Origin of the sequence: Dyadobacter sp. SG02 (assembly GCF_900109045.1) — a bacterium.
GTDB lineage: Bacteria > Bacteroidota > Bacteroidia > Cytophagales > Spirosomataceae > Dyadobacter.
Map to the genome: position 1 here is coordinate 173015 of NZ_FNYL01000016.1, position 51692 is coordinate 224706.

At 49.6% G+C, this 51692-nt stretch carries 42 protein-coding genes (1 of these 42 cut by a window edge); 9 read left to right on the forward strand and 33 right to left on the reverse strand.

Annotated elements, in window-relative coordinates; all coding sequences use genetic code 11:
• Together BMW93_RS29810 and BMW93_RS29815 are read right to left on the reverse strand one after the other, a co-directional pair.
• Positions 1–636, reverse strand: partial view of an outer membrane beta-barrel protein gene (locus tag BMW93_RS29810; protein WP_229240991.1) — the start only. The gene continues 768 nt to the left of window position 1, outside the view; the window shows 636 of its 1404 coding nt (coding positions 1–636); the start codon lies at positions 634–636; its stop codon lies beyond the left edge, outside the window.
• A gap of 127 nt (positions 637–763) precedes the next feature.
• Positions 764–1333: an RNA polymerase sigma factor gene (locus tag BMW93_RS29815; RefSeq protein WP_090385172.1), complete on the reverse strand. Its 570-nt coding sequence runs from the start codon at positions 1331–1333 to the stop codon at positions 764–766.
• Between the two features lie 245 nt (positions 1334–1578).
• On the opposite strand from BMW93_RS29815, the gene BMW93_RS29820 reads away from it, so the two are divergent.
• Positions 1579–1875: a muconolactone Delta-isomerase family protein gene (locus BMW93_RS29820; protein WP_090149248.1), complete on the forward strand. Its 297-nt coding sequence runs from the start codon at positions 1579–1581 to the stop codon at positions 1873–1875.
• A gap of 88 nt (positions 1876–1963) precedes the next feature.
• Here the strand turns inward: BMW93_RS29820 and BMW93_RS29825 are convergent, their stop codons facing one another.
• Complete coding sequence (locus tag BMW93_RS29825) at positions 1964–2449, reverse strand: GAF domain-containing protein (protein WP_090385174.1); 486 nt, start codon at positions 2447–2449, stop codon at positions 1964–1966.
• A 169-nt stretch (positions 2450–2618) separates the two neighbouring features.
• Between BMW93_RS29825 and purU the strand changes: the two genes are divergently transcribed.
• A complete protein-coding gene (gene purU / locus BMW93_RS29830) occupies positions 2619–3428 on the forward strand; it encodes a formyltetrahydrofolate deformylase (RefSeq protein ID WP_229241010.1) in 810 nt (269 codons plus the stop codon).
• Between the two features lie 141 nt (positions 3429–3569).
• Here purU and BMW93_RS29835 read toward each other — a convergent pair whose 3' ends face one another.
• The 14 genes from BMW93_RS29835 to ilvD form a co-directional block, all read right to left on the reverse strand.
• Entirely contained in the window at positions 3570–4724 is a 1155-nt protein-coding gene (locus tag BMW93_RS29835) for a 2-isopropylmalate synthase (protein ID WP_090385181.1), read from the reverse strand.
• A gap of 263 nt (positions 4725–4987) precedes the next feature.
• Positions 4988–6058 (reverse strand): 3-isopropylmalate dehydrogenase, encoded by a 1071-nt coding sequence (gene leuB / locus BMW93_RS29840; RefSeq protein WP_090385183.1) that lies wholly within the window; start codon positions 6056–6058, stop codon positions 4988–4990.
• A gap of 51 nt (positions 6059–6109) precedes the next feature.
• The gene (locus BMW93_RS29845; protein ID WP_090385186.1) at positions 6110–7678 is read right to left on the reverse strand and encodes an alpha-isopropylmalate synthase regulatory domain-containing protein; all 1569 of its coding nucleotides are present in this window, start codon (positions 7676–7678) and stop codon (positions 6110–6112) included.
• Positions 7679–7753: 75 nt separating this feature from the next.
• The gene (gene leuD, locus BMW93_RS29850) at positions 7754–8350 is read right to left on the reverse strand and encodes a 3-isopropylmalate dehydratase small subunit (RefSeq protein WP_090385188.1); all 597 of its coding nucleotides are present in this window, start codon (positions 8348–8350) and stop codon (positions 7754–7756) included.
• Positions 8351–8364: 14 nt separating this feature from the next.
• Positions 8365–9768, reverse strand: coding sequence for a 3-isopropylmalate dehydratase large subunit (leuC, locus tag BMW93_RS29855; RefSeq protein WP_090385191.1), 1404 nt, complete (start codon positions 9766–9768; stop codon positions 8365–8367).
• Between the two features lie 181 nt (positions 9769–9949).
• The gene (locus tag BMW93_RS29860; RefSeq protein WP_090385193.1) at positions 9950–10294 is read right to left on the reverse strand and encodes a DUF86 domain-containing protein; all 345 of its coding nucleotides are present in this window, start codon (positions 10292–10294) and stop codon (positions 9950–9952) included.
• Positions 10287–10574 carry a nucleotidyltransferase family protein gene (locus BMW93_RS29865; RefSeq protein WP_090385196.1) on the reverse strand — a complete coding sequence of 96 codons (288 nt, stop codon included), beginning with the start codon at positions 10572–10574 and terminating at the stop codon, positions 10287–10289. Before BMW93_RS29865 ends, BMW93_RS29860 begins: the two co-directional genes overlap by 8 nt.
• 54 nt (positions 10575–10628) lie before the next feature.
• Positions 10629–11477, reverse strand: coding sequence for a response regulator transcription factor (locus tag BMW93_RS29870; protein WP_090385200.1), 849 nt, complete (start codon positions 11475–11477; stop codon positions 10629–10631).
• A gap of 14 nt (positions 11478–11491) precedes the next feature.
• Positions 11492–12595, reverse strand: coding sequence for a hypothetical protein (locus BMW93_RS29875; protein WP_143061744.1), 1104 nt, complete (start codon positions 12593–12595; stop codon positions 11492–11494).
• 79 nt (positions 12596–12674) lie between these two features.
• On the reverse strand, positions 12675–13931 hold the full coding sequence (ilvA, locus tag BMW93_RS29880; protein ID WP_090385207.1) for a threonine ammonia-lyase IlvA: 1257 nt from the start codon (positions 13929–13931) through the stop codon (positions 12675–12677).
• 101 nt (positions 13932–14032) lie between these two features.
• A complete protein-coding gene (gene ilvC / locus BMW93_RS29885) occupies positions 14033–15079 on the reverse strand; it encodes a ketol-acid reductoisomerase (protein WP_090385210.1) in 1047 nt (348 codons plus the stop codon).
• A gap of 64 nt (positions 15080–15143) precedes the next feature.
• Positions 15144–15677, reverse strand: coding sequence for an acetolactate synthase small subunit (gene ilvN, locus BMW93_RS29890; protein ID WP_090385213.1), 534 nt, complete (start codon positions 15675–15677; stop codon positions 15144–15146).
• Between the two features lie 19 nt (positions 15678–15696).
• Complete coding sequence (ilvB, locus tag BMW93_RS29895; protein WP_090385216.1) at positions 15697–17457, reverse strand: biosynthetic-type acetolactate synthase large subunit; 1761 nt, start codon at positions 17455–17457, stop codon at positions 15697–15699.
• 43 nt (positions 17458–17500) lie between these two features.
• A complete protein-coding gene (ilvD, locus tag BMW93_RS29900) occupies positions 17501–19186 on the reverse strand; it encodes a dihydroxy-acid dehydratase (RefSeq protein WP_090385222.1) in 1686 nt (561 codons plus the stop codon).
• A gap of 327 nt (positions 19187–19513) precedes the next feature.
• On the opposite strand from ilvD, the gene murQ reads away from it, so the two are divergent.
• Positions 19514–20317 (forward strand): N-acetylmuramic acid 6-phosphate etherase, encoded by an 804-nt coding sequence (gene murQ / locus BMW93_RS29905; protein WP_177194240.1) that lies wholly within the window; start codon positions 19514–19516, stop codon positions 20315–20317.
• 2 nt (positions 20318–20319) lie between these two features.
• Here murQ and BMW93_RS29910 read toward each other — a convergent pair whose 3' ends face one another.
• The 3 genes from BMW93_RS29910 to BMW93_RS29920 form a co-directional block, all read right to left on the reverse strand.
• Positions 20320–21330, reverse strand: a complete 1011-nt coding sequence (locus BMW93_RS29910; protein ID WP_090385225.1) for an alcohol dehydrogenase catalytic domain-containing protein — start codon at positions 21328–21330, stop codon at positions 20320–20322.
• 97 nt (positions 21331–21427) lie between these two features.
• Entirely contained in the window at positions 21428–22216 is a 789-nt protein-coding gene (locus tag BMW93_RS29915) for an NIPSNAP family protein (protein ID WP_090385227.1), read from the reverse strand.
• A gap of 101 nt (positions 22217–22317) precedes the next feature.
• On the reverse strand, positions 22318–23349 hold the full coding sequence (locus BMW93_RS29920; RefSeq protein WP_090385229.1) for a type IX secretion system membrane protein PorP/SprF: 1032 nt from the start codon (positions 23347–23349) through the stop codon (positions 22318–22320).
• Between the two features lie 338 nt (positions 23350–23687).
• On the opposite strand from BMW93_RS29920, the gene BMW93_RS29925 reads away from it, so the two are divergent.
• From BMW93_RS29925 to BMW93_RS29935, 3 genes are all read left to right on the forward strand, one after another.
• Complete coding sequence (locus BMW93_RS29925) at positions 23688–26447, forward strand: PKD domain-containing protein (RefSeq protein ID WP_229240998.1); 2760 nt, start codon at positions 23688–23690, stop codon at positions 26445–26447.
• A 101-nt stretch (positions 26448–26548) separates the two neighbouring features.
• Complete coding sequence (gene ruvB, locus BMW93_RS29930; protein WP_090385233.1) at positions 26549–27574, forward strand: Holliday junction branch migration DNA helicase RuvB; 1026 nt, start codon at positions 26549–26551, stop codon at positions 27572–27574.
• 87 nt (positions 27575–27661) lie between these two features.
• Complete coding sequence (locus BMW93_RS29935) at positions 27662–28087, forward strand: (deoxy)nucleoside triphosphate pyrophosphohydrolase (RefSeq protein ID WP_090385235.1); 426 nt, start codon at positions 27662–27664, stop codon at positions 28085–28087.
• Here BMW93_RS29935 and BMW93_RS29940 read toward each other — a convergent pair.
• Complete coding sequence (locus BMW93_RS29940; RefSeq protein WP_090385238.1) at positions 28070–29431, reverse strand: dihydroorotase; 1362 nt, start codon at positions 29429–29431, stop codon at positions 28070–28072. The two genes, BMW93_RS29935 and BMW93_RS29940, sit on opposite strands and share 18 nt — an antisense overlap.
• A gap of 74 nt (positions 29432–29505) precedes the next feature.
• Between BMW93_RS29940 and BMW93_RS29945 the strand changes: the two genes are divergently transcribed.
• The gene (locus BMW93_RS29945; protein ID WP_090385240.1) at positions 29506–30198 is read left to right on the forward strand and encodes a ComF family protein; all 693 of its coding nucleotides are present in this window, start codon (positions 29506–29508) and stop codon (positions 30196–30198) included.
• Positions 30199–30254: 56 nt separating this feature from the next.
• Here the strand turns inward: BMW93_RS29945 and gldJ are convergent, their stop codons facing one another.
• Both gldJ and mfd read right to left on the reverse strand, forming a co-directional pair.
• Positions 30255–31502: a gliding motility lipoprotein GldJ gene (gene gldJ / locus BMW93_RS29950; RefSeq protein WP_409013125.1), complete on the reverse strand. Its 1248-nt coding sequence runs from the start codon at positions 31500–31502 to the stop codon at positions 30255–30257.
• A gap of 131 nt (positions 31503–31633) precedes the next feature.
• Positions 31634–34981: a transcription-repair coupling factor gene (gene mfd, locus BMW93_RS29955; RefSeq protein WP_090385244.1), complete on the reverse strand. Its 3348-nt coding sequence runs from the start codon at positions 34979–34981 to the stop codon at positions 31634–31636.
• Between the two features lie 207 nt (positions 34982–35188).
• Between mfd and pnuC the strand changes: the two genes are divergently transcribed.
• A complete protein-coding gene (pnuC, locus tag BMW93_RS29965) occupies positions 35189–35797 on the forward strand; it encodes a nicotinamide riboside transporter PnuC (protein WP_090385249.1) in 609 nt (202 codons plus the stop codon).
• Between the two features lie 163 nt (positions 35798–35960).
• Here pnuC and BMW93_RS29970 read toward each other — a convergent pair whose 3' ends face one another.
• From BMW93_RS29970 to BMW93_RS30015, 10 genes are all read right to left on the reverse strand, one after another.
• Complete coding sequence (locus tag BMW93_RS29970; RefSeq protein WP_090385252.1) at positions 35961–36407, reverse strand: barstar family protein; 447 nt, start codon at positions 36405–36407, stop codon at positions 35961–35963.
• Between the two features lie 70 nt (positions 36408–36477).
• On the reverse strand, positions 36478–37413 hold the full coding sequence (locus tag BMW93_RS29975; protein WP_090385254.1) for a sugar phosphate isomerase/epimerase: 936 nt from the start codon (positions 37411–37413) through the stop codon (positions 36478–36480).
• Positions 37414–37456: 43 nt separating this feature from the next.
• Positions 37457–38965, reverse strand: a complete 1509-nt coding sequence (locus BMW93_RS29980) for a c-type cytochrome domain-containing protein (protein WP_090385257.1) — start codon at positions 38963–38965, stop codon at positions 37457–37459.
• A gap of 48 nt (positions 38966–39013) precedes the next feature.
• Positions 39014–39334, reverse strand: coding sequence for an L-rhamnose mutarotase (gene rhaM / locus BMW93_RS29985; RefSeq protein ID WP_090385261.1), 321 nt, complete (start codon positions 39332–39334; stop codon positions 39014–39016).
• A gap of 33 nt (positions 39335–39367) precedes the next feature.
• Positions 39368–40843, reverse strand: coding sequence for a DUF1501 domain-containing protein (locus tag BMW93_RS29990; RefSeq protein ID WP_090385264.1), 1476 nt, complete (start codon positions 40841–40843; stop codon positions 39368–39370).
• A gap of 43 nt (positions 40844–40886) precedes the next feature.
• A complete protein-coding gene (locus BMW93_RS29995; RefSeq protein ID WP_090385266.1) occupies positions 40887–43640 on the reverse strand; it encodes a DUF1553 domain-containing protein in 2754 nt (917 codons plus the stop codon).
• Positions 43641–43917: 277 nt separating this feature from the next.
• Positions 43918–45486: a RagB/SusD family nutrient uptake outer membrane protein gene (locus BMW93_RS30000; RefSeq protein WP_090385269.1), complete on the reverse strand. Its 1569-nt coding sequence runs from the start codon at positions 45484–45486 to the stop codon at positions 43918–43920.
• A gap of 26 nt (positions 45487–45512) precedes the next feature.
• Positions 45513–48893 (reverse strand): TonB-dependent receptor, encoded by a 3381-nt coding sequence (locus BMW93_RS30005; RefSeq protein ID WP_229241000.1) that lies wholly within the window; start codon positions 48891–48893, stop codon positions 45513–45515.
• A gap of 225 nt (positions 48894–49118) precedes the next feature.
• On the reverse strand, positions 49119–50246 hold the full coding sequence (locus tag BMW93_RS30010) for a FecR family protein (RefSeq protein ID WP_090385274.1): 1128 nt from the start codon (positions 50244–50246) through the stop codon (positions 49119–49121).
• Between the two features lie 218 nt (positions 50247–50464).
• Positions 50465–51040 carry a sigma-70 family RNA polymerase sigma factor gene (locus tag BMW93_RS30015; RefSeq protein WP_090385276.1) on the reverse strand — a complete coding sequence of 192 codons (576 nt, stop codon included), beginning with the start codon at positions 51038–51040 and terminating at the stop codon, positions 50465–50467.
• 332 nt (positions 51041–51372) lie between these two features.
• Between BMW93_RS30015 and BMW93_RS35605 the strand changes: the two genes are divergently transcribed.
• The gene (locus BMW93_RS35605) at positions 51373–51522 is read left to right on the forward strand and encodes a hypothetical protein (RefSeq protein WP_177194241.1); all 150 of its coding nucleotides are present in this window, start codon (positions 51373–51375) and stop codon (positions 51520–51522) included.
• The last annotated feature ends 170 nt before the right edge of the window (positions 51523–51692 follow it).

Consider the following 51692-nt stretch of genomic DNA (forward strand, 5'->3'; position numbering starts at 1 on the left):
CTCCTCGATCTGAATTTGAGGACGGAAGAAAACGTGGCGTTTTTGCACGTAAACATCCAGATCGCTGTACGGTAAGGATGCCAACAATTGTGCGGAAATCGGTCGGCTTTCATCAGCTAACGCTGCCGCATTGCTATTTCCTGCCACTTTTGCCACACCAACTTCCAGAGGCTGAACACTCTCGGCAGGAGTTGCAATTGTGTTAACGACCTCATTGCCTGAGCTACTTTTCGCGGCCGGCCTCTGAATTACTTCAACGGCCGCTACTGCTGGCTCTTCATGCCTATTTTTTGTCCTGCCAAATGCGTTTTCAGGCTTTTCAGCGCCAGCATTCACGGTATTTGACGAGGCAATCTCGATTTTCGATTCGGCAGATTCTTGCTTTGCTAGTTTTGCGGATGACGTTTTAGACTCGCTTGCTGTCTTTGATTCGTTAGCAGCCGCCAGCTTTTCGGTGTTCAAGCTTTCACCGGTAGCAGGAGCATTTTCAGTTGCATTACTACGCTCGCTTACAGATTTACGGACCGGTTCGGTACTTACTGCTACTAGTGGCTTATCAATTGTCTTATCATCTGACATCCACAATCCACCACCTACCAGTAATAATGCGGCGATCGAAGCGGCCGCGTACCACATTTTCGGCGATTGCCACCAAAGCGGAACTACCTTCTCCTGCTCCCCGTCAAGACGCGCTTCGATACCCTCCCACACAGACGGCGGGGGAGCTTCGGAAGCCTCCTGCAAGGCCTTTCTCCACTGATCCTCAAAATTGTTTATGTTGGACGGATCCATCATCAAATCTTTTTTCTTTGTTCAATTTTTGTTGAAGCAATGTCCTTGCCCGCGAGTATTGGGATTTGGACGTTCCTTCGGAGATGCCCAACATCTGGGCGATCTCATTGTGCTGGTAACCTTCAATCGCGTACAGGTTGAAGATCGTCTGGCAACCTGGTGGCAATTCGCGGATCATTTCCATGAGCTGCTGCATCTGGAAATTCCCCAGCGTGAATTCCCTGTCCGACAAGCCATTATGGTGCACATCTATATCATCCAGTTCTTTCAGGTATTTCTGTTGCCGCAAGTGGTTCAGCGCCGTGTTCACTACCACGGACCTCAGCCAGTATTCCAGCGGGCTGTCTGCCCTGAAAGAATCTATATTTTCGTAAATTTTGATGAAAGCATCCTGCAACACGTCCTCCGCGTCGGCACGGTTTTTCGTATAGCGGAGGCAAATAGCGAACAGCTTCCCCCCAAAAACATCATATAGCTGTTTCTGGGCGATGCGGTTGCGCTGCTTGCAGCCTTTCACCAGTTCCTGTTCGTTAAACGTCATCCGAAGGTTAGGGGTGCTTCGTTCGGTTTGGAAATAAATTCAGCACCTCTACCCATAAGATAGCCGATTACTGTTGCGTTATGATCCGACTTGTGCTCTCGCGTCTGTCGTAAATTATCTGACAACCTCATTATCAAAATGGTTGGAATACGTCAAAAACTATTGTCGAATGCCGGGTACTTTATGCCAAGGAACTATTCAGTGGCGCATATCATTTAATAAGTACAACCTAAAATCTATCGCCCATGAGCCAATATATGGTTGAAATCCAGCTGCCGGCTGTCATGTCGGAAGATTTCACAGCAAAAATACCTGCTCAGAGAAAAAAGATTAATGAACTGATGGAGCAAGGAAGGCTGATGTCTTATGCCTTGTCCGATGATTACTCACGGCTCTGGTGTGTGGTACGCGCAGAAACTGAATTTGAAGTAATGTCACTCGTTTCGGAGTTTCCGCTGATTGATTATATGGATCCCAAAATAACCAAGCTTATGTTCAATAACGTGGTAGCCCTTCGCTTACCTATGTTCTCATTGAACTGACACTAATTTGAAACATTTTGTTGCCCGCCGCGCTGGCAGGGTAGCAGTTGCCTCGTCGGAATTCCCGGCGAGGCCTTTTTTATTATAATCAAAGTTTTCTTGTAATCAGCGCTGCGATTTTTTCCAAATGCTCCTGATCGGTCTCGCTGAAATCGTCAAGCGCGTCGCTATCCACATCCAGTACCATCGCCACCGTTCCATTTCTATGAAAAACGGGCACCACGATCTCTGACCGTGAAGCCGAGCTACACGCAATATGCCCTGGGAACTGCTCCACATCCGGCACGATAACCGTTTCCGCGCGTGTGTAACTTGTGCCGCATACACCTTTGTGGAATGGGATACGCGTACACGCGATCGGTCCCTGAAACGGCCCCAGCACCAGTTGCCCTTCCTTTACCAAATAAAAACCTACCCAGAAAAACCCGAATGCTTCCTTTAAAACTGCGGTTATATTGGCAAGGTTAGCCGTAAGATCGCTTTCGTCGGCAATCAGCGCTTCAATTTGCGGAAAAAGCGCCTGATAAACTTCTTTTCTGTTTGTATCTGTCGGTATAAATAATGTCTCTGCCATAGTATCAAAAACTGCCTTATTTTCAATTAACACAGATGCTTTTTGATTTGTTACAGATAATATGAAAATGCGCTCTGATTGAGCCGCTAATAGCATCTCTTCTGTTGTATATTTGAGGTTCGCTAAGTGCTACAACAAACCCTTCATGAGTCAAAGACATATATTATTAATGGACGGCCCCGATCATAAGGGTTTGATTTACCATGTTACCCGCATTCTTTTTGCCCACAATCAGAATATCATCAGTAACGACGAATATGTTAGTCCTTCCCGCTATTTCTTTATGCGTACTGAATTCGAGGGCGATACCGATATAGCGGAATTGTTAAAAGCACTCCAATCCGAATTACCTGCCGGCCTGAACCTGCGCATTAATCCTAAGAAAAACAAGGATATCGTGCTGATGGTCACCAAGGAGCACCATTGCCTGGGCGAATTGCTGATCCGTTACGCATTTAACGAACTGGATGCCACTATTCTGGCGGTGGTGAGCAATTACAATACGTTACAGCCGCTTGTGGGGAAGTTTGGAATACCTTTTCATTTTATTTCGCATGAAAACAAAACCCGTGAGGAGCACGAAGAGGCGATATTGAGGACACTGGATATTTACCGTCCGGATTACGTGGTGCTGGCCAAATACATGCGGATTATCACACCTCAATTCGTCGATCGTTTTCCGAACCGGATCGTGAACATCCATCATTCGTTCCTTCCCGCTTTCATCGGGGCAAACCCTTACCGGCAGGCTTACGAACGCGGCGTGAAAATCATTGGGGCTACTGCGCATTTTGTAAACAACGACCTCGACGAAGGTCCGATCATCGCGCAAGACGTAAAAGAAGTCGATCACAAACTGACCGCTTCGGATATGGCAACTTTGGGAAAAGACACTGAAAAAGCGGTACTCTCGAAGGCCCTAAAACTGGTTTTTAACGACCGCGTTTTCATCCACCACAACCGCACCATTATCCTGTAAAACAAAGAAAAAGCCCTTAGTCAGAATCACCGAGGGCTTTTTGCAATCTGATGGATGTTATTGAATATGTAATCTTACAAAAAATTCTTTAAAACATCAAATTCAGATTCAAGCTGTTAACTAATTCTAAGGATATTCTAATTAAACCGCTTCCGCTGTACGCACCAGCTCAACCAGATCTCCGTCGTTTACTTCTTTCTTGATATCGGCTACTTCGAGGAACCGTGTGTACAGTTCGTCCAATGCCGCTTTTTCAAAGGAGAAGCCCAATAATTCCAGTCGGTGCTTCAATGCGTGACGTCCGCTGCGGGCCGTCAACACGATATCCGACTTATCCACACCCACGTCCTGCGGGTTCATAATCTCGTAGTTCAGGTTGTTCTTTAGGAAGCCGTCCTGGTGGATACCCGATGAATGAGCGAACGCGTTACGACCAACGATCGCCTTGTTGGCCTGCACCGGCATGCGCATCATTTTCGACACCAATTGGCTGGTCGGATAAATATGCTGCGTGTTTATCCCTGTTTCAAGACCTAGCTCCTGATGCACTTTCAATGCCATTACCACCTCTTCCAGCGAAGTATTACCGGCGCGTTCGCCGATACCATTGATGGTCACCTCTACCTGACGCGCACCCTGATTGATACCTGCGATCGAGTTTGCAGTTGCCAGGCCAAGGTCGTTGTGACAGTGGATTGAGATCGTGGCCTTATGAATGTTCGAAACGTGTTCGAAGATGTATTTGATTTTGTTTCCGTACTCGTCGGGCAGGCAATATCCTGTCGTGTCAGGGATATTCACTACCGTCGCTCCGGCACCGATTACCGCCTCCACCAATTGCGAAAGGAACACCAGGTCTGCGCGGCCTGCATCTTCACAATAAAATTCTACATCCTCCACTTTACTTTTAGCATATTTCGTAGCCGCAATCGCTCTTTCGATGATTTTTTCGCGGGTAGTATTGAATTTATGCTGGATGTGAATGTCGGAAGAACCGATACCCGTGTGGATACGTGCCCGATTCGCATACTGCAATGCTTCCGCAGCCGCGTCGATATCGCCCTGCACCGCACGTGAGAGCGCACAGATAATAGGCTCACGGACAGCCTTGGAGATTTCTACCACAGAACGAAAATCTCCGGGACTTGAAACCGGGAAACCGGCTTCGATAATATCTACCCCCAGCTTTTCGAGTTGTGTGGCAACCACGATTTTTTCTTCGGTGGTCAATTGGCTGCCCGGCACCTGCTCGCCGTCTCTTAAAGTAGTGTCGAAGATCTGAACTCGATTACTCATTGGTGGGTATTAATTTTTTTATGGGACACGAATTTAACAATATTTCAGGCAATATAAAACCCTTTCCGTGTCACGGGAAAGGGTTTGTAACTTATCAAAACATAACCTTTCCCGCCCTCACGGTAGCTGTTGGAGATTGAGAATGAGGTTATCTTGCTGGCTCATATTCATGTTGCGAAATTTCGCTAACCGCGAGTTTCTTCTGCAAAGAAAGCACAAGTTTTGAATGCAACAAATATTGTTTGGCAAAACTTTGAAATTTTTTAAATTCTTTTCAAAAGCTCTTCGCCTGCCTGCTGCGTATTCAGGATCTTGTCCGCCGGAGTGGTTACATCGGCAATGTCGCGCGTCCTGAAACCATCTTTCAGCAACTTGTCAACCGCCGAAATAATCGCTTCCGATTCTTCCTTCAAGCCAAATGAAATATCGAGGAGCAATGCCGCAGAAAGTACTGATGCCAAGGGGTTTGCAACTCCTTTGCCCGTAATGTCGTGCGCTGAGCCGTGGATCGGTTCGTAAACGCCGGTACTGTCGCCAACAGATGCCGAAGCGAGCATTCCCATTGATCCGGCGATCTGGCTCGCCTCGTCGGTAAGGATATCGCCAAACAGGTTAGCGGTCACAACGACGTCGAAACGCTTAGGGTCTTTGATAAGCATCATCGCCGCTGCATCTACGAATTGGTGCTCAACAGTAATATCGGGATATTCGGGAGCCAGCGCCTGAATTACCTCGCGCCACAGACGGCTGGTTTCCAAAACGTTCGCCTTATCCACAGAACAAAGACGTTTTCCACGCGTACGGGCAGCTTCGAATGCTTTGCGCGCAATGCGCTCCACTTCGTAACGGCTGTATTCAGCGATGTCGTAAGCAGTGTTATTATCGTTTTTGCGTCCTTTTTCTCCGAAATAGATGTCGCCTGTCAGTTCGCGGAAGAAGAGGATGTCCGAACCTTTCAGGATTTCAGGACGGATAGAAGATGCGCCCAAAAGCTCGTCGAACAATTTGATCGGACGAAGGTTAGCATACAATCCCAGCTCCTTGCGCATTTTCAGCAAGCCTTGCTCCGGACGAACTTTGGCGGTAGGATCGTTGTCGTATTTCGGGTGACCAACGGCACCGAAAAGGATGGCGTCGGAATTGCGCATCTTTTCGAGCGTTTCGTCCGGAAGCGGGTTACCGGTCGCCTCGATGGCTACGTGACCCATCAAAGCCTCGTCGTAAGTGAATTCATGACCGAATTTCTCGGCGATTTTTACCAACACTGCCTTTCCTACCTCTGTAACTTCTTGTCCGATTCCGTCGCCCGGAACGATAAGGATATGCTTTTTCATTAAGTGGTTTAATTGATAATCAATAAATTATGAATAAATAAATGCATTGCCTTACGACAATGCATCAGCTAATGGTTCGGGGGTAATCCTGTTTTCGGGAATGCCGATCAGGTTCAGCATTTTCTGGGTAGCCTTGATCGCCGAAAACGTCTGGTCGGAATCCAAACCACGCGTTTTGACCTCCTTACCATTGATTTCCCAGGTAATGATCGTTTCGCACAATGCGTCAGTCTTACCGCCCGGAGGAATCCGTACGGTATAGTCGCTCAGCATCGGCAGGTCGATCCCCTTCTTTAAATAAATCTTTTTCAATGCATTCATAAATGCATCGTACTGTCCGTCACCCTGTGCATTTTCCTCAAAAACCTCTTCGCCAAACGAGATCTGCAATGTGGCGGAAGGTTTTAGGTTTTTGGAATGCGTTAGCACGTAATTGGTAATCACAACCTTTTCCTCGATCGCGTCGCTGTCGAGAATATCGGAAATAATGTAAGGTAAATCCTCCGGCGTCACGGCCTCTTTGCGATCGCCGAGCTCAATGATCCGCTGTGTTACTTTTTTAAGGTCGGTATCTGAAAGTGTAATACCCAGGTCCCGCAGGTTGTTCTCGATGTTCGCCTTTCCGGAAGTTTTACCCAATGCATACAAACGCTGACGCCCAAAACGCTCAGGCATCAGTTTGCTGAAATAGAGATTGTTCTTTTTATCCCCATCTGCATGAATACCAGCAGTTTGTGTAAAAACACTTTCTCCTACAATTGGTTTGTTCGCAGGAATGCGGATACCCGAGAAGGTCTCCACCAGCTTGCTGATCGAGTACAACGACTTCTCATTCACGGCCGTCGTGCATTCGGGCATCAGGTCGTTGATCACCGCGATTGTGCTCGCGAGCGGGGCATTACCTGTGCGCTCACCCATACCATTTACGGTCAGGTGCAAGCCTTGCACGCCCGCGCGAAGCGCCTCCATTACATTCGCCACGCCAAGGTCGTAGTCGTTATGGCCGTGGAATTCGAAATGCTGGTCGGGGTACCGCTCGACGATTTCTTTTATGAACGTATACGACTCGGATGGCGTGAGAATGCCAAGGGTATCAGGCAACAGAATGCGCTTTATCGGCAACGTTGCGAGAAAATCAAGCGATTGAAATACATAATCTTTTGAACTACGCATACCATTGCTCCAATCTTCGAGGTACACATTGCATTGAATGCCTTTCGACTCCGCCAGCTCGACCACATTCCGAATATCTTCGAAATGCGCTTCCGGTGATTTTTTCAGCTGATGGGTCAAATGGTTCAGCGACCCTTTGGTGAGGAGGTTCATCACCTTCGCGCCGGCCTGTACCATCCAGTTAATGGACGCGTCGCCGTCGACGAAAGTGAGTACTTCAATTTTATCCAGAAAACCATTCTTACCAGCCCAATCCGTGATTTTTTTAACCGCTTGAAATTCACCTTCCGACACCCGGGCCGAGGCTACTTCAATGCGGTCGACCTTCACTTCCTGCAAGAGGATCTGGGCGATGGTCAGTTTTTCTGATGCGGAAAACGACACCCCGCTGGTTTGCTCACCATCGCGGAGTGTCGTGTCCATTATTTCTATGTAGCGGCTGTTCATAGGTAGTCAGCCGTCGGCAACCAGCGGTCGGCGGTCAGGAGAATCGACAGCCGACTGCCGATCGCCGACAGCTCATTAAAATATTCTTTCTGCTTCAAACTCCTTGATATTTCCCTTCATCGCTTGCAGATAATCGATATCATCGAAGCCGTTCATCAGGTTATGTTTTTTATAACCGTTAATATCGAAAGACTCACTCTCGCCGGTAGCAAGGATGGTGATTTTCTGCTCCTGCAAGTTCACTTCCAGTTGTGCATTAGGATCGGCCTCTATCGCTTCGAAGATTTTGTTCAGGAACTCAGGGCTTACCTGTACAGGCAAGATTCCGATATTCAATGAGTTACCCTTGAAAATATCTGCAAAGAAGCTGGAAACCACGCAGCGGAAACCGTAATCGTAGATCGCCCACGCAGCGTGCTCGCGGCTGGAACCGCTGCCGAAGTTGCGACCTCCTACAAGTATTTTGCCGGAGTAAATAGGGTTGTTCAAAACGAAGTCCTGCTTCGGCGTGTCGTCGCCATTATAGCGCCAGTCGCGGAAGAGGTTGTCGCCAAATCCTTCGCGTTTGGTCGCTTTCAAAAAGCGGGCCGGGATGATCTGGTCGGTATCTACGTTTTCAATCGGCAGGGGTACCGCCGAACTTTTCAGTATGGTGAATTTATCGTAAGCCATTGTGTTAATGCGGATTAAAGAAGTGTTCTTGGATCAGTAACTACGCCGGTTACGGCTGCGGCAGCTGCTACGAGCGGGCTCGCGAGCAAGGTACGCGCTCCCGGGCCCTGGCGACCTTCAAAGTTACGGTTGGAAGTACTTACCGCGTATTTGCCGGCCGGAATCTTGTCGTCGTTCATCGCCAGACAAGCCGAGCAGCCCGGCTGGCGCAATTCGAAACCAGCGTCGGTCAGAATATCCAGGATACCTTCTTCTTTAATCTGCGCTTCTACGATGTGCGAGCCCGGAACGATCCATGCCGTCACATTATCGGCCTTTTTGCGGCCTTTCACGATCGACGCGAACGCACGGAAGTCCTCGATACGGCCATTGGTACAGCTACCGATGAAAACGTAATCGATTTTCTTGCCCAGCATATTCTCGTTCTCATGGAAGCCCATGTAGTTCAAAGACTTGTCGTAAGTAGCCTTACCGCCTTCCACCTGATCCGAAGTAGGGATCGCTCTTGTGATACCCTGCCCCATTCCCGGGTTGGTACCGTAAGTGATCATCGGCTCGATATCGGCTGCATCGAAGTTATATTCTTTGTCAAAAACAGCGCCTTCATCTGTTTTCAAAGTTTTCCAGTAAGCCAATGCTTTGTCCCACTTCTCGCCTTTCGGGGCTTGCTCGCGGCCGTTGATGTAGGCAAATGTAGTTTCGTCCGGAGCGATCATACCGCCACGCGCACCCATTTCGATGCTCATGTTGCAGACGGTCATACGGCCTTCCATCGACATATTCTCGAATACATCCCCTGCATATTCAACGAAATAACCCGTCGCACCGGCAGTAGTCAGTTTCGAAATGATATAAAGTGTTACGTCTTTCGGAGTAACCCCTTTGCCTAGCTGGCCATTCACGTTTACACGCATTTTCTTAGGCTTAGGCTGCATAATGCATTGCGAAGAAAGCACCATTTCCACCTCCGAGGTACCAATACCGAACGCAATAGCGCCGAATGCACCGTGGGTAGAAGTGTGGGAGTCGCCGCAAACGATCGTCATACCTGGCAGCGTAATGCCGTTTTCAGGTCCTACCACGTGTACAATACCGTTACGGGCGTGGCCCAATCCCCAGTGTGAAATGCCATATTTCGCGGCATTCGCTTCGAGGGCTTTCAGCTGGTTCGCGGAAAGCGGGTCGGCTACCGGAAGGTGTTGGTTGATGGTCGGGGTGTTGTGATCGGCCGTTGCGAAAGTGCGCTCGGGATACATCACGCCAATGCCTCTGGTTTCGAGTCCAAGAAAAGCAACAGGGCTTGTTACCTCGTGGATAAAATGGCGGTCGATGAAGAACACATCCGGACCGTCCTCGATTTTACGGACAACGTGGGCATCCCACACTTTGTCGAAAAGGGTACTCGCTTGATTACTCATTTTGATTAAAATTAGAATTTCGCCTCGTCGTTCAGGCTTCAAAGAAAGAGCTGATAATCAACGCCTTTCTCAGAAGGAGAACCGACATTACAAATTACCGCATATTTAAAGGAATATGTATAACGGTAAAGGTTCAAAAAATAGTGATTTTGGTTTGGGATAGCGATTTGAGCGGAAATCTTTATTTGGAGTGTTTCAAAATACCTTGCAGTGCGTCTCTCAGTGGAGGCAGATGCACCTCGATAATTCGCCAAACTATCTCATAGTCAATACCTGCGTAATCGTGCACCAGAATGTGCCGCGACCTTATAATTCTCATCCATTCGATTTGCGGATGCTCCTCCCGCGATATCCTGGGGACGCGATTGGCTGCCTCACCCAATACCTGTAGATTCCTGATGACGGCATCCCGTGTTTTACGATCATTAAGAAAAGCCTCGAAATCCATCCCATTGGTATATTCCAAAATGGCGTTGATAGAATCGAGCATATCTGACAACAAAATGCTCGGCTGTCGTTCAGACATAGATCAGATCTTTTTCGATGAATGGCAGCATTTCAGGTTTAACGCCTTTTTTGCTCACAAGATCAACTTTGCAATGTAATATTTCCTCCAACTCCATTGCAAGGTCCACAAATTCAAACCCTACTGGTTCTGAGAATTCAACTAATATGTCAACATCGCTCTGATCAGTCGCCTCATCCCTTGCAATCGACCCGAAAAGTGCCATGGATTTCAAGGGATACTTACTAAAAAAGTAATCCCTGGATTCACTCAGTACATTTTCCACTCGTCCAAACTTCATGTCGCAAAAATTTATTCTATGAAGTTAATGCATATTATGATATAAAACCGCAATCTACCCCTGCCGCTTCGGCGTCGTCCCGTACTTCTCTTTATAAGTCTTGATAAAATGCGAAACGCTCTCATAGCCGATCTCCGTACTGATCTCCGAAACGTTCTTAGTACTATTTCTCAACAGAAAATCGGCATAATCGAGCCGCTTGTTTTTCAGCCATAATGCAGGTGAAGTATTAAATTCATCCTGAAAATCCCTTTTGAATGCCGAAAGACTCCGGCCCGACAAGCGAGCCAGCTCATTTAATGTAAGTGGTTTCAGGTAGTAACTGTTCATCAAAAACGAAAGATCGACCTTTTCCCCTTTATACAAGCTATACAAAATACCCCGCAGCTGGTTTGAATTATCCAGCTCCATCAAATGCAGCAAAAGCTCCTGGAATTTCAGGCGTAGAAAGTGGTTCTTCAACTCCGTCCGCGAGCGAAAGTAGGGAAATACAGATTGAATGAACTTCTCGAAATTATCATCCGACTTCAACAGCAGAATCGGATACTCAACGGTCCCGGCGTCATTTTGCGAATCGAAAAGTTCGGGGTGCAGCCCTACAAATTCTTTCAGGAGTTTTTCGTCAAAAAAGAACACAAGACTTTTGTAAGCTTCGTGAATGGACTCCGACATCAGGTAAAAACCCCTCTGAATGAACAGAATATCCCCTTTTTCCACATGCACTTCCTGCGTCGGGCTGGTGAATTTCTTTTCGCCTTCCAGCACCACAATCACCGCATGCTCCTCAAAAAACACGTCGTACTTAGAGGGATACACCTCGTTCCGATAGGCCACGAAGGTCATGTCCTGAATTTTCAGTGACTCGAATTCCTGGGAGCTGATGTCGGATGGTACGCGGAGCATTGTCGGGCGGATTGTTAATTCCGGCTTTTAAAAAATTTGTTCAGGCTTAGGTAGTAGTTCAAGCTGATACGCGGGCGGTTGAAAAACATGATATTCGTCAAGACCGCCGAGAAGTTAGCAAAATGTGAGACTTCCAGGCTTAGGAGCCTTTTATAAGAAATACCAATGTGCGGACCGAAAATAGAACTCCGCCAGCTGTCCATTGGAAAACTATATTCCAGCCCCAGGTTAGGGCGAATGTTGCCGGAACCGATGTAGCTTCCCATTCCTATCTCCAAGGTATTCAAATTGACTTTCTTCTTTGACGTATAATTGTACACTTCACTTTCGGAAACACCTCTTATCGTTGAAAACAAAATCTTGAAATAACGATTGTGAAACCTCCTCGGAAGATCAATCCTCAAACCGGCACCAAATGTCGGCCTTGTTCCCAGATTAACCCCTTCCTCCTCCCAACCTTCCAAACCGCCCATCACATGGACATCGATCTGCATTTCTGATTCGATGGAAGGTGTCCTGGTATGCTTTACCTGATCAGTTATTCCATTATAGCGATCGATGTACCGCCCCAGCGCCTTTGCTGAGTAGTCACGTAGATGACTATTATCGCTACCTTCGCCCAACAATACCGGAAGCTGCCGCTCATATTCCTCATATTGGATCAGGTACTTTCTCCCCCGAACTTCACGGTAAAAAGAGTAGTAGAGCAATTCCGTCAGTTTTCCTTCCTTTTCCAGAAAAAAATGCGGCTTCTCGGTCGGGTCCAGATATTCCAGCAAAGTCGCTTTCGGGCCTGTCGTTACCTCGCGCAAATACACGGTGACCGAATCTTTTGCTTCAAAAGACGGAGCAATCTGATAAGTTTTGCTCAGATCGATATTCAATACTCCAATCCTCTTACTAACGTAGCGCTCATTAAGCGGTGCAAGGAAAAATTGTGATGCTTCATCCTGGCCGATCTTTTCAAACGGCCCATTCTTTTCCTTCGCAAAGTCCACAGTCATCGGACTGGTGCCCCAGCCGTCGTAACGGATATAACCCTTGGCGGTATCGCCTTTCGCAGACACGACGTACCCATATAACGGCTTTCCCTGACCGGATACACGCGAAAAAGCCATTACAGCAACTATTACGCCGATCATCAAACTATACAAGTTTCCTCGTAAACGTGGCCCCATAAAGCTATATCCTTAAATTTTACACCATAAACTGAAACAAATCCGGCTGATCATTCAAATACTCGTACACCACACGATTCGCATCCATTCGCTCGATCAGCGGCGCAAAGTCTTCGCGGCTCTTTAATTCGATCCCGACCAATGCAGGCCCCTGCTCGCGGTTGGTTTTCTTGACATATTCGAAACGAGCAATATCGTCATTAGGCCCAAGCACATTCAAAAACTCGCGGAATGCACCCGAGCGCTGGGGGAAGCGGATGATAAAATAATGCTTCAATCCCTCATAAAGCAATGACCGCTCCTTGATCTCCTCTGTACGGGTAATGTCGTTGTTACCACCGCTGATCAATACGACGACGTTTTTGCCTTTGATATCGTCCCGGATCAGGTCCAGTGCAGCCACGGTCAATGCACCTGCCGGTTCAGCTACGATCGCTTCTTCATTATACAGCTGTAAGATCGAGGAGCACACTTTTCCTTCCGGCACAAGCAGGATCTGGTTCAAACTCTTGCTGCAAATATCAAAGGTAATGTCGCCCGCACGGCGGACGGCAGCGCCATCTACGAACTTGTCGATATTATCCAGCGTCACCACATGCCCTTCCTGAATAGATTTGTGCATGGTAGGCGAGCCTTCCGGTTCTACGCCGATGAGCTGTGTTTTGGGAGAAAGTTGTTTGAAAACAGTAGAAATGCCCGACGCCAACCCGCCGCCGCCAATGGCCATCAACAGGTAATCGATCTTGAAATCGGCATCTTTGAAAATTTCCAGCCCTACCGTTCCTTGTCCTTCAATAACTTGCAAATCATCGAACGGGTGTACAAAAACAGCATTGGTACTGTCGCGGTAAGCCATGGATGCGTGGTAGGCATCATCATAAGTATCGCCTACCAAATGGATTTCGATCCACTCCTGCCCGAAGAGCCGCACTTGTTTTACTTTCTGCGCCGGCGTGGTAGTAGGCATGAAAATCGCACCCTTCACCTCCATTTTCCGGCATGCGTATGCTACGCCCTGCGCGTGGTTACCCGCGCTCGCACACACGACCCCGCCTGCGAGGGCCTCGGGCGTGAGGCTGGCCATTTTGTTATAGGCGCCACGGATTTTGTAGGAGCGTACCGTTTGCAAATCTTCCCTTTTGAGGTAAATATTCGCCCCGTACTGCTCGGAAAGGTGCGCATTAAAGAATATCGGTGTGTGGTTAATAACCCCGCGCAAGCGTTCGGCAGCGAGGAATATGTTATCGAGAGTCGGAACGGAATGTGAAGTGCTCATAAGTGATTCTGAAACAAAAGAGCTTTGCAAAAAGCAAAGCTCCATTTTCTCCCATTGCCATTGACTTAAGTCAACGGCAATGAATTATTTTTTTGAAACAATTAGTTTCTTTCCGGGCGCAGACCACGTACAGTTGAACCTGCTTGCCACATTTCTGATTCGCGCAATTCTGCAAGCTCAGCTTCCAGTTTCACACGGTAGTCAGGCTGTGAGTTGCGGGTGATCGAGATAGTAGCTTGCTCGCCGCTCTTTACAGAGTTGTAAAGTTGTTCGAAAACAGGCTTCGTAGCGTCACGGAAAGGCTTCCACCAGTCCAAAGCACCACGCTGCGCAGTAGTAGAGCAGTTAGCGTACATCCAGTCCATACCGTTTTCAGCAACCAATGGCATCAACGATTGCGTCAGTTCTTCAACTGTTTCGTTGAATGCTTCTGAAGGTGTGTGGCCATTTGAACGCAACACTTCGTATTGTGCAGCGAAAATACCCTGGATAGCACCCATCAAAGTACCACGCTCGCCGGTAAGGTCGGAAGTTACTTCGCGGTAGAAATCAGTTTCGAACAGGTAACCTGAACCTACACCGATACCCATTGCGATACATTTTTCACGCGCTTTACCAGTTGCATCCTGGAATACCGCGAAAGAAGAGTTCAAGCCTTTTCCTTCTACGAACAGACGGCGAAGTGAAGTTCCTGATCCTTTCGGAGCAACGAGGTATACATCTACGTCAGCAGGAGGAACGATACCAGTCTGATCTTTATAAGTTACACCGAAACCGTGTGAGAAATACAGTGATTTTCCAGCAGTAAGGTTAGCCTTAACAGTTGGCCATAGCTCGATCTGAGCAGCATCCGAAAGCAAATAGCAAATGATGGTTCCTTTTGCCAATGCTTCTTCCAATTCGAAAAGCGTTTCGCCTGGCACCCATCCGTCAGCAACGGCTTTGTCCCAAGACTTACCACCTTTACGCTGACCAACGATTACATTGAATCCGTTGTCGCGCATGTTCAAGCTTTGGCCTGGGCCTTGTACGCCGTAACCAATTACAGCGATAGTTTCAGTAGAAAGTACTTCACGTGCTTTTTCAAGTGGAAATTCTTCACGGGTTACTACTTCTTCTTCGACCCCGCCGAAATTTAATTTTGCCATTGATTATTGATTGGATTATTGATTTACTACGAATTAAAAAACAATACTACTAAAAACTGACCGACTATTGGTAATACTCCCACTCAGCTTCCGGCAGATAATCTACCAGTGTCTGAGGCGATTTGCTCACCGCCACACGCCCTGAGCGAACGAATTCGAGGATTTCGTGCGGTTTGATGTAGTCGAAAAATTCGAAGATCTCCTCTTCGGTACCGGTCTTCTGGATGATCACGTAGGTCAGGTGCCAGTACACAACCCAAGCCTTATAGGTCTTGTTAATGGTCTCGATATCGAGCGGTTTGGCACCGATCGGCGTCGAAACCTTGAACAATGCGATCTCATTATACGCGATGTCCTCATTGAGGTACCCGAAAACCGCGAGTACTTCGATGATCTTGCGGATCTGGCGGACCAGCTTTTCCACCGCGTCACGCGACTCGCTACGGATGACGATCGTAAAGCGGGAAATACCCTTACGCTCTGTTTCCGAAACGGTTAAGCTTTCGATATTGATCCGTCGCCGCGTGAAAATCGTCGTGATCTTGTTCAGAATGCCTATCGTGTTTTCAGTAAAAACACAAATGGTGTATGATGTCATAATTTCTTCCTCTTTTATATTATTCCAAACGGATATCCGCTACGCAAGCACCCGTTGGCACCATCGGGAACACGTTTTCTTCTTTCTCTACCAATACTTCCAGCAGGTAAGGTTTGTCGGAAGCCAGCATTGTATCCAGCGACGCGTGCAAATCCTCGCGTTTCGCGCAGGTATGGCCGTCGATGCCGAAACCTTTCGCAATGGTGATGAAATCAGGGTTTTGCAACTCCACGAACGAATATCGTTTCTGATGGAACAGCTGCTGCCACTGACGTACCATTCCGAGGAAGTTGTTGTTAAGGATGATGATTTTCACCGGCAAACCGCTTTGTGCGATAGTACCCAACTCCTGAATCGTCATCTGGAAGCAACCGTCACCAATGATCGCCACAACTTCACGATCCGGCGCGCCTACTTTGGCACCGAATGAAGCCGGTAATGCGTAACCCATCGTTCCCAAACCACCCGAAGTAATGTACGAGCTCGGTTTTTTGAACTGATAATAACGCGCAGCCATCATCTGGTGCTGACCAACGTCCGCCACGATCACCGCTTCACCTTTGGTTTTGTCTGAAAGCGTGCGGATTACTTCCGCCATTTTAATCTTCTCGGTAGTCGGAGCCAGTTCGGGCTGGGTGATCTTCTCATCCTCGATCACATCGTATTTCTTGAATTCCGCTTTCCAGGCTTCGTGATTGTTCTCATTCACCAATGGAAGCAGCAATTCCAACGCAATTTTAGCGTCACCCACTACCGGTGCATCCGCCTTCATGATCTTGTCAATTTCGGCCGGATCAATTTCGATGTGTACTATTTTCGCCTGCTTCGCATAACGGCTCAAATCACCGGTTACGCGGTCGTCGAAACGCATTCCGACGGCGATAATGAGGTCGCATTGGTTGGTGAGCACATTCGTACCGTAGTTTCCGTGCATTCCAAGCCAGCCTACATAATTAGGATGGTCAACCGACATCGAAGAAAGTCCGAGTAATGTCGACGCAACCGGAATATCCGCTTTTTCAACGAACCGGATCAGCTCCTGCTCGGCGCCGGCGATCTGCACGCCGTGACCTACGAAAAGGAACGGACGTTTCGCCTGGTTGATCAGCTTCGCGGCCGCAGCCAATTGCTCGTCTTTCGGCGCCATGCGCGGATGGTAGCTCAGCAATGTTTCCACCTTTTTGTGTACAAAAGGCTTTGTCATCAGCTTCTGCTGCGCATCCTTGGTAATATCGATCAACACCGGTCCCGGACGACCTGATTTTGCTATATAAAATGCTTTGGCAATGATGTCAGGGATTTCGTCCGCATTGGTAACCTGGTAGTTCCATTTGGTAATAGGAATGGTGATACCCATCACGTCGGTCTCCTGAAATGCATCGGTACCGAGCAAATGCGAAGCGACCTGACCGATAATGCAGACCATCGGCGTGGAGTCGATGATCGCGTCGGCGATACCCGTTACAAGGTTGGTAGCACCCGGCCCCGAAGTAACAAGGCAAACCCCTACCTCGCCCGTAATGCGCGCAAACCCTTCCGCCGCATGCGCAGCGCCTTGTTCGTGGCGTACGAGAATGTGGTTGACCTGATCCTGATAGTCATAGATCGCATCGTACACCGGCATAATCGCGCCGCCCGGATAGCCGAAAATGGTTTTCACCCCTTCCGCAATCAGCGACTGGATCACCGCATGCGACCCATTGATCAGCTCCGGCTTGGCCACCGAAACCACCGGTTCCGAGCCCTGAATTGTTGCAGTTTGATTTTCATTAAATCCCATGACCTCTGTATTGTTTAGTCGGATGAATTTCTGTCCTTCAATTTTACGCTTCGTCAGTCACGCAACCTTCGCTGGCTGATTTCACGGTTCTGATATATCTTCCCAGCATACCTTTTGTAAAGCGCGGCGCGGGTTGTACCCAGGCTGCTTTGCGGGCTGCCATTTCTTCGTCGGAAATATGCAGTGTCAGTACGCGGGTGTTGGCATCGATGCTGATGCGGTCGCCGTCTTTTACGAGAGCGATCGGGCCGCCGTCGAATGCTTCCGGGGTAATGTGGCCTACCACGAAACCATGCGTACCGCCTGAGAAACGACCGTCGGTAATCAATGCGATCTTGTCGCCCAAGCCCGCTCCCATTACCGCGGAAGTAGGTTTCAGCATTTCCGACATACCCGGACCGCCTTTCGGGCCCGCATTACGGATTACTACCACGTGACCTGCTTTAATTTCACCTTTGGCCAACATATCGATAATCTCCGATTCGTGCTCGCATACTTTCGCTTCGCCGTCGAATGTCAGACCTTCCTTACCGGTAATTTTCGCAACCGAACCCTCGGGAGCCAGGTTACCGTAAAGTACCTGAATGTGTCCGCTTGGTTTGATCGGCGTTTCTATCGGGAACACCATTTTTTGTGTTTCAAAATTCAAGTCGGGGGCCTCGGCGAGGTTTTCAGCCACTGTTTTACCGGTTACCGTAATGCAATCTCCGTGGATAAGTCCTACGGAATACAAATACTTGGTAACGGCAGGCACACCGCCGATTTCGAGAATATCCTCCATGAAGTATTTACCGCTAGGCTTCAAATCAGCGATAAATGGCGTACGGTCCGAAATCGCCTGGATGTCGTCCAGCGTCAGGGAAATGTCTGCAGCGCGGGCGATCGCGAGGTAGTGCAATGCCGCATTGGTAGAGCCACCGAGGGCCATTACCACCGTCAATGCATTTTCAAGCGACTTTTTAGTAATAATATCTTTCGGAGTAATGTTCAGTTCGAGCAATTTCTTCATTGCCGCACCGATCTTCTTGCATTCTTCCTGCTTGCCCTCGTGCGTAGCCGGGTAAGAGCTGCTGAATGGCAAGCTCAATCCCATTGCCTCGATCGAAGAAGCCATCGTGTTCGCGGTGTACATACCGCCGCAAGCGCCCTGGCCAGGGATCGAATTTTGAATTACTCCCTTATAATCTTCATCAGAAATATTGTTGGCGAACTTCTTACCCAATGCTTCGAATGCCGAAACGATGTCGAGTTTCTGTCCTTTATAATGTCCTGAACGAATCGTTCCGCCGTACACCATAATGGAAGGGCGATCCAGACGCGCCATCGCCATAATCGCGCCCGGCATGTTTTTATCACAACCCACTACCGCGATCACGCCATCGTACCATTGTGCAGCCACTACCGTTTCAATCGAATCCGCGATAATGTCACGGCTTGGGAGCGAGTAGCGCATACCGTCGTTTCCGTTGGTCATACCATCCGAAACACCAATCGTGTTGAAGATCAGGCCCACCATGTCGTTCGCATTCACACCCTGTTTCACGTACACCGACAAGCCGTTCAGGTGCATGTTGCAAGGGTTACCTTCATAACCCGTGCTGGCAATCCCGATCTGGGGTTTAACAAAGTCTTCTTCTTTCAAACCAATTCCATAAAGCATCGCCTGTGCGGCCGGATTGGTTACTTCCTGGGTAAGGGTCTTCGAAAATCTGTTTAATTCTGTCGCCATTGGTGAATGATTGTATTTAAAATAAAAACACCCCACTCGGTTAGGTGAGTGAGGTGCCAGTTATGTGCTATCATCCCACTCACGCTATTGCGTGACGATAAGTAGGACCGGGACGATAAGAGTCAGTTTCATTTTAGCGGAACATTTAAGTCTAGCGAAATTTCGCTGTTTTTGACTTGGTCTTACAAATTAGAAGCCTATCTTTTTATTTTCCAAACATTCAGAGCTTTTTTTGTTATTAATCTATGATAAATACCAAATTTCCTCCCGGTGCAACATCGTTATCGGAAAACATTTAATTTTGAATTCCAAAAACCACGAACCACAATGCTGACAACCGAATCGTCTTCGAACTATAATGATCTCGAAAAAATGAGCGTCCACGACCTTCTGACCTCTATTAACCGCGAGGATCAGACAGTGCCTCATGCCGTTCAGAAATCGATCCCGCAAATCGAAGCATTGGTGGAACAGATCGTTCCCAGGATGAAAAATGGCGGGCGCCTGTTCTATATCGGTGCCGGTACCAGCGGACGATTAGGCGTCGTGGACGCGTCGGAATGTCCGCCCACATTCGGTGTGCCGTTCGATCTCGTAGTCGGAATTATCGCGGGTGGAGACACCGCCATTCGCAAAGCAGTCGAAAACGCGGAGGACGACTGGAACCAGGCCTGGAAAGACCTGGCGGTTTACACACCTAACAAAAACGATACATTAATAGGAATAGCAGCATCCGGCCGTACACCTTATGTGATCGGCGGTTTGAATGAGGCACGCAATGCAGGTTTGCTGACAGGCTGTGTCGTCTGCAACGACGGTTCCGCGGTAGCCAAAGCCTGCGCATACCCCGTTGAAATAGTAGTTGGACCCGAATTTTTGACCGGAAGTACCCGAATGAAATCCGGTACCGCTCAAAAACTGGCCCTAAACATGATTTCTACTTCGGTCATGATCCGGCTGGGTAAAGTGAAGGGAAACAAAATGGTAGATATGCAGCTCACCAATGAAAAACTGGTCGACAGAGCGTTGCGCATGATCATTGATGAACTGAATATCTCGCCTGACGAGGCCCAATCACTGCTCGATGAGCACGGAAGCGTCCGCGCTGCCATCGAGGCAGTGAGAAAATAGATTTATATCGAAAGTACGATCTTGCCGAACTGCTGTCCGGCATCCATGTAACGGAGCGCCTGTTCGGCTTCTTCCAGCGGAAATAATTTATCGATGACCGGCACAATCCGCTTTTCAGCTACAAATTTTACCATATCGGCAAATTCCTGCTCGGTACCCATCGTACTACCGTAAATATTCAGCTGTTTGAAAAACACTTTTGCGGGGACGATGTCGGTAATATTGCCGGTTCCGCCGCCGTAGAAGCAAATGCGGGCGCCGGGAGCGGCAATGTCGATCAGTTTGGCAAAACCGGGACCGCCGGCACTATCGATGATCACATTGAAATAGCCGGTTTTCGGGCCACGCGCTTTTACGAGCAGGTCGCGGAACCAGGTCGGGTTTTTATAGTTAATGCCGCCTTTCGCACCCATTTCAATGGCTTTCTGAATTTTCTGGTCCGAGCCCGAGGTTACCCACACCTCCGCGCCAGCTGCAATAGCGAACTGAATGGCAGAGAGCGCCACGCCTCCGCCCGCACCCGTCACGAGCACGCGATCGCCTTCTTTGAACCGGCAACGCGTCATGAGCGATCGCCATGCCGTCAGGCCGCCCATCGGCAATGCGGCCGCTTCTTCAAACGACAAATGTGCCGGTTTTTCAGCCAGGTACTTTGCTTCGGTTTTTACATATTCCGCAAATGTACCGTCGTCGGGAAGGCCAAGAATTTTGTGGTTTTCACTGTAAAAATCAGGATTGTCTCCCCAATTTTGCGATGGGTTGATAATCACCTCTTTGCCGATCCAGCTTTTGGCCACGCCATCTCCCACCTCTTTCACAATGCCCGCGCCGTCGGAGCCCGGTATAATCGGGGTGGTAATTCTCGGATAAAGGCCTTTTTGTATCCACACATCGCGGTGGTTGAGCGATGCGGCTTTCACTTCTACGAGCACTTCTCCCGGACCGGGATTAGGTTTCTGGGTGGTTTCGATCACCAGCGGCTCGTGAAGGTTCTTTAAAATAGCGGCTTTCATAATGTTGGGTTTTTAAACAAAAAAATGATGACCCGGCCTGCCCGAAACGGAACGTGCCTGCTCATCATTTTCAAAATGACTGGAACCGTTTCGGATGCTATATATCCGAATATTCGGTGGGATACAAGAAGAAACTGGTGTTTTTTGAAACGTTATTCTGATACTCCGGATTTACCTTCAGCTTATTCCATTCCGCATCTTCGGTGAAGGATTTCCAATGCGCGTCACGAGAGGCCTTGTTTTCGAAAGTAGTCATGTACATCAGGTTCGGCATGTGGCTTCCTGCCACCACTTCACCATAGAATACGGCATTGAAACCCAGACGAACAAACAAGGGAACTTCGCCTCCCACATTGAACATCTTTACCTTATTCCGGTAAATTTTCTCGGTATGGCCTTCGTAACTGCGCAGTTCATATACTCTTTCACTTTTCGGCCCGGTCAGGTTGGGCTTCATGTGCACGGGCGCCTCCGTAAAGGCTTGCAGTACGATTGATTCGAAACGTGCATAAGGCGGATTTTTGTAGTTCGCTTCGATATAGTCCTTTCCTGCCGAAGCATAGGCTGCATCTTTGTCCAAAGTTTTAGGCAAAGTCAGCAAGACGTCGAGAGATTTAATGGGGGTTAACACGTAAATCAGTTTCCCGGCCATGGTGTCGGTCGCGACGGGCTTGAAAACACCTACGTTTTTAATACCGGCTCGGTGAGCGGCGGGAATATATGCGTCTTTCAGGAAAGCCTCGACGCGCGCTTCCTGATCGGCATTTTTAAGGTGATAGATTTTGATTTCGTAAAATTCCCGCTTCGGAGGCGCTGCTACGGCGCTTAATGCCACCACGAGCAGTAAAAGAGTGAAAAGGAAATTGAGGTTTCGGTAGTTGGACATAATCGTCAAAATGACTTTAAATAGTGAAGTAACCACCAAAAAAGACTTCTGCCGACGAAGTTTACCCTATTTCAATTCTCACTATTTTTTTTCGAAGTGCATCAGAACTTCGGACATGAAAGCTGTCGCTTACGGGCTTTCGGGCGCTTCGGTTTGGATTCGAAAGGCGCGAAAACGTAGGAAAGTGAAATCTCGTGCGCACCACCGCTACCCGCGCCCAATGTGGAAATGGTGAGGTCGTAGCTATAACCGATCGAGAACTTGTCCTGACGGTAGCCAGCCAGGAATATCAGCGATTCGTGGTTATTGATATTCTGTTCGTATTTTTTGAAAGGAATACCGCGGTACCATGCACCGATCACGAGCGGCTCTATAGTCACGTACATACCCGCATCGAACTGGTCGTATTTGCCTTGCTTTTTATACATGATAGCAGGCGAGATCGTCTTTTCCTTGTCGATTTCGTCACCCAGGAATGTGTAGCCCGCGAATGGAATGCGCAAACCTGCCTGCAAACTGGCTTTCACGGGCAACCGCGCTTCGGTCAGTTCCGAGAATGCCTGGTTTGGGCGGTTCAGGTGGTGCGCCGAAACGCCTGCCCAGTACCAATCGGAATAAAGCATTGCACCCGCACCGAAATCAGCATAGAATACATTAGGACCACCTTTTGCAAACGGGTCTTCCGAAGGCTGGCCGGTTAATCCGCCATTATTATATTGATCTCCGAACGTCAATCCGAAGTAATCGAGCGTCCGCGAAGCGAAACCGCCCTGGATTCCGAGACGCAACGAAGTAAGCTCGTTAAACTGGATCTGATAGGAATATTGCAATGCCGCTTCGGTCGATTTCAGGTTTCCAAGTCCCTGGCTGTCCATCGTTACCAGCACGCCAAGACCGCTATTGTAATTGGGCAGGAACACATCAGCACCAATAGAGGTAGTTACAAAGTTGGCCGACAATGAAGGCCATTGGTTACGGTAATTGATCGTTGCACGCGGCGCCAACGCCCCTCCGGCCAGTGCCGGGTTCAGGTACAGCGGGTTCGCATAGAACTGCGAAAATTGCGGATCCTGGCTCCAACCTTTCAGGCAAAGCAGTGTCAGTAGGAAGAGAGGAAGTAAACGCTTGATCATAGATGTGTTTGCTTGCCGCTTACCAAAAAACGGCCCCTTTTTGAACTCAAAAAAATTACCAGATTAAATTCACAAATTATCCTCAAATTGCGTATTAATATTCAAATTAGAGTGGTTTTTACGACATTACCGCACAAAATTTTAACATTTTATTTTCGTTAGTAATGTCGGGTAACTTGAATATTCTTTGAGACGGCCAGGGGTGTTTGAACAAGTAACGAAACATGGGGCGATTTTATAATAGATACCACCGATTTTTTTCTGTCCTCTGCCTGCTCATGCTGCTCGTCGGTGCGAGTGCCTTGGCACAGACGCCCTTTCTGGTACAAGGACAATGTATGCAGAATCCTGATTGCGAAGCCGATTCGACTTCGTTCAGGGATACGCTCAGCACGGCTACCGCGTGGCGGTGGAGCTTTGGGGAAGCCGGCGCAACCGATACGCGGCGCAATCCGCAACATTCCTACATGTCGCCCGGCACTTACACGGTTACACTCGTCCGGACGCTGAAAAGTGGTGCTACTGAAACTGTTACACAAGCCGTACAAATCGGAGAGCTGCCGCCGGAATTCCAGGAATGGAAAATCGATACCACCATTTGCAAAGGCGACACGCTGATCCTCGATCCTTATCCCAATGGTGCGCCGGCCGGTGCGAAATATATATGGTACCCCAAAGGCGACACCACGCAGACTTTGAACGTCGATAGTTCGGGATGTTACTCGGTAGAGGTAATCATGCCCAACGGCTGTAAAATTCAGAACCGTATCAATGTCAAGATTTGTATGGAGCCGCAGGCGCAGGAAGGTTCCAAGTGGTATTTCGGCGGCAATGCAGGTCTGGATTTTTCCAACACACCCCCGACCCCGTTAACCGACGGCAAGTTGAATACGCCTGAGGGAACATCGTCTATCGCCAATTCCAAAGGCCAGCTGCTCTTCTATTCCGATGGTATCAAGGCGTGGAACAAGAACGGGGATGAAATGACGTGCACGTTCGGGCCGTGCGCGCCGATGAAAGGTAGCCCGAATTCCACGCAATCGGTACTCATTGTGCCCCAGCCTACTTGCAGAGGCTGCGAGTATTTATACAATATATTTACGACGTCCGATATCAATGGCGAAAAGCTGCTGACAGTGAGCGTGGTAGATATGCGGCGTAACAATGGCCTGGGCCAGATTATCGAACAAAATACAACGCTGCAAACACCTACTACCGAACGCGTTGCTTCTGTCCGCAACGACCGCGATAGCACTTACTGGGTCGTTTCGCACGATTACGGCACGAACAAATTCCGCATTTTCCACGCTACCACAGGCGGCCTCGTGGAAGTGGCAGCTCCCGAGCTCGGCATGGCGCACGATAGTACCAACAAAGCCGAGGGCTATATGAAATTTTCGTCGCCCGACAGTACTACCGGCGAACGCCAACTGGCTGTCGTGATTCCGGGGCCCGCGCGAAATTATGTGGAGCTGTTCAGTTTCAACGACTCAACGGGTACATTAACCTACAAAAAAACAATGGATCTCGGCCCCGCACCGCCCATTGCCTATGGTATTGAATTCTCTCCGAGCGGTGAAAAAATGTACGTTTCGTTTCAGGGCGAGAACGGTACGAAATCGCTTTTGAAACAATATGACCTTACATTGCCCGACAGCCTCGTCATCGAAACCGCCATTACGATCGACAGTTCGGCCACGCAGAAGTTCGGTGCATTGCAGTTCGGGCCGGATGGGCGCATTTATATGGCCATTCAGGGAAGTGAATACCTGGCTACGATAGGTGAACCGGAAGGGAACTCCTTAACGGGCGTCGACTATGAGCGTGACGGGGCTAATTTGGGAGGCAAAAAGAGCCAGCTGGGATTGCCCAATATGGTCCAGGATTTCACGCAGGAATCTTCGGGACCGGGATTTGAAGCCGACGGGTTCTGTACCAACGAGCCGACGACTTTCCAGGCCAGTCCGATGTGTGACCCGATTGAAGACAGCTATTCGTGGGATTTTCTTGGAAACGGACAGTTTACAGCGCCTTCCAAGCAGCAGCAGGCGACCTATACTTACACCAAACCGGGCACCTACATGGTGGCCATGCGCGCGACGAACAAATGTACCGACACCACGATCGTGCAGGAGGTTACCATTTATGAAACTCCTTCGAACATTGACCTGGGCCCGGATAAAGATACTTGCGGCGCCTATGTGCCGTTGGATATGAAAGTTGAAGCCGAAGTTTACGCATGGATCAACCGCGGACGCGTCGTTGGCCGCGGCCGTACTTATAATGCCACTTCTACCGGCCGCTACATCGCCATCGCATTCAATGGCCCGCAGGGAGATTGCTACGCAGCCGATACGATCGAAATCACATTGCGCAAGCCGCCAGCCTTCTCCATTGGCCCCGACACTACATTGTGCCGCGACAGCTCCATTGTGTTAAGTGTAGAAAGTACCCGCTGGATCGAATTCAAATGGAGCACCGGCGAAGACACCCGCGAGGTGACAATCAGCCAGCCAGGACAATATACAGTAGTAGTAAAAGACAGAAACGACTGCTACAACTCCGACACGATCAAGGTGGGTGAACTACCGTCCCCGATCCTTGGCCTCGCTCCTGAAAATTACATTTGTATTCCGGACGGCCAGTCTGTAATCCTGGATGCCGGCGGGCAGGGCCCCTATTCGTACCTTTGGCCGCATTCCGGTGACACGACGAAAACGATTACCGTCAATCAGGAAGGTAAATACATCGTGCGTGCTACCAACAAGGAAGGCTGCGTAACCGAGCAATCCACCGAAGTTGTCGACAAATGCGAGCCGCGGTTCTTTATACCGGATGCATTTACGCCCGATGGTGAAGGTCATAACGAGATACTGCAAGTGTTCGGGGCCTATTATACCAATTTCTCTATGCGTATTTACAACCGTTGGGGCGAGGTTATTTTCGCTACTACCGATATCGAGGCGCGTTGGGACGGGACTTACAAAGGCTTAAAGGTGCAGCCCGGAAGCTATCCTTACATCATTTCCTACGAAGCACTTTATTATCCCGAACGCAACCCGATCATGAAGCGCGGATCGGTGATGGTGATCCGCTAAGCTTTCCTTTTGCAGATTAAAACAGTTATTTTTGGTTAATAATATCAAAACCAGCCGCCACTGAACGGGACGGCTGGTTTTCACTATCTGTTCAATCGACTATGCGCCAGGATTATCTGTCCGGAGATCAAGAAAACCTTTCCAATACCGACAAAGAAATCGAACGCGCATTGCGGCCGTTGTCTTTCGAGGATTTTACCGGGCAGGACAAGATTCTTGAAAACCTGAGAATATTCGTGCAGGCCGCCCGCCAGCGTGGCGACGCGCTCGATCACGTGTTGCTGCACGGTCCTCCCGGTTTGGGCAAAACCACACTCTCGAATATCATCGCGAATGAGCTAGGCTCCGGCATTAAAATCACATCCGGCCCGGTACTGGATAAACCGAGCGATCTCGCCGGACTGCTGACCAACTTGCAGGAACACGACGTCCTTTTCATCGACGAAATCCACCGCCTGAACCCTATTGTGGAAGAATACCTGTATTCGGCCATGGAGGATTACAAGATCGATATCATGCTCGATAGCGGGCCGAATGCCCGCAGTATTCAGATCGGCCTGAATCCTTTCACGCTCATAGGCGCTACTACGCGTGCGGGTATGCTCACGTCGCCCCTGCGTGCGAGATTTGGGATCAATGCAAGGCTGGAATATTATGATGCTCAACTGCTGTCCTCCATTTTGAAACGTTCGGCTGCCATTCTGGGCACGCCTCTGGAAGAAGATGCGGCTTACGAAATCGCACGCCGCAGCCGCGGTACTCCGCGTATTGCTAACAACCTCCTCCGCAGAATCCGCGATTTTGCGCAAGTCAAAGGTAATGGCCGCATTACAGTTGCTATTGCGGAAATGGCCTTACAGGCTTTGGATGTGGATCAAAACGGGCTGGATGAAATGGATAACCGCATCCTCAGCACCATTATTCACAAGTTCAAAGGCGGGCCGGTGGGCTTATCGACCATCGCGACTGCCTGTGGCGAAGAAGCCGACACCATCGAGGAAGTGTATGAGCCGTTCCTGATCCAGGAAGGCTATATCAAACGGACTTCCCGAGGCCGCGAAGTGACTGAAAAAGCATTCAAACATCTCGGCATTTTGCCGCGCCATCGCTCAGGTGAATTGTTCTGAGCGTTAACTTTTTAAGAAGTTTTAACAATAACATACAACATAAACCTGAAAATTGTAATTTTGCGGTGAATTACGTAACCGCCTCCTATGATCGAAGTACTGGTTTCCGAAAAGTTGGTAGTGAGAGTGCCCTGTGCTGTGATTGAACATAATGGAAAAGTACTCGCCGGGCAGCGTAGCGCGGCATTGTCCTTCCCCCTTCAATGGGAATTCCCGGGTGGAAAACTCGAAAAAGGCGAAACAGACGAAGAGGCATTATTCCGTGAAATCATGGAAGAGCTCAACGTTGCCGTAGAGATCGTCGATAAACTTCCTGAAACTTCCAAAGATCAGGGGTGGCGCGAAATCGTGCTCGTTCCGTTTGTTTGTAAAGTGGAAACAACCGATTTCATTCTGACCGAACACGAGCAAATCCTTTGGCTCGACGCCGACGACCTTCCTACCCTCGACTGGACGGAGGCAGATCTGAACGTGATCAAGAACTATTACGATTACCTAGCGGCTAAAAGTTAACCGCTTCCCTTTCACCGTTTCATCAAATTGCCCGTTTTCGTAAACAAGGTGCCCCGACACGAACGTGTGGGTAATGCGTGATTGGAATTCCGTGCCTTCAAACGGCGACCAGCCGCATTTGGAGTAGATATTGGACTTTTCAACCTGCGTAGTAGCATTCAAATCCACGAGGATCAAATCTGCCCAGTAACCTTCGCGAATGTAGCCGCGCTCTTTGATATTGAAGAGATCCGCCACTGCGTGGCTCATTTTCTCGGCCACACGATCGATTGAAATCTTTCCTGCCTTGCTCAGTTCGAGCATTACATTCAAAGTGTGTTGTACCAGCGGCAGCCCCGACGGCGCCTGCCAGTAATGCTGTGCTTTTTCCCCGACCGTATGCGGTGCATGGTCGGTCGCGATCACGTCAATGCGGTTGTCCAGCACAGCTTGCAGGATTTGCTCTTTGTGATGCGGTGCCTTAATCGCCGGATTGCATTTAATTTCATTGCCCAATCTCCGGTAATCTTCCGCATCGAACCACAAATGGTGCACGCAGGCCTCAGCCGTGACGAGCTTGGGTTGCCCGTTCGCGAGCAGGATTTTGCCGTTACTACGTATTCCCGGTTCGAACAAATGCACCTCATCGCCGGTAGAAATGTGCAGGATATGCAGGCGCGTACCGTGCTTGTGCGCAAGCGAGGATGCGAAAGTGGATGATTTAAGACAAGCCTCTTCGTTCCGGATCAACGCGTGAATATCGTAAGGCACATCATCCCCATATTTCTCCTTGAAATACGCCATTCTGGCTTTAACAGTCGGCTCGTCCTCACAATGCGTCGCGATAATGCAGGGAGCATTGGCAAACAGCTTTTCGAGCACTTCGGGTGCGTCTACGAGCATATTACCCGTGGAAGAGCCCATGAATATCTTGATCCCACAAACTTGCGTAGGATCGGTGCGCATTACCTCGTCATAATTGTCGTTCGACGCACCCATGAAAAAGGAGTAATTGGCCAGGGAGGTATTGGCACCGATCTGGTACTTATCTTCCAGCAATTGCTGCGTCAGCGTATTAGGCACGGTGTTAGGCATTTCCATAAACGAGGTAACCCCTCCCGCAACGGCCGCTTTCGATTCCGTGTAAATATTTGCCTTGTGTGTTAACCCCGGTTCACGGAAATGCACCTGGTCGTCGATCACGCCCGGCATGAGAAAAAGCCCCTTTGCATCAATCACCCTGTCCGCTTGCACATTCTGTAAGTCCTTTTCGATCTTTTTAATGTGACCATTTTCAATTAGTACGTCTAAATACTGAACCTGGTTTTCATTTACGACCTGGGCATTTACGATCAGCGTTGTCATGGATGGCGGCGATTGATTGATGTCGTGCAAAGGTATTCAGACCGGTTGAAATTCACTCATTCCATCACACAAAAATGAACCTGAAACAACTCCTCCGCGATTTCGCCGACCTGCTGTTCCCTCGCTGCTGCGAAAGCTGCGACCGGGTACTGCAAGGAAATGAAGGGACTATCTGTACACGCTGCCGCATTTCGCTGCCGCGCGTCGGGTCCATCGGCATCCATAGCGAATCATTGCAATTCAAATTCGTTAACCTCCCCGAAGTGGTTTCTACGCATTCATTTTTATTGTTTACCAAAAGAAGCAAAGTGCAAAAGCTTCTGCATGCGTTGAAATACAAGGGCAACAAGGAAGTCGGGATATTGCTCGGCCAGATGTTCGGTCAGGAGCTAAAAGCGTCGGGCCATTTACCGGAAGCGGAAATTATCCTAAGTATTCCACTTCATCCTAAAAAACGGAAACAACGGGGTTACAATCAAAGCGACCTGCTCGCCGAAGGATTCTCCACGGCAACAAACATCCCGTGGTCGGGAGCAATGCTGGAACGCGTCAAATACACCGCCACACAGACCGGAAAAAGCAAGATAGAGAGACGGGAGAATGTGCAGGGCGTTTTTGCTGTCAAACAGGGCTTCCACCCCAAAAGCGTGGTCTTGATCGACGACGTGCTTACAACCGGCGCTACATTGGAAGAATGTGTCAGAACATTACTAGCCACCGGTTGCAAGCAATTTCACATTCTGACCATCGCATTGGCACAGCACTAAAACAAAAATGCCGCGATTCCTTCGAATCGCGGCACCTGCTTATATTATTTTAAATCTTACTCTTTGTGCGTTCCGGTTGCGATCATCGCGCAACGGAAGCCTACCATAGCAGTAGCAGAGTCCTGATCCATGTAACGGCGTGTTCCCGGAGACAACCAGTAGGCTACATCAGACCATGAACCACCTTTGTAAACTCTCAGCTTATCGTCAACCATCGAGTTGTTGTTTTTGCTGTCGTAGTTTTTGGCTTCATCCTGATAACCATCGCGACGGAAAGAGTTCAAATCGTTAACATCGCTGTTTGAAAGCGGACGGTACACGTCGTAAACCCATTCGCTTACGTTACCGGCCATGTCGTAAAGACCGTTGTCGTTGGCAGGATACGAGCGAATTTCCTGAGTAATGATCGCACCGTCATTTGACTTACCTGCGATACCGGCATAGTCACCAGGACCACGTTTGAAGTTCGCGAGCATGGTTCCTTGCTTGCGGCCACGTGGGTTACGCATGGTCGAACCATCCCATGGATAAATTCTCGAGTTGGCCTGGTTTTCATCAGAATATTGTGTTCCGATCATCGCCATAGCGGCATATTCAAATTCGGCTTCTGTCGGAAGGCGGTATGGAGGCATTACGTAGCCACTTTCAATGCGAAGTTGTGGTGCCGGAGCGTCAGTAGCTGCAACCGCTTCGCCTTCTGCTTTCTTCTTCTTGCCGAAAGAGAATCCTTTTTTCTTCTTTGTTCCGGCGCTGGCGCCTTTCGCGTTGTTCACCTGGCTTACGGCAGCGGTACGCCATGCGCAGTAGTCGTTGGCCTGAACCCACGACACACCCACAACAGGATACAAGCGGAAGCCAGGGTGGCGCAGGTACATGGTTACGTAAGAGTCGTTGAATGACAGTTCGTTATACCAAACGTTTGTGTCAGGAAGCGCCTTTGCGTAAAACTCTTCCGAAGAATCTTTCTGGATCGCATTCAGGTATTCGAGGTAGTGAACGTTCGCCACTTCCGTCTGGTCCATATAGAAAGACTGGATACTGACGGTCCGTTTCGGGTTGTCCCGGCGTGTCATCACATCCTCTTCCAAAGAACCCATCGTAAAACGACCACCTTCAATGTAGACAAGGTCAGGACCGGCTGGCAAAGCTTTGTATTGCTTTACTTCAAACCCGTCTTTACCATTGTAAGCCAAGCCTGTTTTAGAGCTGGTCTTGCCAGGTTTCAAGCTGGTTGGCCTCTTTTTACTACACGCAGTTGCCGCTAATAACACAATCAGAATCAGCGCGATCGACCGGGTACCCATCTTTTGCATGCAAATCATTGCTTTAAAGTGACTTAAGTGTTTGGTATTTTATAGTATGCGAAACCGCAAATGTATGAAATCAATCGATATTATTTCTAAAAATCAATTATCAGGTAAAAGGGGCCTGTTTGCTATTGGGTCATTTCCATGAGCACCTGGCGCGCCTGATCAATGCTTTTGATATCCTCGCAAATCAGTATCAGCTTGCCTTTCTGATCTTTAAGCGAAATTTGTTTGGGGTGTTTTTTAATGTAATCGATCACCTGCCCGAACTTCGCCGACTGAAAGAATTCGTCATTCTGCGAAGTAACGAAGTAGCCTTTCATCGTATTGCTTTTCAAAGTCAGTTTTTCAAACTGTAAAGCCTCTGCTTCCCAGCGCAAACGTACGGTTTTCAACAAATCCTGCACCTCGTGCGGCACCGGACCAAAGCGGTCGAGGATCTCTTTCTCGAATTTACCGAGCTCGTCCTCTGTCGCAATATTATCGAGGCGGGTATATAACGACAGCCTTTCGGAAATATTTTTAACATAATCATCCGGTATCAGCGTTGCAAAATCGGTCTCGATCTGCGTATCAGGTACCAGGTTTTTCGGCAGGCTAAAAACGCCTTCAAACAGGTCCTTAAATTCATTGCTTTTGAGCTCCTGAACGGCCTCGTCGAGCATCTTATGGTACAATTCGTAACCCAGGTCATTCACAAAACCGCTTTGTTCTGCACCCAGCAGGTTACCCGCGCCGCGGATATCGAGGTCGCGCATGGCGACCTTAAAACCGTCACCAAGGTCCGAAAACTCTTCCAACGTCTGTAAACGTTTGCGCGAATCGCTGGCCAATGTCGATACCGACGGGGTGAGCAGGTAACAGAATGCCTTCCTGTTCGACCGTCCCACGCGGCCGCGCATCTGATGCAGGTCCGAGAGCCCGAACATATGCGCAGAGTTAATAATAATGGTATTCGCATTGGCAATATCGATCCCGGATTCGATGATATTGGTCGAAACAAGAACGTCGTACTCGCCTTCGATGAAGGTCATCATCACTTTTTCCAGCTTGTCTCCGTCCATTTGCCCGTGCGCTACGCCTATACGCACGTCGGGCACGAGGCGGAGGATGATGTTTGCAATGGATTCGATGTCATTCACGCGATTATGCACAAAGAAAACCTGCCCACCGCGCTGCACTTCGAAACTGATCGCATCGCGAATGAACTCCTCGCTGAATGTGTGAACTTCCGTAGTGACCGGCTGCCTGTTCGGCGGCGGCGTGGCGATTACCGAAAGGTCGCGTGCGCCCATCAGCGAGAAATGCAATGTACGCGGGATCGGCGTTGCGGTGAGTGTGAGTACATCCACATTCACGCGCATTTCCTTCAACCGGTCTTTCGCCTTTACCCCAAACTTCTGCTCTTCATCGACGATCAGCAATCCTAAATCCTTGAACTTCACATCCTTGTTCAAAATCCGGTGGGTACCGATCAGAATGTCGATTTTACCTTCCTCGGCCTGTTTCAAAGTTTCCTTAATCTCCTTAGCCGATTTAAAACGATTGATATAACCCACCCGCGCCGGGAAGTCGGCCAGGCGATCGCTGAATGTCTTGAAATGCTGCATGGCTAGGATCGTCGTTGGAACGAGCACCGCCACCTGCTTGCTGTCACAAACCGCCTTGAATGCCGCGCGGATGGCGATTTCGGTTTTACCAAAACCCACATCCCCGCAAACCAGCCGGTCCATCGGGTGCCCTTTCTCCATATCGTCCTTGACATTCGCCGTCGCCGTGGCCTGATCGGGCGTATCTTCATATATAAAGGAAGATTCCAGCTCCACTTGCAGGTAATTGTCCTTCGAGAACGGGAAACCCGGAGCCTGGCGTCGCTTGGCGTACAGCGCGATCAGCTCGTGTGCAATGTCTTTCAGCTGCTTTTTAACCTTCGACTTTTTGGCCTCCCATTCCCCCGAACCCAACTTGCTCATCGCTGGCGGCGTACCTTCCTTACCGGTATACTTCGCGATCTTGTGCAGGTTATGCACACTCACGTATAACAAATCATTGTCACGGTAAATGAGCCGCACCGCTTCCTGCTCCTTGCCATTCACATCCTTCCGTTCCATCCCGGCGAAACGCCCGATCCCGTAATCGACGTGCGTTACGAAATCACCTACCTGCAAGGATTTCAGCTCTTTCAAGGTCATCGCCTTGGATTTGCTGAACTTTTCTTTTAGCCGGTATTTATGAAAACGGGCGAAAATCTGGTGATCGGTGTAGCACGCCACTTTCAGGTTATCATCCACAAAACCTTCCCGAAGCGAAATATGCATCGGCCGGAACTTCACGAACGGGTCCAGGTCTTCGAAAATCCTTTCCAGTCGATCAAGCTGTTTGGGTTGCTCGGCGACGATGATATTGACATAGCCTTTGTTCTGATTGTCAGACAAATCATCCAGAAGCCTTTTGAAATCCTTGTTAAACGAAGGCTGTGGTTTCGAAGAATAAGGCAGTTTCATTTCGGTTTTGAAATAACCCTTCTTCCCGAACTCGACCGTTTTAAACTTCTTCACCTGGTTCAGAAACCCGCGCCGTGTTTCGAAAAGCTCCTGTGGGTTCGAAACGATCTGTACGCCACCGCCAGTTACTTCTTCCAATGCTTTTTCAGCTCTTTCAAAGCATTTTTCAATCATTTCCAAAGTCAGTTCCGCATCTTTGAACCAAATGGAGGTGTCGTCCGAGAAGAAACTCAGGAACGATTCGCGCGTTTCATGCGAGAGCTTTTGCTGAATATCCGGTACGATATTGATCTGCTTCGCGCTCTCAATGGAAAGCTGCGTATCCGGGTCGAATGAGCGGATACTTTCCACTTCATCCCCGAAAAGCTCAATCCGGAACGGGTGCTCGTTGGCGAACGAAAACACGTCGAGAATACCACCGCGCACCGAAAACTGGCCTGCCTCGAATACAAAATCGGTGATTTCGAAACCGTAGCTATTCAAAAACTCTGTCAAAAATGCAGGATCGAGCTTTTCACCCACTTTAACAGAAAACGTGTTTGCCCTCAACGAGCGCTTGTTGATCACTTTCTCGAACAGTGCTTCGGGATAAGTAACGATCTGAATGGGCGTACTGCGACTGGCGCTCAATTTGTTCAGGATCTCACCGCGCATGAGCACGTTGGCATTATCCACTTCTTCGTAGTGGTACGGCCGTTTGTAGGAGGTCGGATAAAAAAGCACCTCCGTCGAACCGAGCAGGTTTTGCAGGTCGTTCTGAAAATAGGCTGCTTCTTCGCGGTCGCTGAGAATGTATACTGCCGGAGATTTCTTTTTATGCTGCAATGAGGCCGCAACCACGGCATCGAGACTACCCACCAATCCCTTGATCTGCACATGCGCCGCCTCAGCGTCTTTGGAGGCGATCTGCGTGCTCAGCACATCCAGGTAGCTGTCGCCTCCGTATAGCGTCAATAAGTCTTTAACTTCCAATTATATTAAATGCTATGCAGCCTTTGGCCGCGTGAAATGTAAACGCAAAAAGCCGTCTCGGGAAATTTCCCGATCGGCCAGAATTGATAACAACAGTCGCGCCCGTTTTGTTGCTGCACTGTTCGAATTGCAAAAATAGCCCGAAATGCGCCAGCTCGAAAATCCGGAATATCATTTTATTTTTACCTTTCACTCCATTACTTCCTCATGACCGACTGGCTCAACCAACCCGTTTCCCTCGCAGGCTTACCCACGACAGCGCTCGAAATCCTGGGTTTCATTACCGGCGCCATTTGTGTTTACCTCAACACGCGCCAGAATGTACTCGGCTGGTTTTTCGGCATTATCAATGCGGTATTGTACGGGGTGGTTTTCTGGCAGGTACGGTTGTACGCGGATATGGGTTTGCAGGGCTACTATTTCCTGACCAGCATTTACGGATGGTGGATGTGGAAATTCGGCGGGCAAAATCACGACGGCCTGCGCGTTACCCGCACACCCATCAAGCTCTACATGGCATTTGGGTTGATTTTCATAGCAGTGACCCTTTTATGGGGCTTTCTGCTCGGCAAATTCACCAACGCCAGCCTCACCTACGCCGATTCGGCCCTTACCGTCGCCAGCCTGATCGGCCAATGGATGATGGCCCGCAAATACCTCGAAAACTGGATCGTCTGGATCGTCGCCGACGCGGCGTATGTGGTCATGTATTTTTACAAAAATCTCCATCTCACCGCAATTTTGTACGCGGTGTTTCTGGTACTCGCGGCTATCGGTTATGTGCAATGGCGGCGGGATGTTATTCGTCAGGTGTAGTCAGAAATAGTCATTTATGGTCAGGTGTTGTCAGAAATGGTCATTTGTAGTTTGGGATGGCCATTAATCGTCTTATACACCTCCTCCATTCATATCTATATTTGACAATACTTGACTACAAATCACTATTCCTGACCAATTCGTCGCGATTATGCAGCGTCGTTCAGTCAAGAGTATCGAACGGGATTTCCTGATCTTCAAGCAATGTGCGGATGCGTGGCGAATCCTGGAAAACAATTTGCAGTTCTTTTTTCGCAACGCCTTCCTCTTCCTCGTCGAGCCATTTCCAATCCTCCGCGGTCGCGTCGAAAATGTCGATAATTGTCAAAAGCTTCTCTTCGGATTTTTCCTTTGAAAGCCATGCTCCTGAATTTCCAATGTAGATAATGACCTTCTTTTCATCGATCCATTCGAGGTCGTTGAGCATTTCATCGAGCGCGTCAAGGTTTTTGCCGGAATAGTCGGGGAAACGCATGGCAGCGGCAATCGCCTCGTGGAAATCTTTGACAGAGGTTGCCTTGTCCCCATCAATATGGGCTACAAACGCGCCCAGGAATGTTTTACGGACATCAGATTCTTCCCGGGCCAGCAGGAAGTGTGTGTTTTTCATAGAGTCGTTGATTTAAAACACTGCAAGTTAGAGAAAAATGGACGTGCAAGTCCAGCCTTTCAGTAGTGTTTTATTTCAAATACCGCTTTCTTAACAAATGCATCATATGCACATTGATACCCCACTGATCGGAGAGTGGCTGATGTGTAAACGGCACGGTTGGCTGATAATTCGGCGGTCCGAATTCCGTCAGAACGGTTAGTGTTTCACCACTTTTGACCTTGTATTCAACTACCTTGTCCCACCATGCCAAATGCGCCTTCACGGCCGCTTCCCATTCCGGTGCGCGCGGGTCGTTCACCTGAGGGCCTTCCTCGTGGCCCACACGCGAGTGGATGTGCCCTACGCGTGCGAGCGCGAACTGAACGGTTTCTTCCTGGTCTTGTAAAAGGCTTTCATGCACGTTGCACCAATGCGAAATATCGAGCGTGAGCCTGAGTGCCGGATTTTTCTCGATGAAATTCCGGGCCACGTGCGCTGCGAAAAGCATTCGTCCGCGGTGCGTTTCGTGGTAAATAGGAATGCCGCTTTTGGTCGAAGCCTCGGTGGTATGGTCTATAAATGCCTTGTTCTGTTCGTAGTTAAAATGGTCGCGACCACTGTGGCAGTTAATGTAAAGCGGCTTCACAGGCCATTGCGTGGTTGCCGCATCGATCTGTGATTTAAATGCATTCAAATGCGTTTTGTAATCCCGCTCGCCCGATCCGCAGAGGAACCCTACTTCGAGGTTATGCTTTTTCAATGCGTCAAAAAGCTCCTTCTGCTTGTCTTTCGAGCCTTGCCACCACATTTCGATGCCGTCGTAACCTTCCTTTTTGACCGCTTCACAAAATTGGTCGGTAGTTCCCTGAAAGCCCCAGTTTGTACCGAGCACTTTCAATGATAATTTATTTTCAAACTGCACGGCAGCTTTATTCGCGTCGGCGATGGATTCGAAAGTCGTTAATGCGCTGGCTGTGGTGACTGCGGCGGCTGTGGCGTTATTAATGAAATCCCGGCGGTTCATTTTTAATTTTGAATGACTGAATGAGTGAATGAGTGAATGGACGTCATTTCTTCGACGCCGCGACAGGCTTGGTGACGGTGCTGTCGCCTGCTTTCAGGAATTGCGCCACTTCGGCTTCGCTGAAACCGTTTACAATCTGTAAACCTGGGTTCTGGCGGGCGGTTTGGGCTACCACGCTGTCCGTCACACCGGATTGCCACACGTAAACCGAGCGCAGCCCTTTAGTCGTGGCAATGTTTTTCAAACCGGCGTCCCCGATTTTAGTATCGATCACATTCAGGTATTCCAGATGCGGCAGGCTTTTGATCTGCGCAATGCCCTGGTCGGTTACGCCGGTGTGTTCCAGGTGAAGTTTGGTGAGGTTTTTCAATTTGGCAATTTCCTTTAACCCGCCGTCGGTAATCTGGGTACCACCCAGTTTGAGCCAGGTTACCTGCTCGGCAACCGGCAAAAGCAATGCAATGTCCTGATCACTAAACTTCGGCGCATTTACCGCGCTCACTTCCAGCAAATTCTGATCTTGCGACAATGTGTTGACAATCAGCCCTGCTTTGCGTAGCGCCTGAATATCAGCTTCCTTAGCGGGTGAAACTTTCAATGTCGCGATCGCAGATTCTTTCTGTTTTGCTCCGCCCGAGCCGCCGGTCGCAGAACCACCGCCCAACGACGCCAGCGCCGGTTTCACCTGATCGGGTACCGTCAATTCAGACACTTTTTTATCCGCAGGCGCACCCTGGTCGATCCACCATGAGAGCAATGCGATCTGCTCGGTGCTCAGCTGCGGCTTGCCTTTCGGGGGCATGTGGTTATCATCGCTCTCGTCCAGCAGGCAGCGTTTGATCATATCGCTTTCAGCGCCTTTGCCGGCCACCAGTGCCGGGCCGTTCTCGCCGCCTTTCATGAGCAATGCAAGCTCGTCCATACGCAGATCGCCTTTTTTCTTGCTTGCATTGTGGCATTGCGTACAACGCGCTTCAAGGATCGGCTGGACAATATCTTTATAAACAACAGCCTGCTGCACATCGGTAATAGGCTTGATTTCCTTCGCTTTTTCTTCGATAGGATCCATTCCTGCGAAGCTGCGGAAGGGTTCGGGGGTATATTGGGTAAGGTAACCGTCCCCGTGTGTCAGCGAACCGCCGTCGTGGCCGGCGGTCATGGTCAATACAACTGCCACGGCGAATGCGGGCAAATAAATGGCTTTCCCAAAGGAAAGTTTGCCTGCAAGCCTGTCCGATTTGACAAGCCAGGCAACCCAGGCGAATGCCGCTACACCAATGCCTTTCCACATATGCGCACCCAGCAGATCTTCGTCATAGCCTCCTCCCAGCGACAGCAGATAACCCGCAATGCACGCGAAAGTGGCGCTCACCGCCGACCAGAACAGCACAAAAACCACGGTGGATTCACTCACCGAAATCTTGCCTGTCCTCCGACCGATTTCGATCAGTGCTGCTATTAACAGAAAACCAATGGGTAAATGCACCAGCACCGGGTGGAAACGCCCGATAAAAAGTGCCCAGGGCGACGCCTGAAGAAGAGGAATGAGCATACGGGAAATGAGTATTAATGGGTTAGGATGTATTTAAATTTCAATGCATTACAATCTGAAAACTTCCGGGCATGGAATGGCTACCGGCGAATTGTCAGGATTGACTTCCATAATATCGGCCATGTGGTCCCACCATCTTTTCATAATGGGCAATGCGGGAAGGCTGGCGGTCGTATCGTTAGCACCCACTTTTTGGAAAGCAAAGAGCGCCAGCGTGGCTTCGTCGAGGAAAATATAGTATTCCGTAATTCCAGCCTCTTTCAAAAGCTGGCTCAGTTCGGGCCATATTTCGTCGTGCCGCTTTTTATACTCCGCTTCAAATCCGGGTTTGAGCTGCATCCGGAATGCCTTGACTGTTTCTTCCGCCATGGTTTGGTTTAAATACTGCTAAAAAATGGACTGTTATGCGATTACCTGTTTTACGACTTTGCCCTCGGTATCCGTCAGCCTGAAATTCCTTCCCTGGAACGGATAAGTGAATTTTTCATGGTCGAAACCCATCAAATGCAGGATTGTAGCCTGCAAATCGTGGACATGCACGCGGTCTTTCGCGCCGTAATAACCTAATTCGTCGGTTTCTCCATGGCTATGCCCCCTTTTGACCCCGCCGCCGGCCATCCACATCGTGAATGCGTCCAAATGATGGTCGCGGCCCATGAATGGCATAACCAGTCCATTCCTGTTTTCCTGCATGGGAGTCCTTCCGAATTCCGCTCCCCAAATGATGAGCGTTTCTTCTAAAAGCCCGCGCATTTTCAAATCTTTGATCAATGCGGCAATCGGCTGATCCGATTCGCGGCATTTCTGGCGCAAACCACCTTCCACGTTATGGTCTTTCGATGTGCCGTGTCCATCCCAGCCCCAGTCGAATAACTGCACAAAACGCACATCATTCTCGACCAGTTTTCGTGCCAGAAGACAGTTCATTGCAAAAGTGCCCTCTCCCGGTTTCACACCATACATATCCAGTATAAACTGAGGTTCTTTCGAAACATCCATTACCTCAGGAACCGACATTTGCATCCGGAATGCCATTTCGTACTGGCTGATGCGGGTCAATATCTCCGGATCTTTTACATCTTCGTAAGTCTGGCGGTTTATTTCATTGATCGCCTCAATGGTCTGCTTACGCATATCGCGGTTCATGCCGCTTGGGTCGCTCACATACAAAACGGGATCGCCGCCAGTACGGCATTGCACACCCTGGTATACCGAAGGCAGAAAGCCGCTTCCGTAGACGCTCTTTCCGGCATCAGGTTGTTGCCCTCCCGAGGCCAGTACAATGAAACCCGGCAAATTCTGATTTTCAGATCCCAGCCCATATACCGACCAGGCTCCCAGACTCGGCCGCCCCAACCGCGGGCTTCCCGTATGCATCAGCAGCTGCGCAGGTGCGTGATTAAACTGGTCCGTATGCATGGCTTTCAGAAATGTGATTTCATCAGCAACTGTCTGCAAATAAGGAACATAGTCCGACATCCACGCCCCAGACTGGCCATACTGCGCAAATTTCCCCTGTGGGCCCAACATTTTGGGTACTCCCTGGATGAATGCGAATTTTTTCCCTTCCAGAAACTCGGCCGGGCAATCCTGACCGTGGTATTTCACCAGTTCCGGTTTATAGTCGAACAATTCCAGTTGCGAAGGCGCACCGGCCATGTGAATGTAAATTACGCGCTTGGCTTTCGGGGCGAACTGCGGGATTTTGGCTGCGGCTGCATTTCCGGGCACATTCGTTCCGGCATTGGATGTGCCGCAAGAACCCAGCAAAGAACCCAGTCCCAACGCGCCCAACCCAAATCCTGCCGACTGCAGAAAGTGCCTGCGGGTTTGCCGGTGCAGGTCTGCATGTTGAAGTTCTTTCAGTAGCTTTTCCATATGTTTTGCTCTCTAGCCCCAGGCTTAAGCCTGGGGTTATGGGTTATTCTTTTGTTACTACGTTGTCCAGGTTTAGCATTACGTTGGCTGATATTGTCAGGGCGGCCAGTTCGGGCGATCTTTCCTTGCCGTATGCCAGAATGCTGTCCGCATCGACCGGTTTTTTCTGATAAACGTCCAGCGCATCCTTGTATACCTTCACCAGTACATTCAGGTTCTTTTTTTCAATGGTCTGAAATGTCAGCATTCGGTATCCCTCGGTCAATTGCTGCTCCGGCGTCTTCCCTCTTTTCTGCATTTTAGTAGCCAGTTTTTCAGCCGCTTCCAGGTACACCGGATCATTTAAAGTCACCAGCGCCTGCAAAGGTGTATTGGTCAATATCCTTCTGGATTGACAAAATTCACGGCTGGGCGCGTCAAATGTGACCATCGACGGATAGGGTGCGGTCCGTTTCCAATACGTGTAAACTCCTCTTCGGTACCGGTCCTCCCCTTCGCTCAATACCCATTTTTCACCGCTATACGGCGACTGCCAAATCTTATCGGGCTGCGGAGGCATTACGCCCGGGCCGTACATTTTGTTTGAAATCAATCCGCTGCATGCGAGGGCCTGATCGCGCACCTGCTCTGCGCTTAGTCTTACCCGCGGGCCACGTGAGATATAGACATTGTAAGGGTCTTTTTCGAGTTTATCATGATCCGTTTTCGAACTCTGCCGGTAGGTAGCCGACATCACAATGGTTTTCAGCAATTTTTTGACACTCCAGTGATCGGTTTCTATAAAATCTGCTGCCAGCCAGTCCAATAGTTCCGGATGGCTCGGTTCTGCGCCCTGGGACCCGAAATCTTCCACAGTTTCCACGATTCCTTTACCAAAAAGCTGTTCCCAGAAACGGTTTACAATCACCCTTCCAGTCAGCGCATTGTCGCGGCTCACGATCCATTTGGCCAGGCCGAGACGGTCGCGGGAATATTCTTTCGGCATCGGAGCCAGCAGCTTGGGAACATCCGGCTTTACTTCCGCTCCTTTGACCATCCAGTTACCGCGTACGAAAACATTGGTTTTTCTGGCAAAATCACCTTTCCCCTCCCAGATTACAGGCATCCCTTCCACGGGCCGGGTCAGTACCGTAGCATAATCGGAAACAATTTGCTCATAACCAGGCTGACCTGCGCCCGGTATTCCTTTTTGAAAAGATGCCCAGCTGATACGAAGCCATTCGGTGGGCGCTTTCGGACTATTTAATGATAAGTAAATGTCGTGCTTCCCGGTTGCGTGATTTACCGGAGCAATGATGACAGTATCGCGGGTCGGGACCTTGATCGTCGACAGTACGGGCCCGTCGAGCTTGTCCAGATGTAGTGTCAATACCGCGTTTTCAGCTTTGGTTGAAACATTCATCAACACATTATCCACCCCGGTCAGGTTAACCTGCGGAATTCGCGCATTGCCTTTGTCTTTTACACCATAGTAGGAGATTTGCAGGACGGTAGACTGGTCGCCCTTCACAAAGTTATGTGCATTGATCTTCGGCTCCATGACCTTCATGAACTTCACTTTGGCTTCGAGTTCCTCCGGTTTGTATTTATTAATCCAGCCTTTGACACGCTCCACCCGGGCCGAGTCTACGCCTTTGTATAGCCTTAATTTTGGCCATTCATCCCACACATCTTCGTCACGGGAGTTGTTGAAGAACGCGGCGTATTTGTAATAATCTTCGTGCGGAATCGGATCGTACGGGTGGCTGTGACATTGAATGCAACCGAATGTAGTACCCTGCCAAACTTCCCAGGTTGTATTCACACGGTCGATCAATGCGGCATTACGAAACTCTTCGTCGTCGGTTCCGCCTTCATTGTTGGTCATCGTATTCCGGTGAAAACCAGTGGCTATCATGTTTTCTTCCTGAGGGAAACCGTCTTTCTTCTCAGGCAGCAGATCACCGGCTAGCTGTTCGATCGTAAAGCGATCGAAAGGCTTATCCTCGTTGAAAGATTTTACGACATAATCGCGGTAACGCCACATCGTGCGGCCGCCGTCGCTTTCATAGCCTTTGGTATCGGCATAGCGCGCCAGGTCCATCCACATCGAGGTCCATCTTTCCCCGTACGTCGGAGATTTGAGCAGTCTGTCGACTACTTTTTCGTAGGCATCGGCCGATTTGTCGTTTTCGAAATCCGCCACTTCCTTTTCGGTTGGCGGCAAGCCGGTAATATCCAGACTCACCCGCCTCAGCAAAGTGGCGCGATCAGCCTCCGGGGAAGTTGACAGTCCCTTTTCTTTCAGCTTCGCTACTACAAAATGGTCGATTTCATTCTTCGCCCAGGCTTTGTCGCCGGTATTGAGAAGGCCAAACAGATTACTGAAACTATTCAGCGAAGGCACATCAGGTCTTTCGATCTTTTTGTAAGACCAATGCGTTTCCCACTCGGCGCCCTCATTGATCCAGTCTTTCAGGATACCGATTTCCTTATCGTTGAGCGGCGTGCCATTCTTCGGCATTTTCTCGTCGGGATCATTAGAAAGTATCCGCCGGATCATCTCGCTCGCATCGGCATCGCCGCGTACCACGGGTATTTTGCCCGATTTGCCCGGTTCCAGCATTTCGTGTTCGAACAAAAAGCTGACGTCGCCTGCCTTTTTCACGCCCCCGTGGCAGCCCATGCAATGCTTGTTAAGGATCGGCTTCACATCGGCATTATAATTCACCTTCTTTTGCCATGGGAATCCCGCCCAGGAAAAATACATCACCGGCACAGCCACCACCACTAAACCGATCAAAAATCTGGTATGCATTGGTTTTATTTTAAATAATTATATCAGCAAGAAATACAAATATACCAATATGTTTATTAATACTAAACAAATGTCTATACAAGCCCGCAAAATGTTTATACAAACTACAAAAGCGGGTGATATCCTGTGAAAGACTACTAAATATAATCGCAATGCCCCGTCGCGACCCAACCCGATGAATAAGCAGCACGTTTGACTTATCCTGCTGTTTCTATGGCTAAAAGACTGAATTTAAATAAAATTACCCGTAAAATCCGGTCGGCGACGGAGCATTTCGTTACTGCCAGATGGCGTTCTGCTTCACATTAGGATTACCCTGCAGTTCTTTTTGCGGTAGCGGCAGCACATAATCGCGCTCTTTTGGCGCGCGGTCGAGCTTGTACTTCTCCGCGAAGTGTTTGATCTCCTTGCCCAGGTAATCGACCGGCCCGCCCAGCTTGCTTTTCCGCCGCAGCTCGGGGTACATAACCTGTTCAAAAACAAACTCTTGCATTCGCTCGTGAATAATCGCATCACGCATTGCCGACTGGCTCAGGCCTTTCAATGCCGTCAACCCGGCGCGAGCGCGTACTTTGTTGATCGACGCGAATGCATCGCCCTGACCGCTTTCGTTGCAGGCTTCGGAATGCCCGAGCAGAATGTCGGCCAGACGGATGTAAATCGTGTTTTTCTCGGTAGCCGCATTGCTTTTGTCCAGTTCGACGATCTTCGCCGCCCAGGCTTTTCCAAAAATCATTTGCGCCGGATCGTTCGGGTTCGCATCCGATTTTACCACGCCGCCGAAGCGGGAGAGGTTATAATCGGCCTTTTCGCTCCAATGCACAATGGGGTAGGTGCCGTTGATTTTGCCAAATCGTCCCGTAGGATAACTCTCTATGAACGTTCCGGCAATGCGCTTGTCCTTCGGATCATAACTCGCCCGAAATTCCTGCGTAGCACTTATCCAGCTCCATCCCGATCCGCCCAGTTCGCTTGGAAAATCTTCAGGGTTGAAGTGCATCGAATGGACATTGAACTCGTTCGGGTTTGCCGAGGCCGAAACCTGCGCTTCGAAAATCCGCTCGCCCTGGTTTTCATGGCTCAGATCAAAATTGTGGGAGAAATCGGCGAACAACGTGATGCCGCTATTGTTGATGATGTCCTCGCCAGTGGCCTTCGCTTCTGCCCATTTTTCATCCCAAAGCTGGGTTTTCATCAGAATCGATTTCGCAGCCCATTTCGTAGCACGACCAATATCCGCACCGGTATAGCTCGCCGGTAGTAAATCGGCCGCTGCTTTGGTATCCGCATAAATTTGCTCGATCACAGCCGCTTTTCCGCCCGTATTGGATGGCAATTCCGAAATATTCTGCGTCGATTTAGTCGTCAGCGGCACATTATCGAAATAGCTCAGCAAGCTGTAATAGTAGAACGCGCGCAAAAACAGCGCTTCTCCTTTTACGCGCTTGATCAAAGCTTCGTTCGACGGGTCTTTCATAGCATCGGCGGTTTCGATGATCGCATTCGCCCGGTTGATCGAGCGATAGCAGATTCCCCAGTAGGCCTCGATGTATTCGTCGGCCGGGTTCACATTGCCCAGGTTGTATTGCAGCGGCCCTTTCTCCCATCCCACCTGGTAACCTATCAGACATTCAAATACATAACGATCGTAGAAGTAGCCTGAGTATTGCGAGTTGAGGTCGTCGTAAACCGCATTCACACCCAGCGCCAATTCCGTAGCCGTTTTGTAGAAGGTGTCGGGATTGATAAAATCGGGTTTTTCCTTCAAATCCGAGCAGCCTGCTACCGCGAACAGTAAAGCCGAAAGGCCCGTCAATCTGATTTTATATAAAAATGACTTTTTCATAACAAACTGATTTTCAATTTGAAATATTAAATACCAAGATTAACACCCACTGTAAACATCCGCGACCGCGGGTAAGCGTCGTAATCGTCGCCGCGGTTCAGGTTGTTCTGGCCCTGGTTGTTCACTTCGGGATCGAAACCTTTGTATTTGGTGATCAGGAAGAGGTTCTGCGCACTCACATACACGCGCGCATTGCGGATGTATGCGCTCTTGATCGGGAGTGTGTACCCGAGCGAGAGGTTTTGCAGGCGCACGAACGAGCCGTCCTGGATAAAGAATGACGACCGGCGGAAGGAAATGAAGTCGCGGCGACCATCGATTACCGGGCGGGAAGCATTCGGGTTCTCGGGAGTCCAGGAGTCCGTCAGGATATTGGCGATCTGGTTGATTTTCTGCACGCCGTCACCCATTTCGGATTGTTGGAGATTGCGGATTTTGTTGCCGTGCACGCCCCGGAAGAATACCGAAAGATCGAAGCCTTTGTATTTTACACTGGTATTGAAACCCCAGGTCAGTTTCGGATTCGGATCGCCGATGATCCTGAAATCGTCGGTCGTATATTTTCCATCGCCGTTTACGTCCTCATATTTAGGATAGCCCGCTTTGGCGGAGTAAGTTTTGCCTTCCTCATCCGATTGGAACAAACCAATGTAGTTGTACCCGCTCCAAACGCCGATCGGATTGCCGCCTTCTACCCAACTGCCGAGCACACCGAGGTGGCCGCTGGTGCTGTTGGAAAAGAATGGCGTACTCATACCAAGATCGAGTATCTTGTTACGCAGCACAGACACATTTCCGCTCACGTCCCAGGTCAGTACACTATTACTGATGAGCTTATAATTCGCCGAAAATTCGAGGCCCTTGTTGCTCAGCGAGCCGGAGTTGAGCATAATGGTGCTGAAACCGGTGCTTTGCGGGATGGAAACGTCGAGTAGCAAGTCGGTGGTTTTGTTTTTGAATGCGTCGATCGTCAGGCTGAGGCGGTTGTTGAGCAATGCGAAATCCAGACCTACATTGAGCATTGAGGTGCTTTCCCACTTCAAATCCGAGTTCGGGATACGATTGGGCGCATAGCCTGAAACGAGCGTCGGTACGCCACCGAAAACGTAATTATAAGGTACCAAACCCGCTACCGAACGGTATACAGGGATTTGCGAATTACCGGTAAGTCCGTAGCTCGCGCGGATCTTGAAATCGTCGAACACCTTACCCAGCCCCGAATTCCGGAAAAAATCCTCATTCACCACGCGCCAGCCAATAGCTGCCGAAGGGAAAGTCGCCCATTTGTTATTCGGCCCGAATTTCGAAGAGCCATCCCGGCGAAGCGTCACTGTTAGCAAGTAACGGTCTTTTAAATTGTAATTAATCCGCCCCAGCATCGACATCAGCTCCCATTCCAAACGCCCCGAAGTCGGCACCAATGGCCGGCTGCCGTTTTGCATATTTACCGCGTCGATATCGTCGGAAGGAAGCCCACGGGTAGAAATGCCATCGAAATAGTTAATTTCCTTTTGATAGGTATACCCGAGTGTAACATCGAGATAATGCCCTTTGGCAATCTCTTTATTGTAGGTTAAAATATTCTCATTCAGTATGTTATTGGAATTCCGGTTCGCTTTCTGCAACTCGCGGCCATTCTGACGGCCGAGGTAGGTATAGTTGTTATAAAAAGTCGTCCGGCGTGCATTAACGATGTCGAGGCCGAGGCTTGTACGGAATTTCAAGCCTTCCAGAATATTGACGGTCAATGCCGACGTACCGAACAGACGGTTGGTAAAGTCTCTGTCATACCCTTCAACGGCTTCCGCCAAGGGGTTGGTCATAAAACGCTGATCGTAGCTCGCGTACTGGTATCCGCCATTCTGGTCGTAAACCGGCCCGGTAGGGTCGAGACCCAGCGCGGTAATGACGATCCCGCCTGGCCCGCCGCGGTCGGTGGGCACGTTACTGCTGCCCGAACGGTTAAACGACCAGCTGTTACTGAGCGTAGCTTTGCCTTTGAGGAAATCGTTGTCGAGATTCATCCGGAAACCATAGCGGTTAAAATCCGTATTCTTGATGATCCCTTTGTTATTCAAATAGTTTCCTACAAATGCATAGCGCATTCCCTTGTTGCCACCGGTAAACGAAAGCTGGTGATTGGACAGTCCGCCGGTGCGTGAAATCACGTCCCACCAGTCCGTACCGTTGCCAATTTGCGCGATCTGCGCGTCGGTATAGCGGGGGTTTCCGCCCTGGCTGCGTTCCAGCATATTAATGTAGCGGGCGTAATCGGAGCCATTCAGTACATCCACCTCCCGTGCGATGGTCTGGAATGAATAGGAACCGTCGTAATCTACCCGGCTCTGGCCTTCCTTTCCGCGTTTGGTGGTGATCAGGATTACGCCATTGGCGCCGCGGGAACCGTAAATGGAGGTCGCCGAGGCATCTTTCAGTATTTCAATGGATTCAATTTCGTTGGGGTTAATGGTCGCCATCGCATTGGTAGGCTGGCGGTTGCCTACGGTACCTAATGCACCGTTGTCGGGGTAGATAGGAAAGCCGTCGATCACGTAAAGCGGCTCGCTACCGCTGTTGATCGAGTTCGCGCCACGTACGCGGATGGAGATACCTCCGCCCGGCGCGCCCGACGTTTGCGTCACCTGCACGCCCGGCGCTCGCGACTGGATCGCCTGGTCCACCGAAGTTACCGGCATTTCGCGGATCGCATCGCCCTTAATGCTCGCCACCGAGCCCGTCAGATCACTCTTCCTAACCGAACCATAACCTACTACCACCACTTCTTCAAGTGCCTGGTTATCCGGCTGCATGGTTACATTCAAGGTCGTTTGACCGCCCAAAGCCACTTCCTGCGGTTTATATCCCACAAAACTGAATACGAGCACGGCATTCTGTTCAGCCACATCAAGCGCAAATGCGCCCTCCTGATCGGTGGTAGTGCCTTTTTGGGTGCCTTTGACAATCACACTTACGCCCGGCAGGCCTGCATTGTTCTCATCGATTACCTTGCCTTTAATTTGCGCGACCGCCGGGGTAGTAACCGCCTCGGCGGGCTCCGGCTGCTGGGGCTCGGTAACGGCGCCGGTTTCGGCGGTAAGCAAAATACGGCCCGCCGTTAGTTCATAAGCAATGTGCAGCGGGTCGAGAAGCGCGCTTAATGCCGAGGACAGCTTTTGCCTGTTAATATGTACGTCGACAGTCCGTTCGGCGCGGATATTCTTCTGGCTGTACGCAAACTTTACGTCGGCCTGCTCTTCGATGTCACGGAGGACATTTCTCAGTTCCGCATTCTGTGCATGGATTGTCACCATTCTCTCCATGATTTCCTGCGCCCGCCCCTCGCTCGCGGCGTGGGTGAGCGTTGTGAAAACCACTGCAAAAAGGATTTGGGCAAATGTTATTTTCATGACCATGCATAGTGATGCACACCATTTTAACTGTTGGGTTTTTTGCATATTTTTGAAGGTTCTATTTGTGAAAAACAGGACATCCGCCCGCTTACCGTCTGTCCAGGATCACGTAAGCAGGCATTCTCGAAGCCGGTAGTGGTGGTACACTATCGGTTTCTTTGTTTTAAGTCGGTGGGGTAGCTTTTATAGTTCCATAGTTAAGGGTTTAGGAGTAGGAAAAAGTCAGTCACAGCCGTGACCGTTGATCAGAATGCGTGTACCTTTCACTTCGTAATCGGCGCCGTTGGATTTGCAAACGAGCGCCAGCTTGTCGTAGAGCTGCATATCGGTAAGGTCTCCCGTGAAACTGCAATGCGCAATGCGGTCGTTCGCGAAAACAATCTCGATGCCATAAGCTTCCTGCAACGTCGCCGCTATCTTTTCCAGCTTCTCGTCATTGAAAATCATTTTTACCTCAGCCGCCGTATTTGAAGCTTTCACAGGCTCTGGTACAAGGCCGGTCATCAGGTGGCGGCTTTCGGCGAAATAGGTAACCCTCTGATTGGGCGTCAGCACGACTCCATTATCCTGGCTATCAACAGAATCACCTTCATTGAATGCCTCCCGGTTTTCAAACACAGACACTTTCCCGGTCACTACTTCCACTTCCAGCGCCTTGTCCTTTGCATTGTTTTTGATCCGGAAACTGGTCCCCAGCACGCGGGTGATGATTTTGCCGCTGTACACGAGGAAAGGCTGATCCGGATTGCGGGTAATCTCGAAAAATGCATTACCAGTGAGCTGCACCGTGCGCTTATCGCCTGTAAACGAGGCCGGGAATAAAATTTTAGCCCCAGGTTCGAGAGTTACCGTACTGCGATCGCTCAACGTCAGCCGTTTCGGAACGTCCGTTGTGTTCTCTTCGGTGATCAGGCGGCCATTGGAGGCTTGCACAAACATTCTTTCCTGCGTCACACCCTGCCTGCGGGCACCTTTCCCCAAAAATGCCCAGAAGCCGATCACCAGCAGCACTGCCGCAGCCGAAGCAATATACACCGACGCCCTGCGCCACCAATTCCGTACGACGACCGGCTCCGAATATTCCTCGGCGAACGTCTCTGCAGCAGGCGTTCCCGCGACAGGCGTTCCCGCGACAGGCGTTCCTGCGGCGGGGGCGCCCGCCGCAGATGTCTCCGCTGCCAGCTTGCCCAGCATTCGCTCCTCCATTTCACGCTTTTCCTCGTCGTTGAGCACCGCCATTCCATCGGCATTGAGGCTTTCATACCAGCGATGGATTTTCAGTATTTCCTCCTTCGTGCAGCTTCCCTCCCGGTATTTCAGGAGCAAGGCTTGCCATTCCTTATTGTTCATTGATGTGTAAATCAGATTCTCATAACGCTAAGCCGAAGAAATGGCTTTGTTCCCTAAATAGGTTTAGAAAATATTCGAATTATCCAATCTAAGAAGCATTTAAAGGTGAAAGTTCTTTGAAAAAGATAAAGAGGGAGAAATGGAGGAAAGTTAGGATGTAGGATTTTGCGCAATGTAGGTTGCCAGTTGGAGAGCAGGAGCGCTTGGGAAATTGGGTGTTAGAACAAGCCTGAGGCTGCCAGGAGTAGGATCATCACCTCTTTCAAATGCGTCCGTACGATCCTTACGGATTTGGTGAGGTGGTATTCGACGGCTTTCTCAGAGAGTCCGAAACGGGTGGCGATGCGGGAGATGGGCCAGTATTCGAGTTTGTGCAGGCGGAAAATTTCGCGCGTTTTCTCAGGCAGAATATGCAGGCATTCGTCGATCACGCGAAGGAGATCGTCCAATGCGAGCTGGTTTTCGGTATTCAGATCCTGTATGCTGTCGAATGAGGCGTAATAATCGAGGTACTCGAACGTCCGGCCTTTCGTGCGGATGTAGTCGATGACCTCGTAGCGGACGGCGGAAAAAAGGTAGTAGTTCAGGTTTTCGACATGCAGTGTATCCCGTTCCCGCCAGAGCCGCAGAAAAATGTCCTGCACGATCTCCTCGGCCGCTTCCTTGTTCCTCAGCTTGCGGTAGGCAACCAGGAACATATCGTACCAATAGGCCTTGTAAACCGCTGTAAAAGCTTCCGCGCCCCCATTTTGGAATGCGAGAAGCAGGTGGCCGGCCTTGTCATTATCCACCATTACAGCTAGGTTTTATAAGGGATTTGGAAACAGGATTCTGGCAAAGTTATATTATTTGTTTTTATTATCCAGTAATTAAAATTTGTGATAAAACAGGAACAGATTGATAATCCACAGTTACGCGATGGCTCATTTCCCGTAATTTTGGTTGCTTTACCAATTGATTTTGCCCGGCTTCGGCCTCCTTATAAACCTATTCACAGATGAAAAAACAATCAAGAAACACCCTGTTATGGTGCGGAATCAGCGAAAGCCTTCCGAATGCCCAAATAGTGTGCATTAAGGACACCTAAGACAGAATTTATTTTTGAATCCTTACAAACACATTCATCATGCAATCACTTTCACAATTACCCGATTTATCGGAAGCTCAACCATTGGCTTTCGGAAAGCAAGTCAGCGAACTGCTAAACAGCGAAACGCCCGAGGAGTGGGCGGCCGGTCAGGTGAAAGCCTCCGGAATGCGTGCACGGCGCGCTTAGGACACCTTCCGCAGGGCGATTTTTTCTTGCGGTGCGCTGCACCTAAAAATTTTTGGATCACGACCAATTCTACAAATATTACGGGGCGCTGCCCCTATCGTCCCGGGGTTCGCGCGAACGACAGGCGCAGAGCACCAAAATATTTGTAGAAACGGGGTATTCGTGTGCAA

Excerpts from the sequence above, each read along its gene's own strand:
- ilvD (WP_090385222.1), bottom strand. The coding sequence starts at position 19,186 with ATGGCGACAGAATTAAACAGATTTTCGAAGACCCTTACCCAGGAAGTA.
- BMW93_RS29940 (WP_090385238.1), bottom strand. The coding sequence starts at position 29,431 with ATGACAACGCTGATCGTAAATGCCCAGGTCGTAAATGAAAACCAGGTT.
- BMW93_RS30005 (WP_229241000.1), bottom strand. The coding sequence starts at position 48,893 with ATGAAAATAACATTTGCCCAAATCCTTTTTGCAGTGGTTTTCACAACG.
- BMW93_RS29820 (WP_090149248.1), top strand. The coding sequence starts at position 1,579 with ATGAGCCAATATATGGTTGAAATCCAGCTGCCGGCTGTCATGTCGGAA.
- gldJ (WP_409013125.1), bottom strand. The coding sequence starts at position 31,502 with ATGGGTACCCGGTCGATCGCGCTGATTCTGATTGTGTTATTAGCGGCA.
- leuC (WP_090385191.1), bottom strand. The coding sequence starts at position 9,768 with ATGAGTAATCAAGCGAGTACCCTTTTCGACAAAGTGTGGGATGCCCAC.
- BMW93_RS29815 (WP_090385172.1), bottom strand. The coding sequence starts at position 1,333 with ATGACGTTTAACGAACAGGAACTGGTGAAAGGCTGCAAGCAGCGCAAC.
- BMW93_RS35605 (WP_177194241.1), top strand. The coding sequence starts at position 51,373 with ATGCAATCACTTTCACAATTACCCGATTTATCGGAAGCTCAACCATTG.
- BMW93_RS29920 (WP_090385229.1), bottom strand. The coding sequence starts at position 23,349 with ATGATCAAGCGTTTACTTCCTCTCTTCCTACTGACACTGCTTTGCCTG.
- BMW93_RS29860 (WP_090385193.1), bottom strand. The coding sequence starts at position 10,294 with ATGTCTGAACGACAGCCGAGCATTTTGTTGTCAGATATGCTCGATTCT.
- ruvB (WP_090385233.1), top strand. The coding sequence starts at position 26,549 with ATGCGCCAGGATTATCTGTCCGGAGATCAAGAAAACCTTTCCAATACC.
- ilvN (WP_090385213.1), bottom strand. The coding sequence starts at position 15,677 with ATGACATCATACACCATTTGTGTTTTTACTGAAAACACGATAGGCATT.
- rhaM (WP_090385261.1), bottom strand. The coding sequence starts at position 39,334 with ATGGCGGAAGAAACAGTCAAGGCATTCCGGATGCAGCTCAAACCCGGA.
- murQ (WP_177194240.1), top strand. The coding sequence starts at position 19,514 with ATGCTGACAACCGAATCGTCTTCGAACTATAATGATCTCGAAAAAATG.
- BMW93_RS29835 (WP_090385181.1), bottom strand. The coding sequence starts at position 4,724 with ATGAGTAATCGAGTTCAGATCTTCGACACTACTTTAAGAGACGGCGAG.
- BMW93_RS29875 (WP_143061744.1), bottom strand. The coding sequence starts at position 12,595 with ATGGCTTTTTCGCGTGTATCCGGTCAGGGAAAGCCGTTATATGGGTAC.
- BMW93_RS29865 (WP_090385196.1), bottom strand. The coding sequence starts at position 10,574 with ATGAAGTTTGGACGAGTGGAAAATGTACTGAGTGAATCCAGGGATTAC.
- leuB (WP_090385183.1), bottom strand. The coding sequence starts at position 6,058 with ATGAAAAAGCATATCCTTATCGTTCCGGGCGACGGAATCGGACAAGAA.
- purU (WP_229241010.1), top strand. The coding sequence starts at position 2,619 with ATGGACGGCCCCGATCATAAGGGTTTGATTTACCATGTTACCCGCATT.
- ilvC (WP_090385210.1), bottom strand. The coding sequence starts at position 15,079 with ATGGCAAAATTAAATTTCGGCGGGGTCGAAGAAGAAGTAGTAACCCGT.
- ilvB (WP_090385216.1), bottom strand. The coding sequence starts at position 17,457 with ATGGGATTTAATGAAAATCAAACTGCAACAATTCAGGGCTCGGAACCG.
- ilvA (WP_090385207.1), bottom strand. The coding sequence starts at position 13,931 with ATGAGCACTTCACATTCCGTTCCGACTCTCGATAACATATTCCTCGCT.
- BMW93_RS29870 (WP_090385200.1), bottom strand. The coding sequence starts at position 11,477 with ATGCTCCGCGTACCATCCGACATCAGCTCCCAGGAATTCGAGTCACTG.
- BMW93_RS29995 (WP_090385266.1), bottom strand. The coding sequence starts at position 43,640 with ATGCATACCAGATTTTTGATCGGTTTAGTGGTGGTGGCTGTGCCGGTG.
- BMW93_RS30000 (WP_090385269.1), bottom strand. The coding sequence starts at position 45,486 with ATGAAAAAGTCATTTTTATATAAAATCAGATTGACGGGCCTTTCGGCT.
- BMW93_RS29975 (WP_090385254.1), bottom strand. The coding sequence starts at position 37,413 with ATGAACCGCCGGGATTTCATTAATAACGCCACAGCCGCCGCAGTCACC.
- BMW93_RS29935 (WP_090385235.1), top strand. The coding sequence starts at position 27,662 with ATGATCGAAGTACTGGTTTCCGAAAAGTTGGTAGTGAGAGTGCCCTGT.
- BMW93_RS29915 (WP_090385227.1), bottom strand. The coding sequence starts at position 22,216 with ATGTCCAACTACCGAAACCTCAATTTCCTTTTCACTCTTTTACTGCTC.
- BMW93_RS29990 (WP_090385264.1), bottom strand. The coding sequence starts at position 40,843 with ATGGAAAAGCTACTGAAAGAACTTCAACATGCAGACCTGCACCGGCAA.
- BMW93_RS30010 (WP_090385274.1), bottom strand. The coding sequence starts at position 50,246 with ATGAACAATAAGGAATGGCAAGCCTTGCTCCTGAAATACCGGGAGGGA.
- BMW93_RS29845 (WP_090385186.1), bottom strand. The coding sequence starts at position 7,678 with ATGAACAGCCGCTACATAGAAATAATGGACACGACACTCCGCGATGGT.
- BMW93_RS29925 (WP_229240998.1), top strand. The coding sequence starts at position 23,688 with ATGCAGAATCCTGATTGCGAAGCCGATTCGACTTCGTTCAGGGATACG.
- BMW93_RS29825 (WP_090385174.1), bottom strand. The coding sequence starts at position 2,449 with ATGGCAGAGACATTATTTATACCGACAGATACAAACAGAAAAGAAGTT.
- leuD (WP_090385188.1), bottom strand. The coding sequence starts at position 8,350 with ATGGCTTACGATAAATTCACCATACTGAAAAGTTCGGCGGTACCCCTG.
- pnuC (WP_090385249.1), top strand. The coding sequence starts at position 35,189 with ATGACCGACTGGCTCAACCAACCCGTTTCCCTCGCAGGCTTACCCACG.
- BMW93_RS29910 (WP_090385225.1), bottom strand. The coding sequence starts at position 21,330 with ATGAAAGCCGCTATTTTAAAGAACCTTCACGAGCCGCTGGTGATCGAA.
- BMW93_RS29970 (WP_090385252.1), bottom strand. The coding sequence starts at position 36,407 with ATGAAAAACACACACTTCCTGCTGGCCCGGGAAGAATCTGATGTCCGT.
- BMW93_RS29945 (WP_090385240.1), top strand. The coding sequence starts at position 29,506 with ATGAACCTGAAACAACTCCTCCGCGATTTCGCCGACCTGCTGTTCCCT.
- BMW93_RS30015 (WP_090385276.1), bottom strand. The coding sequence starts at position 51,040 with ATGGTGGATAATGACAAGGCCGGCCACCTGCTTCTCGCATTCCAAAAT.
- BMW93_RS29980 (WP_090385257.1), bottom strand. The coding sequence starts at position 38,965 with ATGCTCATTCCTCTTCTTCAGGCGTCGCCCTGGGCACTTTTTATCGGG.